General features: G+C 33.3%; 35 protein-coding genes and 1 tRNA gene (1 of these 36 running past the window's edge). 19 read left to right on the forward strand and 17 right to left on the reverse strand.

Annotated elements, in window-relative coordinates; translation table 11 throughout:
- The 5 genes from AC9UEH_RS02985 to AC9UEH_RS03005 all read left to right on the forward strand — a co-directional run.
- On the forward strand, positions 1-3086 hold the 3' portion of the coding sequence (locus tag AC9UEH_RS02985; RefSeq protein WP_509528229.1) for a SusC/RagA family TonB-linked outer membrane protein. 145 nt of this gene lie to the left of the window's left edge; 3086 of the gene's 3231 nt are visible here — the last part of the coding sequence; its start codon lies off the left edge, out of view; the stop codon is at positions 3084-3086.
- 24 nt (positions 3087-3110) lie between these two features.
- Complete coding sequence (locus tag AC9UEH_RS02990) at positions 3111-4709, forward strand: RagB/SusD family nutrient uptake outer membrane protein (RefSeq protein WP_509528230.1); 1599 nt, start codon at positions 3111-3113, stop codon at positions 4707-4709.
- Positions 4710-4829: 120 nt separating this feature from the next.
- Complete coding sequence (gene kduI, locus AC9UEH_RS02995; protein ID WP_509528232.1) at positions 4830-5669, forward strand: 5-dehydro-4-deoxy-D-glucuronate isomerase; 840 nt, start codon at positions 4830-4832, stop codon at positions 5667-5669.
- 1 nt (position 5670) lies between these two features.
- Entirely contained in the window at positions 5671-6465 is a 795-nt protein-coding gene (locus AC9UEH_RS03000) for a gluconate 5-dehydrogenase (protein ID WP_509528234.1), read from the forward strand.
- A 1-nt stretch (position 6466) separates the two neighbouring features.
- Positions 6467-7642 carry a BT3233 family polysaccharide utilization protein gene (locus AC9UEH_RS03005; RefSeq protein ID WP_509528236.1) on the forward strand — a complete coding sequence of 392 codons (1176 nt, stop codon included), beginning with the start codon at positions 6467-6469 and terminating at the stop codon, positions 7640-7642.
- A gap of 81 nt (positions 7643-7723) precedes the next feature.
- On the opposite strand, the gene AC9UEH_RS03010 is transcribed toward AC9UEH_RS03005, so the two are convergent.
- The 6 genes from AC9UEH_RS03010 to bamM form a co-directional block, all read right to left on the reverse strand.
- The gene (locus AC9UEH_RS03010; RefSeq protein WP_509528238.1) at positions 7724-9139 is read right to left on the reverse strand and encodes a sialate O-acetylesterase; all 1416 of its coding nucleotides are present in this window, start codon (positions 9137-9139) and stop codon (positions 7724-7726) included.
- Between the two features lie 4 nt (positions 9140-9143).
- The gene (locus AC9UEH_RS03015) at positions 9144-10220 is read right to left on the reverse strand and encodes a T9SS type A sorting domain-containing protein (protein ID WP_509528239.1); all 1077 of its coding nucleotides are present in this window, start codon (positions 10218-10220) and stop codon (positions 9144-9146) included.
- Positions 10221-10242: 22 nt separating this feature from the next.
- Positions 10243-11031 carry a heparin lyase I family protein gene (locus tag AC9UEH_RS03020; protein ID WP_509528241.1) on the reverse strand — a complete coding sequence of 263 codons (789 nt, stop codon included), beginning with the start codon at positions 11029-11031 and terminating at the stop codon, positions 10243-10245.
- Between the two features lie 7 nt (positions 11032-11038).
- Positions 11039-11935: an alpha/beta hydrolase fold domain-containing protein gene (locus AC9UEH_RS03025; protein ID WP_509528243.1), complete on the reverse strand. Its 897-nt coding sequence runs from the start codon at positions 11933-11935 to the stop codon at positions 11039-11041.
- Positions 11936-12033: 98 nt separating this feature from the next.
- Entirely contained in the window at positions 12034-14163 is a 2130-nt protein-coding gene (locus tag AC9UEH_RS03030) for a T9SS type A sorting domain-containing protein (protein WP_509528245.1), read from the reverse strand.
- 331 nt (positions 14164-14494) lie between these two features.
- Positions 14495-15538, reverse strand: a complete 1044-nt coding sequence (gene bamM / locus AC9UEH_RS03035; protein WP_509528247.1) for a BamM family beta-barrel-assembly machinery protein — start codon at positions 15536-15538, stop codon at positions 14495-14497.
- A gap of 80 nt (positions 15539-15618) precedes the next feature.
- Here bamM and AC9UEH_RS03040 point away from each other — a divergent pair, with 80 nt between their 5' ends.
- Positions 15619-16005 (forward strand): RNA-binding S4 domain-containing protein, encoded by a 387-nt coding sequence (locus AC9UEH_RS03040; RefSeq protein ID WP_509528249.1) that lies wholly within the window; start codon positions 15619-15621, stop codon positions 16003-16005.
- Positions 15992-16573 (forward strand): methyltransferase domain-containing protein, encoded by a 582-nt coding sequence (locus AC9UEH_RS03045; RefSeq protein ID WP_509528250.1) that lies wholly within the window; start codon positions 15992-15994, stop codon positions 16571-16573. The genes AC9UEH_RS03040 and AC9UEH_RS03045 overlap by 14 nt, the downstream gene beginning before the upstream one ends.
- A 13-nt stretch (positions 16574-16586) precedes the next feature.
- On the opposite strand, the gene AC9UEH_RS03050 is transcribed toward AC9UEH_RS03045, so the two are convergent.
- Positions 16587-18140: a hypothetical protein gene (locus tag AC9UEH_RS03050; protein WP_509528251.1), complete on the reverse strand. Its 1554-nt coding sequence runs from the start codon at positions 18138-18140 to the stop codon at positions 16587-16589.
- Positions 18141-18318: 178 nt separating this feature from the next.
- Between AC9UEH_RS03050 and AC9UEH_RS03055 the strand changes: the two genes are divergently transcribed.
- The 8 genes from AC9UEH_RS03055 to AC9UEH_RS03090 all read left to right on the forward strand — a co-directional run bounded on the left by AC9UEH_RS03055 (position 18319) and on the right by AC9UEH_RS03090 (position 27128).
- A complete protein-coding gene (locus tag AC9UEH_RS03055) occupies positions 18319-18747 on the forward strand; it encodes a PaaI family thioesterase (RefSeq protein ID WP_509528252.1) in 429 nt (142 codons plus the stop codon).
- Positions 18748-18784: 37 nt separating this feature from the next.
- The gene (locus tag AC9UEH_RS03060) at positions 18785-19849 is read left to right on the forward strand and encodes an isochorismate synthase (RefSeq protein WP_509528253.1); all 1065 of its coding nucleotides are present in this window, start codon (positions 18785-18787) and stop codon (positions 19847-19849) included.
- Positions 19846-20562 (forward strand): bacillithiol biosynthesis deacetylase BshB1, encoded by a 717-nt coding sequence (bshB1, locus tag AC9UEH_RS03065; protein ID WP_509528255.1) that lies wholly within the window; start codon positions 19846-19848, stop codon positions 20560-20562. Before AC9UEH_RS03060 ends, bshB1 begins: the two co-directional genes overlap by 4 nt.
- 62 nt (positions 20563-20624) lie before the next feature.
- Positions 20625-20698, forward strand: a tRNA-His gene (locus AC9UEH_RS03070).
- A gap of 114 nt (positions 20699-20812) precedes the next feature.
- Positions 20813-22102, forward strand: coding sequence for an anthranilate synthase component I family protein (locus tag AC9UEH_RS03075; RefSeq protein WP_509528256.1), 1290 nt, complete (start codon positions 20813-20815; stop codon positions 22100-22102).
- Positions 22103-22148: 46 nt separating this feature from the next.
- Positions 22149-23459: a tRNA lysidine(34) synthetase TilS gene (gene tilS, locus AC9UEH_RS03080; protein ID WP_509528258.1), complete on the forward strand. Its 1311-nt coding sequence runs from the start codon at positions 22149-22151 to the stop codon at positions 23457-23459.
- Positions 23459-25468, forward strand: a complete 2010-nt coding sequence (locus AC9UEH_RS03085) for a protein-disulfide reductase DsbD family protein (protein ID WP_509528260.1) — start codon at positions 23459-23461, stop codon at positions 25466-25468. The genes tilS and AC9UEH_RS03085 overlap by 1 nt, the downstream gene beginning before the upstream one ends.
- A gap of 124 nt (positions 25469-25592) precedes the next feature.
- Entirely contained in the window at positions 25593-27128 is a 1536-nt protein-coding gene (locus AC9UEH_RS03090; protein WP_509528261.1) for a YifB family Mg chelatase-like AAA ATPase, read from the forward strand.
- 4 nt (positions 27129-27132) lie between these two features.
- On the opposite strand, the gene AC9UEH_RS03095 is transcribed toward AC9UEH_RS03090, so the two are convergent.
- From AC9UEH_RS03095 to AC9UEH_RS03120, 6 genes are all read right to left on the reverse strand, one after another.
- Entirely contained in the window at positions 27133-29538 is a 2406-nt protein-coding gene (locus AC9UEH_RS03095; RefSeq protein WP_509528263.1) for an alpha-ketoacid dehydrogenase subunit alpha/beta, read from the reverse strand.
- A gap of 187 nt (positions 29539-29725) precedes the next feature.
- Entirely contained in the window at positions 29726-32473 is a 2748-nt protein-coding gene (locus AC9UEH_RS03100; RefSeq protein WP_509528286.1) for a gluzincin family metallopeptidase, read from the reverse strand.
- Between the two features lie 178 nt (positions 32474-32651).
- Positions 32652-33380, reverse strand: coding sequence for an LOG family protein (locus AC9UEH_RS03105; protein WP_509528265.1), 729 nt, complete (start codon positions 33378-33380; stop codon positions 32652-32654).
- Between the two features lie 168 nt (positions 33381-33548).
- The gene (gene uvrA, locus AC9UEH_RS03110; RefSeq protein ID WP_509528267.1) at positions 33549-36380 is read right to left on the reverse strand and encodes an excinuclease ABC subunit UvrA; all 2832 of its coding nucleotides are present in this window, start codon (positions 36378-36380) and stop codon (positions 33549-33551) included.
- A gap of 107 nt (positions 36381-36487) precedes the next feature.
- Positions 36488-38272, reverse strand: a complete 1785-nt coding sequence (locus AC9UEH_RS03115; RefSeq protein ID WP_509528268.1) for a chloride channel protein — start codon at positions 38270-38272, stop codon at positions 36488-36490.
- A 135-nt stretch (positions 38273-38407) separates the two neighbouring features.
- Positions 38408-38992, reverse strand: a complete 585-nt coding sequence (locus AC9UEH_RS03120; RefSeq protein ID WP_509528270.1) for an acyl carrier protein phosphodiesterase — start codon at positions 38990-38992, stop codon at positions 38408-38410.
- Between the two features lie 83 nt (positions 38993-39075).
- Between AC9UEH_RS03120 and glmM the strand changes: the two genes are divergently transcribed.
- Complete coding sequence (glmM, locus tag AC9UEH_RS03125) at positions 39076-40464, forward strand: phosphoglucosamine mutase (protein ID WP_509528272.1); 1389 nt, start codon at positions 39076-39078, stop codon at positions 40462-40464.
- Positions 40465-40751: 287 nt separating this feature from the next.
- Here the strand turns inward: glmM and AC9UEH_RS03130 are convergent, their stop codons facing one another.
- Positions 40752-41366 carry a class I SAM-dependent methyltransferase gene (locus AC9UEH_RS03130; protein WP_509528273.1) on the reverse strand — a complete coding sequence of 205 codons (615 nt, stop codon included), beginning with the start codon at positions 41364-41366 and terminating at the stop codon, positions 40752-40754.
- Positions 41367-41688: 322 nt separating this feature from the next.
- On the reverse strand, positions 41689-42891 hold the full coding sequence (locus AC9UEH_RS03135; RefSeq protein ID WP_509528275.1) for an aminotransferase class I/II-fold pyridoxal phosphate-dependent enzyme: 1203 nt from the start codon (positions 42889-42891) through the stop codon (positions 41689-41691).
- A gap of 183 nt (positions 42892-43074) precedes the next feature.
- On the opposite strand from AC9UEH_RS03135, the gene AC9UEH_RS03140 reads away from it, so the two are divergent.
- Positions 43075-43527: an Lrp/AsnC family transcriptional regulator gene (locus AC9UEH_RS03140; RefSeq protein WP_509528277.1), complete on the forward strand. Its 453-nt coding sequence runs from the start codon at positions 43075-43077 to the stop codon at positions 43525-43527.
- A gap of 86 nt (positions 43528-43613) precedes the next feature.
- A complete protein-coding gene (lpdA, locus tag AC9UEH_RS03145) occupies positions 43614-45017 on the forward strand; it encodes a dihydrolipoyl dehydrogenase (RefSeq protein ID WP_509528278.1) in 1404 nt (467 codons plus the stop codon).
- 136 nt (positions 45018-45153) lie between these two features.
- Here the strand turns inward: lpdA and AC9UEH_RS03150 are convergent, their stop codons facing one another.
- Both AC9UEH_RS03150 and AC9UEH_RS03155 read right to left on the reverse strand, forming a co-directional pair.
- Positions 45154-45744: an RsmD family RNA methyltransferase gene (locus tag AC9UEH_RS03150; protein WP_509528280.1), complete on the reverse strand. Its 591-nt coding sequence runs from the start codon at positions 45742-45744 to the stop codon at positions 45154-45156.
- Entirely contained in the window at positions 45741-46559 is an 819-nt protein-coding gene (locus AC9UEH_RS03155) for a DUF3822 family protein (protein WP_509528281.1), read from the reverse strand. Before AC9UEH_RS03155 ends, AC9UEH_RS03150 begins: the two co-directional genes overlap by 4 nt.
- Before the next feature lie 180 nt (positions 46560-46739).
- On the opposite strand from AC9UEH_RS03155, the gene AC9UEH_RS03160 reads away from it, so the two are divergent.
- Positions 46740-48161: an ATP-dependent DNA helicase gene (locus AC9UEH_RS03160; protein ID WP_509528283.1), complete on the forward strand. Its 1422-nt coding sequence runs from the start codon at positions 46740-46742 to the stop codon at positions 48159-48161.
- The last annotated feature ends 239 nt before the right edge of the window (positions 48162-48400 follow it).

Genomic DNA, 48400 nt, shown 5'->3' on the forward strand with positions numbered 1-48400 from the left:
CCACCACAGATTTAGATGGAAAATACGCCATTGTAGTCAAAAATTCGAAATCTATTTTACGATTTTCATATTTAGGATATGCATCTCAAATTGTTATTGTAGGAAAAAACAAAGAAATCAACATCACATTAGTAGAATCTAAAAATGATTTAGATGAAGTGGTAGTAATTGGTTACGGAACTCAAAAAAGATCAAATGTTACGGGATCTATTTCCAAATATAAAAATGAGAAATTAGATGAAATTGCGGTTTCAAGACTAGATCAAGCTTTACAAGGAAAAATTGCAGGAGTACAAGTTCAAAATATTTCTTCTGAAGCTGGTGCAGACGCTAAAATTTCTGTTCGGGGAATTAGTTCTATTAATGCTGGTGCAAGTCCTTTAGTTGTTGTTGATGGCCAACCTATTCCTGACGGATTAGCAACTTTAAACATGGCTGACGTTGCCTCAGTTGAAGTTTTAAAAGATGCTGCTTCTTCTGCAATTTACGGTTCTAGAGGAGCAAGTGGGGTAATCTTAATTACTACAAAAAGTGGTAAAACTGATAAAGCCAAATATTCATTCAAATACAGTACTGGTTTTAAAAGTGCGTATGAAAAATATCCCATGTTAACTACTTCTCAATACACTGATTTATTGTTTCGAGAAAGAGCTTTGAGAATTACTGACCCTGCTATACAAGCAGAAGCAATTACTAATCCTAATGCGTTAAATTTAGTATATTTAGCAACTGCTACCAAAACAAATAATTTAATAGGTGCCTATATTGTTGAAAACACCATGTTAGGTGGTCACGGTTACGATTATCAAAATGAAGTTTTGAGACACGGAGAATTTAAAAACATTCAATTTGGTGCAACGGGTGGTACCAAAGCAATGAAATATTATATTTCAGCAGGATATCAAGGAGATCAAGGGATTATGCTAAAAAGTAATTTCCAAAAATTAAACTTTAGAACTAAATTTGATATTGAATTGAGTAAAAGAGTAAAGTTAAATGTTAATCTTAACCCATCTTACACCAGCAAAGAATCACCATCTGAAAACTTAACAAATTTTTGGCGTTATCCAACTTGGTTACCCTACCAACACAATGCTTTAACCGCAGCTTTTGTAAATCAAAATGCGCAATGGGCAAATATCAGACCGGGAGATTATGCACATCCTAGACATTTTATTGGTTTAACTTATAACCCAGTATATCCTGATGGATCTGTTTTATATATGCCTGACGGTTCAACTTTTATTCCTGCTGCGGGTAACCCGTCAAATTCAGCTCAAAATAATCCAATGGCTTCTTTGTTGAATCATGATATTAACGCAAAATCTTATGGATTTCAAGGGGGTTCTACTTTAAACATAAATATTGTGCCTGGTTTGGATTTCAAAACTATGAACACCTTGTATGTAAAATATGACACTAAACTCGATTGGAGTAATAGAAATGCTGATGGTGACGGTATAGTTAATAAAGGGGTGTATTTTGATAATTCGTATGTTGATTTATTGACTGAAAACACATTAAATTATAAAAAAGAAGTTGGTGATCACAATTTTGATGTTTTAGCGGGTTACACTGCTCAAAGCACTAAGAATACTTATACTCAAACTACTGGATTAGATTACGCAAATAACGAATTCAATACTTTAAACAATGCCTTATATATTGATAAATCGGGAACTTTTGGATCTAAAAGTCAAATAGGTTTAATTTCATATCTAGGAAGAGTAAATTATGCATTCAAAAGTAAATACCTGCTCTCTGTGAGTTATAGAACAGATGGTAGTTCTTATTTTGCATCTGGAAAAAAATGGGGTAATTTCCCAGCAGCATCTATCGGTTGGGCAGCTAACAAAGAGTCTTTCTTGAGTAATGTTGATTGGCTTAACAAATTGAACTTTAGAACTAGTTATGGTGTTTCTGGAAACAATAGAATCTTAAATTATGGTTTCCAAAACTTATTATCAGCATCTAACTATTCTTTTGGACCTGGAACTGGGACTCAAACAGGTGGTCAAGTAGGAAATCCTTCAATTAATGCCAATGAAAATATTACTTGGGAAAGTACTTTCCAAACGAATTACGGTATGGACTTATCTATGTTAAGTAACCGACTTAATTTTACCTTAGACGTTTATAATTCTATCACAGATAAATTACTTTTACAACAAGCAACTATGGCATTTTCAGGAGTTCCTTTATCTTGGAATAATATTGGAAGTCTAAGAAATAAAGGTTTTGAAGTGGAATTAAATACAACTAATTTAAAAGGTGATTTCAAATGGTCAACTTCTGCTAATATTGCTCATACTGAAAACAAAATTATCGAGTTAGGAAATGAAGCGTATTTACTTAATTATGGGGAAAGAAATGAAATTTACAAAAGTGTAGTAGGAGGCCCATTAGTTCAATTCTTCGGATACAAAACCGATGGGGTTTGGACTTCTCAAGCTCAAATAGATGCTTCGGGTTTAACTTCAAACTTACCATCTGCTTTAAAACAAGGCGGGCTTAAAATAGTTGATGTAAATGGTGACGGTGTTTTAGATACCAAAGACAGAACTATTATTGGAAACCCATATCCTGATTTCACATGGGGAATAACTAATAATTTTAGTTATAAGAATTTTGACTTAAGCTTTACTTGGCAAGGAGTTCAAGGTGGACAATTGATTAATGGTGATCCAAATTATGGTGAAACAAAATCAGGAAATGTGAACTATAATTCAAATCGTTGGATTAGCCCACAGAATCCGGGTGATGGAAGAACTCCATACGAAGACTTAGGTTTTAACTGGATGTTAACGGATTATGTTGTGGAAGACGCTTCTTATTTTGCTTTTAGAGAAATAAATTTGGGATACAATTTACCCGTTAATTTGGCTAAAAAAATAGGTTTAAGTTCTTTAAGATTATATACCTCTGGACAGAATTTATATTTCCACTCTGCTAATGGCTACAGAGGAATCAACCCTGAGGGAAGATCTACATCTGGACCATATTCGTCAGCATTAATTTCTGGATATCAAAGAGGGGCATTTCCAATACCAAAAACTATTGTTTTTGGTATCGATATTAATTTTTAATTTTTAATTTTAAAAGTAGTTACAATGAAAAATTCAATAAAATATTTAAGTGTATTATTTCTAGTGGTAGCATCTAGTTGTTCTGATATTATCGATTTGAACTCTGAATCTAATATTATAGCAACTAATTATTACAGCAATTATACCGAGTTACAATCTGGTTTAACAGCCTGTTACAAAGGAATGCAAAATCCTTTAACAGAAGAATGGTCGCTAACAGAGATGCGAAGTGATAATACCTGCGAAAGCGGTGCAACCAGTACTTCAACTCCAAAAATGGATTTGGCTTATATTGATCAATTTTATCCTTCAACAACTCAAACCGGGATTTATAATTATTGGTTAAAAAGCTACAATAACATTAAAAATTGCAACACAGTTTTAAATGCGTGTGGTGCCAATTTTAATGCTTCACCTGGTGTAATTGAATATGCACCTGTAACAATTGATGCAACTGCCTATCAATGTAAAAGTGTTGCCGCAGAAGCTTCTTTTATTCGTGCGTATCACTATTTTAATTTAGTTCGTTTGTATGGCGGTGTATTTTTAGTTGACGAACCGGTTACGGCTCAACAAGAAAAAACTATCAATCGATCCGCTGTTACAGATATTTATAAATTAATAGTTGCCGATTTAAATAATGCTATAGCAAATGGTAAAAATGCTGCTTACGCTGCAAGTTCACCAGATTTAGGACGTGCAAATGTATGGGCGGCAAAAGCATTATTGGCTAAAGTTTACTTAACTCTTGGTAGAAATCAAGAAGCATCAGCGTTGTTAGATAGTGTAATTGCAGCAGGAGGTTATAGTTTACAATCTACTTATGCAAGTGTGTTTTCTATTAACAATGAAATGAATTCAGAAATTTTATTTTCTGTACGATTTAAATCGGGTGGTTTAGGTATGGGTAATCCATTATCAAATATTTTTGCACCTACAAATAGTGGTAATGCAATAATTAATGGTGATGGAAGTTCGTCCAACAACCCTACTTTGGAATTAACCAAAACCTCTACATCTTATACAACTTATATCGATCCAGCGTCGAGTAGGAAAGATGTAAATATTGGGTTGTATGGAACAAGTACTTATTATGTGAAAAAATACATTTCACCTACTGCTCTAGCAAATGATGCTGAAAATGACTGGCCTGTAATTCGATATTCTGATGTTTTATTAATGAAAGCGGAAGCAGATGGAAACACAGCAGGAAGTTTGGATTTAATTAACTTGGTTCGCGCTAGAGTTGGATTAGCTGCCCTAACTACAACAACAATTACTTCAACTGCACTATATGAAAAAGCATTGGCTCAAGAAAGAAGATGGGAATTTGCTTTTGAAAACCAACGTTGGTTTGATATCCTTAGGTTTACAACTACTACAACGTCATTGTCAGCTTCAACGGATGCATTCCCTAATATGAAGGTTCAAGGAGTAGAATACGTGATGAAAAAACATTTTACCAATATGTACACAAAATTATATGGTACCTTTAGTGTATTAACTATTACTTTGCCCCAACTTCAATCAAATGCAAACCTAAATCGTTTTTTATTGCCAATTCCACAATACGAAATTGACACGAATTCATTTATAACCATACCTCAAAACCCTGGTTATTAAGATTTTTTTAAAAACAGTGATTATTAAAATAATAGTCACTGTTTTTTTTTTATTGCTAATGTATCTATTTGTCCTAAATTAGCATTTAAATTCCTTAACTAATAACATAACAAATACAAAATGTCCGCAACCTACGAAACAAGATACGCTTCAAGTCCCCAAGCTGTAAAAGAATATAATACAGCACAATTAAGAGCCGAATTTCTAATTGACAATTTAATGGAAGTGGGGAAAGTAAATCTTACTTATTCTCATTACGATCGATATATTGCGGGTTCAGCAGTGCCGTTAGAACCATTAACGCTAGAAACTATTGCCCCTTTAAAATCTAGTTATTTTCTAGAAAGAAGAGAATTAGGCATTATCAATGTTGGTGGAAGTGGTTCTGTTATTGCTGATGGAGTTGTTTATGATTTGGGTTTCAAAGATGCATTGTACATTGGAAGTGGTAACAAAGAAATTATCTTTAAAAGTGATGATATTTTAAATCCAGCTAAATTTTATTTAAATTCTGCTCCTGCACATACCAATTATCCAAATAAAAAAGTGGGACTTGCTGAAGCAAACAAACTACAATTGGGCGCAATGGAAACTGCAAATCACCGCACAGTTAATCAAATGATTATTGGTGGAATTGTAACTACCTGCCAATTGCAAATGGGAATGACGGAATTGAAAACAGGGAGTGTTTGGAACACAATGCCTGCGCACGTTCACGATAGAAGAATGGAAGTCTATTTCTATTTAGACATACCAGAAAACCAAGCAGTTTGTCATTTTATGGGGCAACCTCAAGAAATGCGACATATTTGGATGAACAATCACCAAGCGGTAATTTCACCACCTTGGTCAATTCATTCTGGCGCAGGAACTTCAAATTATACTTTTATTTGGGGAATGGCAGGAGAAAACTTGGATTACGGAGATATGGATGTTTGTAAAATAACTGATTTAAGATAATATGGGAAGTTCATTATTTGATATAAAAGGAAAAATTGCTCTTGTAACAGGAAGTACGCACGGACTTGGAATGGCAATGGCCAAAGGGTTAGGACATGCAGGTGCGACAATTATTATAAACGGAAATTCATCACAGCCTAAAATTGATGAAGCAGTTTCGGAGTTTAAAAAAGAAGGAATTGCAGCTTTTGGATATAAATTCAATGTTACCAATGAAAGCGAAGTCATTGAAGCGATTCGTAAAATTGAAAGCGAAGTAGGCCCAATCGATATTTTAATTAATAATGCGGGAATTATCAAACGCATCCCTTTAATTGAAATGGAAGTTTCCGATTTTAAAGAAGTGGTTGATATTGATTTAGTGAGTCCATTTATCGTTTCAAAACACGTTGCAAAAGGAATGATTGCAAGACAACAAGGAAAAATAATCAACATTTGTTCCATGATGAGTGAATTGGGTAGAAATGGAGTAGGAGCGTATGCTGCTGCAAAAGGAGGACTGAAAATGCTTACCAAAAACATGGCTACGGAATGGGCAAAACACAATGTTCAAGTCAACGGAATTGGTCCAGGCTATTTTGCAACAACACAAACGGAACCTATTCGAGTAGATGGACATCCGTTTAACGAATTTATTATCAACAGAACTCCTGCAGCAAAATGGGGAAATCCTGATGATTTATCTGGTGCAGCAATATTTCTTTCTTCTAAAGCAAGTGATTTCGTAAACGGTCACATTCTTTACGTTGATGGTGGAATATTAGCTACAATTGGAAAACCTTCAAATGAAATTTAACATGAAAATTACTAACGGAATACTAGTTTTATTGCTTTCAAGCAGCTTAGTATCGTATGCTCAAAAGTCGAAGAGCATCACCATTTCCAATCCATTGAAGATAAACAGAGAATTTGAAACTGTAGCATTATCTAAAAATGCTTTGGGTTTAAATTCTTCGGATGTATTAGAAAAGTTCGGTATTAGAGAGGTTGGAACTACTGCATTTTTTATTTCCCAATGTGTGGATGAAAATGGTGATGGAATTTCTGATGTTCTATTATTTCAACCTAAAATTAAAGCATCAACCTCTAAAAAATACGAACTTGTATTAAATAATGATTCTAAAACCAAAGAAACAATCTCATATTGTTATTCTAGATTTGTTCCTGAAAGAATAGATGATTACGCATGGGAAAATAACAAAGTTGCCTTCAGAACGTATGGTCCAGTAGCTCAAAAAATGACAGAAGATAACGTAAAAGGCGGCACATTAACAAGCGGAATTGATGCTTGGTTGAAAAGAGTGGAATATCCAATTTTGAACAAATGGTACGAAAAATATACTACAGGAACAGGAACCTATCACAAAGATACGGGAGAAGGTTTAGACAACTTTCATGTGGGTGATAGTAGAGGAATTGGCGGAGTTGCGGTTAAAATAGACACGACGTATTACTATTCTAAGAACTTTATTTCATGGAAAACTATTACCACTGGGCCTCTTAGAACTAGTTTTGTTTTAACCTATGCCGATTGGGATGCCGCGGGGAATAAAATCACAGAAGTAAAACACATCAGTTTGGATTATGGAAGTTTTCTATCTAAATTTGAAATTGAAGTTTCGGGAACCAATACCCTTTCAACTGGGATTACATTGCATAATAACGATGGAAAAACTGAAGGAAATCTTAAAGAAGGCTGGATTGATTATTGGCAACCAATTGACGATTCTGAATTGGGTACAGGAATTGTATTTTCAAAAAATACTGCAATCAGTTTTGAGAAATATGTAGTTTCAAAAAAGGATTTATGCAATTTATACGTAAACCTAAATGTAAAAGAGAAAAAAGTTGTTTATTATACTGGGTTCGGTTGGAAAAAGCAAGGAGAATTTACCACCAAAGAAGCTTGGGAAAAGTATTTAGGTCAATATGCTACCAAAATCAATAATCCACTTGTGGTTAAGATTAAATAACACCAATTTAAAGTAATTATTTCAAAACAAATTCCACAAATTTTCACTCTTAATAAAGTGAAAATTTGTGGAATTTTTGTTTTATTCCCAATCATCCGTTCTAAAAGAAGAAGCTGGAAGCATGCTATTATCGTATAATGTTCCTACAAACCAATTATTCCAACCGTATCGAACTGCAACTGGTTCAAGAACTTCTGAACAAAATACTTTTACTTGCTTTCGATTGATAATTACAGCTTTTGCAGGATGAAACACTTTATCAGCTCCGGCAATTTCAAAATTGCTAACTTCTAATTCAGGAGAATATATTCCTGTTTCTGCAAAATTAAAACTCAATAACAAAGCCCCTTCTTTTGCTTCCATTGACTTGTAAATTGGTCCGGAGTAATCTACTTCTTTAAACCCGTAAGATTTGTTTAATGCTATAAATAGCAATCGTTCAGCCACTTCTTTTTTGTGTTGAGGATGGATTGTTTGCTCCGAACCTATATCTGAAAGCACTGCCATTCCTGAATTTGGAATTTCATCTAATGCTTTCAATTGCGCTTCTCGAAGGTATTGGGAATTACTTTTATCGATGTATTTATTCGGTGCAATTTGAACATAATAAAAAGGGAAATCTCCAATATTCCATTGCTTACGCCAATCTTTTACCATTTCAGGAAGCAATTTTTGATATATTTTTGGTTCGTCACGATTTGTTTCCCCTTGATACCAAATTGCCCCTTTGATTATATAAGAAGTTATCGGATGTATCATTGCATTAAAAATCGCAGAAGGAATTCTTTTGTACTTTTCAGTAGTGTCTTTTTTAAATTTATTTACATCTAAAAATGGCGCAACAGCTTCTTTACTTATCCAAGGTTGGATGCGTGTTCCTCCCCAAGAAGTCATTACTAAACCAACAGGAACATCTAATGTTTCTTGTAATTGTTTGCCGTAAAAATAGGCAACGGCACTGAAATCTTTAACGGTTTCAGGCGATGCGATATCCCATTTTTTATAATTACTTACAGAATCTAATGGCGTTGGGGAACCATTTTCAGAAATGAAAAACAATCGTAAATTGGCGTTTCTTGAAGTTGCAATAGACAAATTTCCGTCAAATGTGGGTTGTCCAGTAAATCCTTTTAAAGACATTCTCATATTGGATTGTCCAGAACAAATCCAAACTTCTCCAAATAATATATTGTCTAAGTTGATATTCGACTCACTACTTTTCAGTTGAATAGTTTGTGGTTCTTTACTTAAAGTGGTTTTTATTGCAATTTCCCAACGACCATTTTCAGGAGTAGTTATTTTAAATGTTTCAGAAATCCAACTGGTTTTAATGGTAATTTTTTCGCTAGGATTAGCCCAACCCCAAATTTTCACAGAAGTATTTCGTTGTAAAACCATATTGGAAGCAATTATCCCAGGCAACTTAATTTTAGCAAATACAAGAGCGTTATTTGATAGAAAAATAATGGAAACGAAAACAATTACAAGTTTTTTCATAAAGCTATTTTTTTATTAATTTAATTAGTTTAGATTTGTTACCATCATAGTAAAATTGGATAATATACAGCCCAGATTTTAAATTTGAAACTTCAATCTTATTGTTTAAACTATTTAATTCTAGTAGTTTTTTACCAGAAAAATCAAATAATTTTAATTTATCGTACTTTTTTAAAATAGCATCTGATAATTCTATATTATCATTTATTGGATTCGGTATTGATATAGTATTTTCTTCTAAATTGTTTGAGTTTACATTTAAAACAGCAACTTCTTGAATACTAAATCCAGAAAACCGAACGGCTTCATCACGTAAATTACCAACATCTAATAAGCTTCGGTATATTCCCCATTTTGGTCGAATAAATGAATTATACGGACGAATTGTAGTAATGTTATTATTAGTGTATGACATTAAAATAGTCCCATCACTATGTTTTTTTATAATCATAGAATAAATTCCATTGCTTCCTACTTTAATTCGTTCTTCTGCATCAACCCAAATTCCCAAAAAGGGTAATAAATCAACGATACACACTTTATTTGTCCCAGAAGTTGCATTTGCAACATAAATTAATTCTAATTTGTTTGTTGTTCCAAGCCTTGGTGTTAGGGTAAAGATTGGGTTACTATCATCGCCATCGACTGCTTTTATTTGATGGATATGAGTAAAATTTGATGATGGTTGAAAACCAAGAGGTAATTTAAAACTCCATTTGTATATAATATTTTCTCCAATAGTTCCTTTTAAATTATCAGGTGAAGCCGCATAGGTTTTAATTTCAACTCGTTGCCGATCTATTAATGTAGGATCAACGGGTTCATTATCTAATAAGGCATGTGAATAAAATTCAAATACATACCTAAATAATTCAGCATCATAAACCTCAGCAATGTGTCTGTTACCTCCTGCTGCCCATGGATGATATAAATCAGGTGCTTCAACTGCACTCACGCCATTTCCGGGCGCAAAAACACTTGTTATTAATTCGTAGGTATTTCCAGGTCCGTCAGCATTTAGCGTTATTTGTGAATAGGAAATATTAAAAGTAATAAGAATTAAAATTGCTGATAATTTCACTTTTTTATTTATTTAATTTCAATTAATTTACACCTTCCTTGATTGAAAATTCATTAAACCGAACCGCTTCATCTCTTAAATCTTCCGCTTTTTTAAGGCTTCTATAAATCCCCCATTTTGGTCTAATAAATTCATTATTAGGTCTAATAGTCATTATGTTATCACTTTTGAAAGCAAGTAATTCCTCACCATTCTTTACTTTTTTGATTGAAATAGAGTAGGTTCCGTTGGCACTAATTTTGATTTTCTCTGTAATTTCAACCCAAACGCCTTCAAAATCAGAAAGATTAGCACTAGCGAGAGTTGTTTCATTATTATGAATTACAATAAGCTGATTTACTTTGCCTTTTCGAGCTGTTAACGTAAAAATTGGTAAATCTTGTGAACCACCAACCGCTTTTATTTGATGTAAATGAGTGAAACTGTTAGAAGGTTGAAATCCTTTTGGAAGTTTGAATTTCCAATTGTAAGTAACGGTTTCTCCCAAAGTTCCTTTCAGATTATCTGGTGATGGCTCATAAGTTTTAATTTCAACACGTTGCCGATCTAGCTTTTCACATCTGTCATTATCAGGCGTTACATGAGAATAAAATTCAAATACATTTTCTTTCAAATCATCATCCCAAACTTCGGCAATATGTCTCCCAAAAGCACCATGGATACATTCAGGATTTTCTACTGCTTCATTTCCTGGGGCTAAAACACTATTGATTAATTCGTATGTATTTCCAGGGCCATCAGATTTTAATACCACTTGTGAATTACAGATAATTGGAATAGATAGCGCTAAAAAGGCAAAATATAATTTCATGAATTTTTTACTTAAATGGTTCTAGATTAGCAATAAATTTAAAAATCGCCTCATTAATTTCTGTGTTTTTATCCTTGTCAAATTTTCCGTGATGCCCTCCAGGAACCGTAAATAAATCTGATTTAACTCCCAATTCTTGCAGTTTTTTATATAGTTCAACCGATTGTTTGTAAGGTACAGTAGGATCTGCATCACCGTGTACTATAAAAATTGGAGGGCTATTTTTGGCTACGTAAGTAATAGGAGAAACTGATTTGATAAAAGCCTCATTTTTTAAATTGTCACCCAGCCAAAAAGCTGGTGAAGAACTTTTATGTTCAGGGCCATATGTCCAATCCCAAACATCCATAATTCCATATTTATCAATTATTGCAGCTACTTTAATGTTCTCGGTACCCATACAATTTGTATCAAAACGATGGTCATTTGCTAGTAAACCACCCATTAGCGCTAAATGTCCTCCTGCACTTCCGCCCATGATGATAATTTTATTAGGGTCAATATTCAATTTTGTAGCATTTTGTATCAAATAAACTAGCAAGCATCTCGTATCCTCAATTGCAGCAGGCGCTTTTGCTTGTTCACTCATACGATATTCCATGTTAGCTACAGCAAAACCAGCTTTAAAATAGGGGCTAAATCCACCTTGAGTATCTTTAGATCCCGATTTCCAACCGCCACCATGAATATTTATGATAACTGGGGTAGGCTTGGATTCATTGAGAGCTAAATATAAATCGGTTTTACCTTCCCAATCTTTAACTTTTGTATAAACTACATCAAGTTGTGCCACATAATTTTTAGGAATAGTAACAGGTTTTTTTATAATTGTATCCTTAATCTGTGCAGTGGCAAACAAAGTGGAAGAAAATACTAAAATAGAAAGTAACAGTGATTTTTTCATTATGCGTTGGTATATATGATTTTTTGATTTTGATTTTTAAATAAAAATGCGATATTTTAATAAAAAATACCGCATTTTCATTTCAATACTGAAATTAACTATTGAATAATTAATTTTTTTGTTGCTGAAATTCCAGCTTCAGTAATTTTTACAAAATACGTTCCTTTGTTCAAATTAGAAACATTAATAGCCTCAGTAATTGTTTTAACCTTATGTACTTGTTGTCCTAAAGTATTAAAAATAGTTACTTCTTTCTCTAAATCAGATGTTGCTGAAATATTAAACTTTCCATTATAAACTGGATTTGGGTATATATTAATATTTAAAATCGAATTACTTACTAAACCTAAAGCAGCTCCACCTAAAGCTTGTCCCCAATTGTTTGCCACTCTAATTTCATCAACAATTATTGTAGGGGTTGTAGTTGAAGAAGCTTGTAGTATTTTTATTCTGTCTAAATGATCTCTTGTAATAGAAGTTGTTGGATTATTTTGAGACAATGTTACAGCAGGTTGAGTAGTTGATGCTTGATCAATCCATAATTTTGCCTCTTGTTGTAAAGCATCTGCATTTCCAATATTCTCATAACTAATTACAATAATGTGCTGTGTATTAAAATCAAATTCTGTTGGACTCCATACGCATTCGTCACCATTATTCGATTTAGATAAACCTAAATTATATTTTCCCGTAGTCATATTTTTTCTGAACATTACATCTGCTGCATAATTTGTAACTGTTAATGATGTTACGGGATCAATACTGTCAGAAGAAAAACTATAGAAACCCGTTGGGACAGAATAAGTTGTGTTTGTTGTTGTAGATGCTACTATTGCAACTGGAGCATCCACTACGTTAACTACAAATGAAGAAAATAAATTTCCACTTGTAGTATTTGTAAATTTTAATTCAGGATCTATACCAGAACCAACGAATGAAATCGCGTTTCCAGCAGCAGCAGGCAATACCGTATTTGTCCATGTTGGTGACGCTACGATTAAAACATCGTCAGTAATATTAGTACTTGGACTTATTGACCAAGAGCCTAAACCTGTACCTGGGTTTTCAAGAACAGCAGTTGAAGCTCCGTTATTCATTTGAATTAATTTATCGCCAACAGTATAACTTGCAAAACTTTCATATAATGGTAAAGTTTTTAAATTTGTATCTCCTACAAATGCCTGCGTTGCAATACGAGTACTTTCAACATTGTTAACTGTTTGAGAACCATAATAAGTAACATAAGTTAAAGGTGTACTTGCAGCAATTGCTGTTCCTCCAGTAACAGTAGAATACCATTTTATGTTAGTTCCTGTGGCAACCAAACTACCAACTGTTGGATTTGTTGTTGAATTAAATACTTGTCTGTTTGCAATTGTTGGAGGTAAGGTATAAGCTGGTGGTGTGCTCAAACTAATTTTAAAGTTATCAAATTGGTAGGAGTTTGCCGTACTAGTACTACTCATCAATCCAGCTACAAAACCGAAGCTAGTCATTGGGGTAGTAGTTGGGACATCCGCTACAGATCCCCCAAGTGTGAACGAACCTGTTGAAGGATCTACAAACGTTATTGGTGTTGGTAAAATCGGATCTTCTCTGTAAAATAATTCCCAGACATCTACTGTTGGGTTATAAGTTACCTTAATACTCAAATTATTTGAGGTTGTAATTGAGGTTGGAATCTGAGCTAGTTCAGGAGATTCAATTAATCTTGTAACAACAGAAGCTTCACTTATGACATCTCCAATTCCGTTAGAAAATTTTATCAAATAAATACTTACTTTTCCAGAAGTAGCATTGTTAGCACTTTTCTGTAGTGTAACAGCATATCCAGCACCAGCACCAGCACCATTAGACAGTGCAGTTCCAGTTGTAGAGCAAAGAACAACACCACTAAAATATTTATTAGCCGGATAACCTGTTGAAGATGAAAAAATATTAGTAGATGCTCTAGATGCTTTCATGTTAAAATTCCATGTAACCAGATTGGTATTAGAATGAAGCGCTCCGTTCAATCCTGATCCTGTAGGTAATGCTCCAATTACACTTACTCTATTTGCGCCAGTTGTTGCATTTGGCATAAAGTTTAGAAAAGCATCAGTACTATTGAGATCTACTGAAGCATAACCAGCAACATTAGTTACATAACTTACAGACGGAGTAGAAGTAGCACCGCTGTAATTATTTGCTATTGGAACTGCTGTTGTACCAAATGTTTCTAGAACCACTGTTTGACTCGATATTGAGTTAGCGCAAAGTAACATCAATATTAATACACATTTAATAGACTTGTGATTAAGTAATAATTTTTTCATAAATTTTTTATATTCATTAATTTTTATTTCACATAATTAAAATATCAAGAATTTAATAATTCCTAATTAATAATTTAGTATTTCAAAATTACACTACTAATTGAAAATAAAAATACGAATGTATGGGTAAAATTGTACAGAATTGTAATGAATAAAAATCTATTTAAAATAATTAATAAAGAAGCCCGGTAATTTAATTTACCGGGCTTCTTTATTAATTATTTATTGAGTTTTATGAAATTATTTATTGGTAAGGAGGAAAACTCGTAGGGTCTAAATGTCTTCTCAATCTTGTAGGATCTGTAAAGTCAGAGGGTAAAGGAGTAGGTAAATTAGTCAATGGGTTTATTGGGCCGGTAAATTTTCTAGGAATACCTTGTCTTTCGTCAATATTCGGAGTTGAAGGATCATCAACATCAGCACCGTTATAAGGGTAATAGCCATTACTTACTGAAACTCCGTTTACAATTATATTTGGTCTTTTAATTTCACTTTTAGTCATATAGTGATCACCGTCATCGTCAATATCATAAAAATTTGGCACTCCATCTCCATCGCTATCGTAATCTTTAGGTTTTTGACCAACTACAGTCAAACTAACTTCGTCTTTTGATAAAATTCCATCTCTATCATGGTCTCTCGTGCGTTGGCTTTTTAATTTGAAACTAAAAATAAGCGGGGAATAAGCAGGTAAATAAGCGGAAGGAATTTGGTTATAATACCCTAGACCTGAAGGAATAAACATCACCCCAGCACCAAAGTTGGCAAAAGTTGTTGGATTTGGACCTAAAGCAGTGTCGTATGTTCCAGTTTTAAATAAAGGAATAATTTCTCCCCAACCAGCAACAACCGATTCTAATTGAAACCAAATTGGAGTTTGAGAATAATCAAATTGTACATCTGATACTAAAGTTCCTCTGTAGGAAACATACACAGAATCTACAGCGGTAGTACTTTGATTAGTTCCTTGACGTAAATTTAAATAATAAACTTTATAATTGACCGCTTGAATATCATTTTGAACCATTTTGAATTGCAAAGGATAGGTTTGTTGCAAACGAATGGATTGTTGTGTTCCACCTACTGGAATTTTAGTCATAGTTACATTATAATCTGAATCAACTGTTAAATAATGTGTATCAATGTATTTATTTATAGAATCCATGTCAGATGTATTTTGAACACTAAAATCCCTCAAAGTAATTGTTGGAATAGGATCACTTTTTGAACAGGATACAATTGTTATTCCAACCACAAGAAATAAAACGATTTTGAAATATTTATTCATTATTTATTAAATTTTAAGGCTGCAAGATACAATATTGATTTATTTTTGTAACCAATTTAACTTTGATTTTAGAAAAAAATATGAGAGTAGATAAATTTTTGTGGTGCGTTCGCTATTATAAAACCCGAAATATGGTTACAGAAGCCTGTAAAAAAAATCATATTACTGTGAATGGATTGGTTGCAAAACCCTCAAAAGAAGTATTTCCAACAGATAGAATCACGTTTAGAAAAGATCAAATCACACAAATCATAGTAGTTTTAGATGTTCCTCCAAATAGAGTTGCTGCAAAATTGGTTGATATTTACAGAAAAAATGAAACTCCAATTGAAGCATTTCAACATTTGGAATTATTGAAATTATCAAAAGAGCATTATCGAAAAACAGGGGATGGACGTCCTACAAAAAAAGACCGTAGAGATTTAGAGGATTTTGGAAATGAAACAAATGAAGATGAAACTGACTAAAAATTACTGGGAAGAACGTTATAAAAATGGAGAAGTAGGTTGGAATGTGGGAAAAATTACTACACCAATTAAGGAATATATCGACCAATTGACTGATAAAAATATCAAAATTTTGATTCCAGGTGCCGGCAATGGTTACGAGTTTGAATATTTAATTGAAAAAGGATATAAAAACTCCTATGTGGTTGATTATGCATCAACTCCTGTTGAAAACATTAAAAAAAGAATTCTAGATTTAGATGAAAATCAAATCATTAACTCTGATTTTTTTGAGTTGGAAGGAAAATATGATTTAATAATTGAACAAACATTTTTTTGTGCTTTAAACCCTGAGTTACGGGAAAATTATATTCTGAAAATGAAGGACTTATTAAATCCTAATGGCAAAATAGTAGGGCTTTTATTTCAATTTCCTTTAACATCTGAAGGACCGCCTTTTGGAGGTTCAAAAGAAGAGTATATCACTTTATTCCAAGACAATTTTAACATAATTACCATAGAAACTGCACATAATTCAATTGCATCGAGAAGTAAAAAAGAACTATTTGTTATTTTTGAAATTAAATAAAAGAATATAATTACTATGGAACAACTGGAAACGGTGCATTCTTATAAGCGCCTAAATCTGGAGGTGAAGTCCTTATAATACCCAAAATGTCAGTCAAAATTAAATATGCTTGATTTCCCTTTGCAAACGCTGCGGAAGTACTGTTAATATTTAACTTATTTTGATTTGAATTCAAAAATTTAGGGTCTTGATTTCTAATTATATTGGAATAATGAGTAACATCAGTATCAAATAAATACAAAGGATTGTTAGTAAATTGATTTGCTGTGTTATTAAATTTGAGCAAACAATTATTAAATTGATAATTGAAATTGGCACCGTCTTTTTTATCCAAAAGCATTTCAACTTGATTTAAACCATAAATAATACAATTGTCAAATTCTGCTTGATTTAATCCTATTGTAGTTATTACTTCACCCACTTTTTTGTAATTATTAACTAATACAGCCACTTGTTTGGAACTTTGCCAGTTATTATTGAAAGTGCAATGTTTGAAAAGATAGGAACCGCCTTCGGTACAAGCGATACTGGCTTGACCTGCAGAATTGATGACTAAATTCGTCCCCTGTATTTTTGCAGTTCTTGCCAATATTCCAACATTTGAACAATTATAGATCTGAGAATTATCTATTTTTAAAGTCGTATTTGTAGCATTTTCAACATCTCCCACAAAAATCCCTACTGTTGCATTTTTTAAAGTTAGATGATTAATTTGGTTGTTTACACTTCCTTGGCTCATCCAAATCAAACCCCATTGTCCGGGAACATCAGAAAAACCAGGTTCTAATCGGTCGCCTTCAAAAACGACTTCTTTTTCTAAAGCGGTAGTTGTAGAAACTTGCCCGTTTACTTTTAATGAACCGCCATTTCCAACAATAATGCCTGAATTAGCATGAAAATGTATTCGAGCTCCTGGGTCAATATTTAACGTTTCACCACTCGGAATTCCCGCATAACCATAGATAACGTATGGCTTTGCATTTGTCCAATGGTATTCGTCATTGTGGTCAGTATGGTCTAGAATAAATCCATAAATTTGGTCTTGACCGAATGTTAAAGATTCATAACTCACCGCGCCAGTTGTGGCGTCAACATATTTTTGTGGGTATAAAAAAACCGCATCTTGAATCAAAGTTACTAATTCAACATTTTGTAATTTACTGCCAGAATCAAATTGAATTTGATCGGTATATAAAAAATCGGTCGGATTTGCATCGGCAATACCAGCTGTAGTTTCAATGAAAACATACATACTATCTTTCGCTAAAAGTTCTACATTATTAAATATTTTCCCGTTTTGACCTTGCCTACCATCAATAGTCATTCTGTATTTTGATGCCGCTCCTTTTCCTAATTGTATTCTAGGAATTAAGATGTCATTATTACTTTTATTATATACTTTTAAAGTGTAAGTACTTGATCCTATGTTGGTAAAAACGGTATCTAAGTAAACTGTGTCTTTTGAAAAACCTAAATTTCCAGCGCTTGGTTCAAAAACAAAATCTTTTCTACACGATGACATTGAAATTAAAATTCCGATAAAAAGTACATAAATTGTATTTCGCATTGCAACTGATTTTTTGTAAAAATAAGGTATTAATTTGATAATTATAAATACACTAACTTTTAAATTGTAAATATATAACGAAAAAGTATTGATTTTAGTTTGCCATTTTGCATTAGCGTACTAAAATGGTAATAAATTTTCAACTAATCATATAATATCTTATTTTTACATCAAAAAAATGGCTTTCGATAAAGAGAAAATCCTTTTAATGTGTAATGCTTTTTCAAAAAACACTTTGATGGAAACATTAGAAATTGAATTTATAGATGCAGGCGAAGATTTTTTAGTTGCCAAAATGCCTGTCAATCCAAGAATTCATCAACCAATGGGATTGTTGCACGGTGGCGCATCAGTAGCTTTAGCAGAAAGTGTGGGAAGTGCGGCTTCAATGTTGTTTGTAAATCCTGAAGAATATGAAATTCGAGGCATTGAAATTTCAGCCAATCATTTGAGAAGCAAAAAAGAAGGAATTGTTTTTGGAACTGCAAAAATCATTCACAAAGGTCGTAGTTTGCATTTATGGGAAATTAAAATCACTGATGAAGAAGGGAAATTAATTTCGCTTTGCAAACTCACAAATATGGTTTTACAAATAAAAAGCAAATAGTAATTTAAATTTGTTTTAAACTCATACAAATGAAATTATGATTGATTTTTTTATAAAAGTAAAACAACAATTTCAGCAAAATTTACCGTTTGTAATTTATAGCAAACCCAATATAAATCGTATTTCAGGATTTTTTCAAAAGAACAATCAGTTGTATTTTACAACCGATTTTGCCGAAAAGGGATTTGTTATAGCTCCATTTGATGGTAAGCAGGTATTGCTAATTCCTGAGCGGGAATCGGAATTGATTGAAATTGAATTCACTCCCAATCCCATAATTAACAGAGCCAAATTCGATACTTTTATAGATGAATTAGCTAAAAATAATTTTGAAAATTTAGTTCAAAAAGCAATTGACGCCATAGAAAATGGAAGTTTCAATAAAGTTGTTTTATCACGTGAGGAAGTAATTGATTTGCCAAATTTCGACTTAGTTTCATTATTTGAAAAATTAGTAAATTCCTATTCCACAGCCTTTACTTATTGCTGGTTTCATCCTGAAATTGGTTTGTGGATGGGCGCTACTCCGGAACGATTGCTCAAAGCAAATGGGAATGAATTTCATACTGTAGCTTTGGCAGGAACGCAGTTATATCGAAATAATGAGACCGTAATTTGGAGAAATAAAGAACAGGTTGAACAACAATTTGTCACGGATTATATATTGGAAACAATAAAAAATGTGACTTCTGAAGTCAAAATTTCATTGCCATATACTTTAAAAGCTGGAAGTTTACTGCATTTGAAAACAGATATTAAAGGAATAATAAATGAAAATGCGTCATTAACACAATTAGTTTTACTTTTGCATCCAACTCCAGCAGTTTGTGGTTTGCCAAAAAGCAGTGCTAAAGATTTTATTATTAAAAATGAAGGATACAAAAGAAGTTTTTATGCTGGTTTCTTGGGTGAAATAAACAAAAATAAAAATTCAGAAACGGATTTATTTGTGAATTTAAGATGTATGAAAATAACATCAAAATTGGATAAAATAAAAGCACATTTGTATATAGGTTGCGGAATCACAAAAGATAGCAATCCTCAAAAGGAATGGCAAGAAACAGCGAATAAAGCAATGACAATGAAAAATATAATAGTATGAAATTAGATATACTTGCCTTTGGCGCACATCCAGATGATGTAGAATTAGGATGTTCGGGAACTATTGCAAAAGAGATTTCCTTGGGGAAAAAAGTTGGAATTATCGATTTGACACGCGGCGAATTAGGAACTCGTGGTTCAGTTGAAATTAGGAATAATGAATCGGAAGCTGCGGCAAAAATTCTTGGGGTTTCCATTCGAGAAAATCTGGATATGCGAGATGGTTTTTTTCTAAATGATGAAAGTCACCAATTGAGAATCATTGAAATCATTAGAAAATACAAACCGGAAATAGTTTTGTGCAATGCAATTGACGACCGTCATATTGATCACGCAAAAGGAAGCAAATTAGTTTCTGACGCTTGTTTTTTATCAGGATTAGTAAAAATTGAAACTTCAATTAATGGTATTCATCAAACAGCTTGGCGACCAAAATTAGTGTTTCATTATATTCAATGGAAAAATATTGAACCTGATTTTGTTGTTGATATTACTGGATTTATCGATAAAAAGGAAGCTTCAATTTTGGCTTACAGCTCCCAGTTTTACAACCCTAATTCCGAAGAACCAGAAACTCCAATTGCAACAAAAAACTTCTTGGAAAGTATTCATAATCGTTCTAGAGAATTAGGACGATTAATAGGAACGGAATATGCAGAAGGATTTACCGTAGAAAGGTATTTAGCAGTCAATAGCTTAGGGGGTTTGATTTAATTATTTTATTTTTTCCTTTGCAAAATAAAACTTTTCACCTATATTTGCACTCGTTAAAAATGGTGGTTGTAGCTCAGCTGGTTAGAGTATTGGTTTGTGGTGCCGAGGGTCGCCGGTTCGAACCCGGTCAGCCACCCAAAAACGCAAAAGCTTCGAAGTAATTCGAAGCTTTTTTTGTATTCTTATTGCTACAATTATTCTAAATAAGAATCATATTATTTACGTAATTTTGTATTCCTAAATTAATAATTTGAGAACATCAATTTATAAAGATATTTCCGATGTAAAGTTGCTTAAACAACAGCTTTTGTCTTGGGCACAGCAATTTCGGGAAGTTGTTTTCTTGGATAGCAATGAATATCCACAAAAATATTCCAATTACGATTGCGTGTTGGCAGTTGATGCTTTTACATCAATTACAACCGATTATCACAATGCTTTTGAGGATTTAAAACAATACCAACAAACAACAAAAGACTGGCTTTTTGGTTATTTGACTTATGATTTAAAAAATGATACTGAAGCATTACAATCGCGTAATTTTGATGGTTTAGAATATCCCGATTTGTTCTTTTTTCAACCAAAAAAACTTTTTTTATTGAAAGGAAATCAACTTGAAATTCAATATCTCAATATGTGTGATGATGGAGTTGAAGATGATTTTCAAGCGGTATTAAAATATTCAGAAACTACTATTGAAACCAATGAACCACTTCTAATCCACCAACGTATTTCTAAAGAATTTTATTTGGAAAAAGTTTCAAAAATGCTTGATTACATTAACAATGGCGATATTTATGAGGCTAATTTTTGTATGGAATTTTATGCTGAAGGAGCTATAAATCCAATAACGAAATTCCAACGGTTGAATGAAATTTCAAAACCACCATTTGCAGTTTATTTGAAAAATAACAAACAGTTTTTGCTTTCTGCATCACCAGAACGGTATTTGAAAAAGGAAGGCGAAAAGATTATTTCTCAACCTATAAAAGGAACTTCCGAAAGATTTTCGGATGTTAATGAGGACGAAATTGCTAAGCAAAATTTAGCATTAGATCCAAAAGAACGTTCTGAAAATATTATGATAACTGATTTGGTCCGGAATGATTTGTCACGAACGGCACAAAAAGGTTCGGTGCAAGTGGAAGAATTATGTGGCATTTATTCCTTTTTGCAAGTGCATCAAATGATTTCTACGATAACTTCAATTATTGACAATCAAAATGCTGTTATTGAAGTTCTTAAAACAACTTATCCGATGGGAAGTATGACGGGCGCACCTAAAATTTCCGCAATGAAAATCATTGAAGAATTGGAAGAGACAAAACGAGGTTTGTATAGTGGTGCAGTAGGATATTTTACTCCTAACGGCGATTTCGATTTTAATGTGGTTATTCGCAGTATTCTTTACAACCAAGAAAATCAATACGTTTCCTTTTCTGTAGGAAGTGCAATCACCTCACTTTCAGTCCCTGAAAAGGAATATGAAGAATGTCTTTTGAAAGCCAATGCGATGTTTAATGTATTGAATTGCAATTAGTTTTAAGTTTGCTTTAATCCTCTGTTTAAAATAACTATTTTTGACTATGATTGAAAAATTCAAATCTCATCTTTCCAATAATTTTCCTTTTCTGAAAGGTAAAAAATTGCTTTTGGCAACAAGTGGCGGTTTGGATAGTATGGTAATGGCGCATTTATTTCAGGCTTTGGATAATGAATTTGCAATTGCACATTGCAATTTTCAACTTCGTGGAATGGAAAGTTTTGGCGATCAAAAATTCGTACAAGACTTTGCAGACACTAATAAAATTCCAATTTTCATCACTCAATTTGACACGCAAGCATTTGCAAATGATTATAAATTATCCACTCAAGTTGCTGCCCGAGAATTGCGTTACAATTGGTTTTATGAATTATTAGAAACCGAAAACTACGATTATATTTTGACCGCGCATCATTCCGATGACAACATTGAAACCTTTCTAATTCATCTTGTTCGAGGTTCTGGATTGGACGGTTTTACTGGAATTCCAACTCAAAATAACTCTGTAATTCGTCCTTTATTGGCTTTTAGCCGTGATGAAATTTCAAATTATGCTTCCGCAAATGCCCTTCTGTGGCGTGAAGACAGCAGTAATGCTTCGGATAAATATTTACGAAACAAAATACGCCACGATTTGGTTCCGATACTAAAAGAATTGAATCCGAATTTTTTAACTTCATTTCAAAACACTCAAAAATATTTGAAAGAAGCACAAGCAATGGTTGAAGACGCTACGATTATGATTTACCAGCAAGTAGCAACAGAAATTGAAGATAAGATTCATTTTGACATTCAAAAACTTACAAAATTGCCCAATTATAAATCCTATTTGTACCAATGGTTGAAAGAATTTGGTTTTTCTGCTTGGGATGATATTTATGATTTGGTAACTTCACAATCAGGAAAACAGGTTTTTTCTGGTGAATTTAGACTTTTAAAAGACCGCCATTTTTTGATTTTAAGTCCAATGAATGAAACCGATGCAACAAAAGTATATTGCATTGATGAAAATCAAAAAGAAGTTAATTTTCCTATAAAACTTTCGTTTTGTAACAAAGATTACAACCCAAATACTGATAATTCCATTATATTTGTGGACGGTGATAAATTGAAATATCCTTTGGTTTTGAAAAGATTTGAAAAAGGTGCCGTTTTTCAGCCTTTTGGAATGAATGGAAAATCGAAAAAAGTAAGCAAACTTTTTAAAGATGAGAAATTATCACTTTTGCAAAAGGAAAACACTTGGATTTTATATTCAGATAATGAAATTGTTTGGGTTGTTGGAATCCGACAAGACGAGCGATTTAAAATTGAAAATACAACAATAAATAGTTTACAAATAGCCCTATTATAATGAAAAAATTACTTTTTTTACTTTTTACTTTTTTGGTTTACACCAATGGAATTGCACAAATTTTAGATCCTGTAAAATGGAAATCTAAAATCGAAAAAATTTCTGAAACCGAATTTAATTTAGTTCTTGAAGGTACTATTGACAAAGGTTGGCATTTATATTCCCAATTTACACCAGACGGAGGACCAATTTCATTAGAATTAAAATTTGCGGAAAGCGCAGGAAATTATGAATTGGTTGGAAAAACGAAAGAAAGCAAAACCAGAAAAGAATACAATTCCATTTTTGAAGTAGATGAAATTTTCTTTGAAAAGAAAGTGGTTCTTACTCAAAAAGTAAAAATTGTAAATTCTAAAACAAGAAGTATTAAACTAAAAATTGATTATCAGGCTTGTAAAGAAGTTTGTATAAATTTAAACAAAGACTTTCAATTTGAAATTCCTGTTATAGCTTCAAATGCGATACTTCCTGTAAAAAAAGACATGGTTTTAGTTGATTCTACATCCAATAAAGTGACATCCGAAACCATTAAAACAGAAGTTGAAACACAAGAATCTGTTCCTCAAAAACCAATTGAAGAACCTAAAAAAGGTTTGTTTACTATTTTTATAATTGCTTTTTTCTCAGGTTTTGCAGCACTTTTAACGCCTTGTGTTTTTCCGATGATTCCGATGACGGTGAGTTTTTTTACAAAACAAAGCAAAACCAAAGCACAAGGAATTAGAAACGCAATTTTATATGGTATTTCAATAATCCTAATTTATGTCGTTTTAGGATTTTTAGTCACTTGGATTTTTGGTGCCGATGCGTTGAATGCGTTGTCCACAAATGTCTGGTTTAATATTATTTTCTTCGGATTATTGGTGTTTTTTGCAGCATCCTTTTTGGGAGCTTTTGAAATAATGTTGCCTAATTCTTGGGCAAATAAAGTCGATCAACAAGCGGATAGAGGAGGAGTTGTAGGGATTTTATTTATGGCATTGGCATTAGCTATTGTTTCTTTTTCTTGCACAGGACCAATTGTTGGAACCTTATTAGTTGATGCAGCGTCTAAAGGCGGTATTGCCCCAATTATTGGAATGTTCGCCTTTTCATTGGCTTTGGCTTTACCATTTATGTTGTTTGCAATGTTTCCTGGTTGGTTAAATTCCTTACCAAAATCAGGCGGCTGGTTGAATACTGTTAAAGTAGTTTTGGGCTTTTTAGAATTGGCTTTAGCCTTTAAATTTTTATCAAATGCCGATTTAGTTTTGCAATTGCATTTATTGGAACGCGAAGTTTTCCTTGCCATTTGGATAGCCATTTTCGGAACTTTGGCACTTTATTTATTTGGAAAAATCACCTTGCCACACGATAGCCCGTTGACGCACATTTCTGTGGGTAGATTATCATTGGGATTATTGGTTTTGACATTTACAATGTATTTAATTCCGGGACTTTGGGGCGCACCATTAAAATTAACTAGCGGTTATCTTCCTCCAATAGAGTACAGTGAAAGTCCGTTTGGAATAGGTCAAAATTCAGCTTCCGTATCTAAAGAAGCTTTGCCAGGAGGGGCAAAATTTGGACCTCACGGAATTGTTGTTTTTGAAGATTACGAAAAGGGATTAGCGTATGCGAAATCGGTAAATAAACCTATTATGCTTGATTTTACGGGTCGTGCGTGTGTGAATTGTAGGAAAATGGAAAACAATATTTGGGGAGATAATGCAATTTTACCAATTTTAAAAAATGAAGTTGTACTTATTTCTTTATATGTAGACGAAGATATAGATTTACCAAAAAAAAACCAATTTATTTCTAAAAATGGTTCTGAGATTATTACTGTTGGCGATAAATGGACTGATTTAATGATTTCTAAATATAAAACAAACACACAACCATTGTATGTAATTACCGATTTGGAAGGGAATAATTTGAATGCAACAACCCCAACAATTAGTTATACGCCCGATGTAAAAGTCTATAAAGACTGGTTGAAATCAGGAGTTTCAAATTTTAAAAAATAATAGTAATTTCATCTTTATAGGTTAGGATTTTTATTTTAAAAACATCATGTTTTTATTAATTATCACTAAAAATTAATATTCTAATTAAAATAGTAGTACTTTAGACAAATATAAAGTATTCGCCATGTTAGTAAAAGTATTTGGAAGTGCCGTTTTTGGAGTTGAAGCCACAACTATAACTGTAGAAGTCAACATTGACAAAGGAATAGGTTACCACCTTGTTGGGTTGCCCGATAATGCCATCAAAGAAAGCAGTTACCGAATTGCCGCTGCTTTGAAAAATAATGGTTATGCCATGCCTGGCAAAAAAATTACAATAAATATGGCTCCTGCCGATTTGCGAAAAGAAGGTTCTGCCTATGATTTGACTTTGGCAATTGGAATACTAGTTGCTTCGTCACAAATTCAAACTACCGAATCCGATAAATATATTATTATGGGCGAATTGTCACTTGATGGCGGTTTGCAACCCATTCGAGGCGCTTTACCCATTGCCATAAAAGCAAAAGAAGAAGGATTTAAAGGTTTTTTTCTTCCAATTCAAAACGTAAAAGAAGCTGCAATTGTTAGCGGTTTAGATGTTTATGGTGTCGAAAACCTGCAAGAAGTTATAGATTTCTTGGAAGGAAAAGGAACATTGCAACCTACAATTATAGATACACGAGCCGAATTCAATAAAACATTAGATTTTCCAGAATTCGATTTTAGCGATGTTCGCGGTCAAGAAAGTATCAAAAGATGCATGGAAATTGCGGCTGCTGGTGGACATAATATAATTTTAATTGGACCTCCAGGAGCAGGAAAAACAATGCTTGCCAAGCGATTACCAAGTATTTTACCTCCAATGACTTTACGAGAAGCACTTGAAACCACAAAAATTCATAGTGTAGCAGGCAAATTGAAAGAAGTAGGTTTGATGAACCAACGCCCTTTTAGAAGTCCGCATCACACGATCTCAAACGTGGCACTAGTCGGTGGCGGAAGTTATCCTCAACCCGGTGAAATTTCTATGGCACACAATGGGGTTTTATTTTTAGATGAATTACCAGAATTCAAACGTGATGTTTTGGAAGTAATGCGTCAACCCTTGGAAGATAGAGAAGTTACTATTTCCAGAGCGAAATTCACTGTGACCTATCCGTCTTCATTTATGTTGGTTGCAAGTATGAATCCAAGTCCGAGTGGTTTTTTCAATGATCCAGATTCACCGCAAACTTCTTCGCCTCACGAAATGCAAAGGTATTTGAGTAAGATTTCAGGACCATTATTAGATAGAATTGACATTCATATTGAAGTTACACCCGTGCCTTTTGAAAAATTATCGGACGATAGAAAATCAGAATGTAGCGTTGATATTCGAAAAAGAGTTACTGCTGCACGTGAAATTCAAACCGCAAGATTTGAATTAATGGAAAAAGTACATTACAATGCTCAAATGAGTTCCAAGCAAATTAGAGAATTTTGTGCGCTTGATGAGGTTTCAAAACAATTATTAAAAACAGCTATGGAAAGGTTGAATCTTTCGGCACGAGCCTATGACAGAATCCTTAAGGTGGCGCGAACCATTGCCGATTTAGAAGCCGCAGAAACTGTTGTTTCTTCGCATATTGCCGAAGCCATTCAATACAGAAGTTTGGATCGAGACGGTTGGTTGGGGTAGAATTTTAGTAATACAAACTTGGATATTTCAAAGAGTTATCTTCACTCATCATTTCATATATTTTTTCATAAATATCTTCAGCAGATGGTTTTGAAAAATAATCACCATCCGTTCCATAAGCAGGACGGTGTTCTTGAGAAGTTAGCGTTTTTGGTTGGCTATCCAATTGAAAATATCCTTTTTGAACTTCTAAAATTTGTTGTAAAATATAAGCCGAACCACCACCAGGAACATCTTCATCAACCACCAATAATCGATTTGTTTTAGAGATACTTTTCAGAATATCATGATTGATATCAAATGGTAAAAGAGACTGAACATCAATGATTTCAACATCAATTCCAATTTCCATCAATTCTTTTGCAGCTTGTTCCACTAATCGTAATGTGGAACCATAAGAAACTACTGTGATGTCTTTCCCATATTTAATAGTTTCCACAACCCCAATTGGAGTTTTAAATTCACCTAAATTTAAAGGCATTTTTTCTTTTAAACGGTATCCATTTAAACATTCTATTACCAATGCAGGTTCGTCTGTTGACAGTAAAGTATTATAAAAACCAGCTGCTTTTGTCATGTTTCGGGGTACTAAAACATGAATCCCACGAAGTGCATTTATTATCATTCCCATTGGGGAACCAGCGTGCCAAATTCCTTCTAAACGGTGACCACGTGTTCTGATTATTAACGGCGCTTTCTGACGTCCCGCAGTTCTGTATTGCAGCGTAGCCAAGTCGTCACTCATAATTTGAATACCATATAACAGGTAATCTAAATATTGAATTTCTGCAATCGGACGCAATCCACGCATCGCCATTCCAATTCCTTGCCCAATAATTGAAGCTTCTCTAATGCCAACATCTGCAACTCGAAGTGCTCCGTATTTCTCTTGCATTCCTTCCAAACCTTGGTTTACATCTCCAATATTACCTGCATCCTCACCAAAAACCAAAAGTTCAGGAAATTTTGTAAAAAGAGTATCAAAATTATCTCTTAATATCATTCTTGCGTCAACTTCAATTGAATTTTCATCAAATTCAGGAAGTACTTCTTTTACCGAAAATACATTTTCTTTCGATTCAGAATATAAATGAGAACTAAATTTAGGTTGAACTTTTGAAGTGACATCTGTAATCCATTTTGCCAATTTACTTTTATCGTTTTCAGCAACTATTTTCCTTAAAATTTTTCTTGCTGTCGATAAAATATCTTTTCGAAGTGGCTCTTTTATTGCTGCTAAATCACTTGCAAATTGCTCTATAAAAGCACTATTTTTTGAAGATTTGCATATTTCCTTTAACAAGGTTACTAATTCTAATTGTTCTGCTTTTATGGGCGATACAAATGCATTCCAAGCGGCTTTTTTTCCTTCTAAAACGTCTTTTTTGGCTTGATTTGCTATTGAATCAAGATTTTCTTCTGTGGAAAATCCATTTTCAATCAACCATTTTTTCATTTGTTTCAAACAATCAAATTCACTTTCCCATGCTAATCTTTCGGCATTTTTATAACGTTCATGAGAACCCGAAGTGGAATGTCCTTGTGGCTGCGTCAATTCTTTAACATGAATTAAAACTGGAACGTGTTCTTCTCTTGCAATTTTGGCAGCTTTCTGGTAAACGTCTGTTAAACTTGGGTAATCCCAACCTTTTACAGTCAAAATTTCATAGCCTTCATTATTAGTGTCTCTTTGAAAACCTTTCAATATTTCTGATATATTCTCTTTTGTAGTTTGGTGTTTTGCGTGAACCGAAATTCCGTATTCATCATCCCAAACACTCATAACTACAGGAACTTGTAGCACCCCAGCTGCATTTATAGTTTCAAAAAACAATCCTTCCGAAGTTGAAGCATTTCCAATTGTTCCCCAAGCAACTTCATTTCCATTGATAGAAAATTTAGTTTTATCTTCTAATCCCTTAACGTTTCTATATATTTTTGAGGCTTGCGCCAATCCAAGTAATCTCGGCATTTGACCAGCAGTAGGTGAAATATCGGCACTTGAATTTTTTATTTGCGTTAAATCATTCCAATTTCCATTTTCATCAAGTGAATGTGTAGCAAAGTGCCCGCCCATTTGACGTCCTGCACTCATCGGATCGTGTTCAATGTCAGTATGACCATACAAACCTGCAAAAAATTGCTGAATTGTCAAATGTCCAATTGCCATCATAAAAGTTTGATCTCGATAATATCCAGATCTGAAATCTCCTTTTTTAAATGCCTTTGCCATCGCCAATTGTGGTACTTCTTTTCCGTCACCAAAAATACCAAACTTGGCCTTTCCAGTTAGCACTTCACGTCTTCCTAACAAACTGCATTCCCGACTAATACATGCAATCTTATAATCGTTTAACACCTCGATTTTAAAATCTTCAAAAGTCAACGCTACAGTTTCTGTATGTTTCATAATTTTTTCTTTGCTGTAAATTTTAACAAAAATATATAAAATCTATGTATTTACATAATAGTTTGAATAAAATATAATTAAATTATCAATAATAATAGTTCTGATATAGGAGTATATTTTATTTTATTGTTATTAAAAACACATTTTTATTAAATATTTAATAATGAATTTAAGACATTAGCATTGGTTAGAACCATTTTCTTGTGAAAAGATTAATCAATAATTTTGGGTCAAATGTAATAACAAATCTAATTTTTTCATTGTATTTGTATTGTGAAACTTCCCAACCATTATTTGAATACACAGGAAAATAAAATTCAAAATAATTGGTAACCAAATTTAAACGAAGACCACCATCATACATGAATTGAGGATTTTGAAATTTATTTTTTAACAATCCAAAATCGCTGTATATTTCAACCCAATTCCAAATAGTATAACCTGCATTTATGGTCGTCATCCATTGATTTGCAAATGGTGTATCCAATTTTGATTTGAATCCACCGTCTGCTAGTATGAATTGTTGACTAAAAAAACCAGTGCTTTCAGACCTTCCATAATAATTATAATCAAATAAATAGTCTGTTGGTCTATCCAAAGCAAAACTAAAGAAATTGGAATTTGTAGTATTGTATAAAAAACTTCCTGCAAACAAACGCAAACTGAATTCTCGATTGTCATCAAATAACTTTCTATACTGAAGTTGCCCTGCTAATTTTCCAAATTTTGAAGCTATCTGAAAATCGGTAACTAGATTAAAATGATTGACTACTTCTGTTTTAGTATTACTATATTTGACATTAAAAACAGAATAGTTTTCTGTAGTATTATCAATAATAAAACCACTTTTTTCTCTATTTACTGATACTTGACGAATTAAAATCAATTGTTTTCTATTGTCTCTAAAATCACTTTCTCTAAATCTAAATTGAACCGATTGGTTTAATTTTTGATAGGTTGCATCTGGCGCATAATGAAAATAATCCCCTGACATTGAATATCTAACATTGTATAAATTACCATCTCTATAATTTTTATTTATATCAAAAGAAGCAGCGCCAGACAAAGATTTTGAAGTGGTTGAATAGGCTGGATTTAAATCGAATGTAAAGGGTTTGTCTAATATTGTCTTATTATGAAGCCTTAATCCAGGTGATAATCCGTCATATAAATTGTATGTCAAGGTTGGAACATATAAAATTTGATTATAATAAGAATCTTCTAAATCTTTCATAAAAGTAAATTTTAGCGGTTTATTGTTTGGATAAAACCCTTTCAACGATTTCCAATTATTTCTCAAATTATATTCAGGAACTTCATTTTTATAATTCAAAATAATCTTATCTGCATTTTTTCGGTCAATCGTAAAAATGCTATCTTTATTTTTATAATCAATCCATTTCTTAAATACAATTTCGTCACTTTTTATCCCATAAACAGGGATTGGCACCATAACTCCTGTTCTGTTATTTATGGAAAAAGTAATGCTGTCTTTTGTTTTTGACACCCTGGAAAACTTATAATCTATAATGTCCCTAGAGTCGATAATTGTTTTGAAAAACCAATCAATTTCTTTCTTTGAATTCGCTTTTATAATAGTTTCAAAATCCAATCTTTGAACTTGTTTGCTTTTGTAAGCGTCATAAAATTGATGAATACTTGCAGGAATTGTTTCGTCTCCTAAATAATCGTCCAAGTAGCGAAAACTCAATCCAGCTCTGTATTTACTTGCTATTTGTTCGTTAAATTTAATCAAAGTATTTTTAGGATTACCAAGCGGTTGATCTAAATTCTTTCGAGCCATTAGCATATAAAAATAGCTGTATTGCTCATTAAAATTGACATTTGTCAAATTGAAACCTTTTAACAATTTATAGGTTGACAAAGTTCCTAACATTTTCATATCTGGATGATTTTCATCAATATATTTCATCATTGCGTACACCTGAATTCCATCATAAATCCAATTGTCTTTTCTCGGATTAAAATGCAAACTATTTTTTAAATAGTTATTCAAATAGGTCTTTAAAAACTTAATTTCAAATATAAATTCATCAGGAAATGGACTCAAAAACGAAGGCAATTGATTGAGCCCGTAAAACGGATTTCGTTCATAATCAGCTTGCGAAACAGTGATTTTTTCAAATGGATAATGACCAATTAATTCATCAACAAATGTCATCACTTTATCAACAACCACAGCTTCTTGAATGGTATTAATCTTTGTTTCTTTTAAATTAATAGCGACGTTTACAATGCTATTTTTATAGTTATAAAAACTAATTTTTGGTTCTATGTAAAGACTGAAATCGGTTCTGTTTTTCCCATCTAATATATAATTTGTAAAAAGCATATTACCATCAACTTTTCTGCTATTCAAATCTGTTGTTGCAAATACATTTTTCGAAATTTTTAAATCAATATCAAAATCTGAAACAGCATTCGCAATATCATCTAAATTATTATTGTCATATTGAACAAAACCGTGATTTTCAAATCTGGCAGGAGTTAAAAACCAGTTTTTCAAGTTCATTCCGCCATCTTCAGAATAACCATATTTCGTGAATTTATCACTCGGAATTTTTACCGAATACGTAAGATGCAAAACGATTTTTTCATTCGGTCCCAATTTAGTCCTCAATTCTACAGCTATAAAATCGGAATTAGCTTCAGGTCTTTTCCACGATAAAAATAAATTTGAATTATCAATAATCGTTAAATTGTTGGTGCTTCCATGTTCTTTTTCATTTGCCAAATGAAAGTCTCTATAAAATTCGTCGGAAAATCGTTCAGCCAATGCCGTATTTCTTGAAGAATAGGCGTGAATCCAATCGTTCAAAACAATCGCTTTTAGCGTGTCTTCAGATTGATTTAAAAAAGTGAGTTCTTGTTGAATATTTAGCGTTTTCGTCGCCATATTCACTTCCATATTAATTTGAGAATGGTGTTGCGCAAAGCTTTTTGCCGAAACAAATAACACCAAAAGGGAAGTAAATATTTTAAAATAGGATTTCAAATTCAATTTTTTTATAAAAAAACAATTTACAAATTTTGACACATTAATTTACCAATTATCCCCAAAAAATAAAGCTGTTTTTGAGACAGCTTTACATTTAAAAATTAGGTGATAAATTGTATTTTTTGTAGAAGGTATCCAACACCTCAATGACTTCATCTTCAGTATCTACGATTTTAATTAACTTCAAATCCTCGGCACTCACATTTTTATATTGTTCAATCAAAACCGTTTTTATCCACTCCATCAAGCCCGACCAAAAAGTTCTACCGACCAATATTATTGGGAATTTCCCTATTTTTTTTGTCTGAATTAAAGTTATCGCCTCAAACATTTCGTCTAAAGTTCCAAATCCACCTGGCATAATTACAAATCCTTGAGAATATTTCACAAACATCACTTTTCTAACAAAGAAATAATCGAAATTCAAGTTTTTATCTCGGTCGATATATGGATTGTAATGTTGCTCAAATGGCAAATCGATATTCAATCCCACAGATGCTCCACCGCCTAAACTCGCGCCTTTATTGCCCGCTTCCATAATTCCAGGACCGCCACCAGTGATAACTCCATAACCCGCTTTTCCAATTTTATAGGCTATTTTCTCTGCCAATAAATAAAATGGATCGTCAGTTTTCGTTCTCGCCGAACCAAAAATAGTCACGCATGGACCAATCCGACTCATACTTTCATAACCGTTCACAAACTCCGCCATAATCTTGAAAATGGCCCAAGAATCGTTCGCTCGCACCTCATTCCAAGTCTTTTGTTTCAACTTATCCTGAATCACTTTGTCCTCATCATTGTCAAAATCTTCTAATTTCATAAGTATTTTTTTTATTTTTTTTGGAGGTTTATCCCGCTGTTCGTTTCAATCCTCGTGATTGCTACGTACCTAGCAATACAAGGGATTTTCACTTCCATCGGGGCTAAGCCTCTCGACTAAATTACTTTTTTAATTTAAAATTAAGTAAATAAATAAATTTTCATCCTACTAAAGTAACTCTTTTTTTAAAAATTGTGCCGTATAGCTTTTTTTATTTTTTACAATTTCTTCGGGTTTTCCTTTCGCAACAACTTCTCCGCCGCCTTTTCCGCCTTCAGGACCAATATCAATTATATAATCCGCCAATTTAATTACGTCCATATTATGTTCAATAATCAATATCGTATTGCCTTTATCAACCAATTTATTTATCACATCCATCAAAACCCGAATATCCTCAAAATGCAATCCTGTGGTAGGTTCATCAAGAATATAAAACGTATTTCCTGTATCTTTTTTAGACAATTCGCCAGCCAATTTAATACGTTGGGCTTCGCCACCAGAAAGCGTTGTACTTTGTTGACCAAGAGTTATATAGCCCAAACCAACATCCTGAATCGTTTTTACTTTTCTATAAATCTTTGGAATCATTTCAAAAAACGGAACCGCTTCATCAACAGTCATATTCAAAACATCTGAAATCGATTTTCCTTTGAACCGAATTTCTAAAGTTTCCCTATTAAATCGCTTCCCTTGGCACGTTTCACATTCAACATAAACATCGGGTAAAAAATTCATTTCTATCGTCCGAACTCCCGAACCTTCACAGGTTTCACATCTTCCGCCTTTCACATTAAAACTAAATCTCCCTGCTTTATAACCCCGAATCATACTCTCAGAAGTCATCGTAAACAGGTTTCTAATTTCCGTAAAAACTTCGGTATAAGTCGCAGGATTTGAACGTGGCGTTCTCCCAATCGGACTTTGGTCAATATCAATAACTTTATCTATATGCTCCAAACCTTCAATTTTCTTGTACGGTTTTGGTTTCTTAACACCATTAAAATAAAAAGCGTTCAAAATAGGATAAAGCGTTTCATTTATCAATGTCGATTTTCCACTTCCAGAAACGCCTGTCACACATATTAGTTGCCCTAACGGCATTTCAATGGTAACATTTTTTAAGTTATTTCCCGTTGCTCCAGTCAATTTCAAGAACTTTCCGTTGCCTTCACGTCTCTTTTTTGGAATCTCGATTTTCATTTCTCCATTAAGATACATTGCAGTGATAGTATGGTCTTTCAAGATTTCAGCCGGTGTTCCTTTGCTAATTATTTCACCACCAAATTTTCCCGCTTTAGGACCAATATCAATCACATAATCGGCACGTTCAATCATATCTTTGTCGTGTTCAACCACAATCACAGAATTTCCTAAATCTCGCAATTGCTCCAAAGAATGAATTAATTTATCGTTGTCTCTTTGGTGCAAACCTATACTCGGTTCGTCCAAAATATATAAAACCCCAACCAATTGCGAACCAATTTGCGTTGCCAATCGAATCCGTTGTGCTTCGCCACCAGAAAGTGATTTTGAACTTCGGCTTAAAGCCAAATAATCCAAACCAACATTCATCAAAAAGTTTAATCTGTCCTTAATCTCTTTAATCACTTCAGTTGCTATAAGCGTTTGTTTGTCAGATAAATGATTGTGTAAATCGTGAAACCATTTTGTTAAATCTGAAATATCTAAATCGCATAATTCAGCAATATTTTTTTCATTGATTTTAAAAAACAACGCTTCTTTTTTTAATCTCGTTCCTTCGCAAACAGGACATTTCATTTCGTCCATAAATCCAGAAGCCCAACGTTTTATTGTTGCTGAACCACTTTCGTCGTGTTGGTTTTTTATAAAATGTGAAATTCCTTCAAATTCAATTTTGTATTCCTTCGTAATCCCCAATGTTTTAGATGCAACAGAAAATTTCTCTTTTCCACCGTTCAAAATCATATCCATCGCTTCCTCAGAAATACGTTCTATGGAATCAGATAATTTGAAATCAAATTTTTCTCCAATAATTTCTAATTGCTTGAAAATCCAAGTTGATTTATATTCACCTAAAGGCGCAAAACCACCACTTTTAATTGATATTTTAGGATTTGGAATTATCTTTTTAATATTAATTTCATTAACCGTTCCTAATCCATTGCAATGTTCACAAGCACCTTTTGGCGAATTAAATGAAAATATATTTGGTTCTGGATTTTGATAGGAAATTCCTGTAGTTGGACACATCAAATTCCGACTAAAAAAGCGAACTTGGTTGGTGTCTTGATCTAAAATCATCAGTACATTTTCACCATGATACATTGCAGTTTTAATGCTGTCAGTCAATCTTTTTTCATTTTCAACTGAAGAATCAACAGCAATTCTGTCGATTACAATTTCAATATCGTGGGTTTTATAACGGTCTAATTTCATTCCAGCCGTTATGTCTTTTATTTCGCCGTTAACACGAACTTTTAGAAATCCTTGCTTCGCAATTTGCTGGAATAATTCACCATAATGTCCTTTTCGCGCTCTAATTACAGGGGCAAGAATATTGATTCGCTTGCCAATAAAATCTTTCGTAATCAATTCTTTGATTTGGTCGTCATTATAGGAAACCATTTTTTCGCCCGTATTATAACTGTAAGCATCACCACCACGTGCATAAAGAAGCCGTAAAAAATCGTAAATTTCTGTAATAGTTCCCACAGTAGAGCGAGGACTTTTACTGGTTGTTTTTTGTTCAATGGCAATAACAGGTGAAAGTCCGTCTATTTTGTCAACATCGGGACGTTCTAAGCCACCAAGAAACTGTCGGGCATACGCAGAAAAAGTCTCGACATAGCGGCGTTGTCCTTCGGCATAAATAGTATCAAACGCCAAAGACGATTTTCCAGAACCTGAAAGTCCAGTAATCACAACCAATTTTTCTCGGGGAATGGTAACGTCTATATTTTTAAGATTATGAACTCGCGCCCCTAATACTTCAATATTATTATCAGTTTCTAACATAATTTGCATCAAAACGCAAAGTTACCATTTTGATTTAAATTTTTGATACAACGCTTATGAAGATTTTGTTAATACAAATAATAATCACGGGAATTATTTAGCATTAATTATTCTATCGTCATCGATTTTAATTTGCTTCTATAGGCTTCAAGCGCAATAGATTTGGATATAAAACCAAAATATTTTCCATTTTTAATTACCGGAAGAAAGGCAACTTTTGAGTTTTCAAATTTATTCATTACCGTTTCCATACTATCGGTTGGATAAATAATTTCTTTTGGTGTCTGCATAACTTCTTTTGTCGGTGTATATTTTACTTTGAATGCACTGAAAATTATTTCCCGAATATCATTAAAATAAATCACACCCAACAATTCAAGGTTTTCATCGACAACCGCAAATACAACTTGGTTTGAATGTGAAATCAATTCTACTAATTTTTCTAAATTACCTTCGGAACTTACTGTTAAATAATCAGTTTGTATGATTTTATTAATATCCAAAGTAGATAAAATATTCGTGTCTTTATTACTTGTAAAGGCATTTCCTTTTCTCGCTAAATTTTTCACATCTAAAGAATGTTTTTCAAAACGCTTGGAAATTGCAAAACTAATGGAGGAAACAATCATCAATGGAATCATCAAATCATAACCACCAGTAATTTCTGCAATTAGGAAAATTGCGGTTAATGGTGCGTGAAATAAACCACTTAGAATTCCTGCCATTCCAACCATAGTAAAGTTGCTGATTGGTAATTTTGTAAACCCTGATAGATTAATCAATTTTGAAAAGAAAAATCCAGCATAAGAACCCAAAAATAGGGAAGGGGCAAAATTTCCTCCATTTCCACCACTTCCGAGCGTAATTCCTGTTGCAAAAACTTTCAATAACATGGTTGCACCTACAAAAAGTAAAAGCACCCAACTGTTATTTCGGAAATCGCTAAATAAGGTGTTTTCTAATAATTGTCCAGGATCATTTTCTGATAATGTTTTGATGCTTTCATAACCTTCACCAAATAATGTTGGAAATACAAAAATAATTATCGCTAAAATAGAAGCACCAAAAAATCCTTTTTTATAAGGACTTAATTTAACTTTACTAAAAAAATGTTCTATTTTTTGAAAGTTTCGAGAATAATAAACGGCTATAAAACCAGCAAAAATGCCAAGTAAAATATAATACGGAATATTATGATAATCGAAGGTTTGTTGTTGCTTAAAATTCAATAAAATGCTTTCATCTAAAACAATCACAGAAACTAAAGCACCTGATGCTGCAGCAATCATTATAGGTGTAAAAGCAGAAATACTAACATCAACCAACAGAACTTCAATAGCGAATAAAACGCCTGCAATTGGTGCGTTAAAAGCGGCTGCAATTCCCGCAGCAACCCCACAACCTATTAATAAAGTTCGGTCTTTGTAACTCAATTTATACCGTTGCGCATAATTTGAACCAAAAGCAGCACCCGTAATTACAATTGGACTTTCTAAACCTGCAGAACCACCCAAACCAACGGTTAGCGAGCTTGTTACTATTTGAGCATACATTTGTTTTCTAGGAATTACACTCGATTTTTTCGCAACGGCATACAAAATTTGTGATGTTCCTTTTTCAATTGTGCCGCCCAAAACTCGTTTTACAACAAATAGGGTAAGTAAAATCCCAACAATTGGTAAAACACTATTAATGAAACTTAATTTTAATATTCCATTGATGTAGGTTGCAAATGAAAAAACAGAGTGTGCAAAACTCTTTAACACAATCACAGCAAAGGCTGCCGAAATTCCAACCAAAACACTCGACAGAAAAATAAACTGTTTTTCTGTTAGTTTTGATTGCGACCAACCAATTAAGTTTTCAATTTTATAAATATATCTTTTGAACATTGTTTTTTTGTAAAGTGCTAATTTACTATTATTTTGTATTTATATACTCTAGTTATTTCAAATTTAGTTCAATTAAAATTGGACTTTATGAAATGTATTACTGCATTACAAATGAACGTTTGTACTAATCAATACTCATAACTGCAGTAATTTTTCAGAAGAATGAACCTGTAAATCATTGAAAAAAATCGTAAATTCAACCTCAAATTCTTTGTAAAACAACCTCAATTCCTGAATCGAAAACCGCAGATTTGATTCTCTTTTTATTCGGTTGTCCATTTGAGTTAAAATTTTCTCAATTCCGTCGATAGTTTGATAATTCAAAAGCCAATTTTGTTGAATCATATACGGCTTCATCATTTGTGCTTTTTCTGTCAATAAATCGTGATTCGTGTTCAATGAATTATAGAAATTGTCAACATAATTTTCTAATTTTTCATCTGAATATAAACTCCAATTCTTAGCTAAAAAATGGTCATAAAAAACATCCACAATTACTCCCGAAAAATGATGGTAATTGGCGTGCAATCGTTTGGTACTTTGTCTAAAAATTGGATGCGCATCGGTGAAAGTATCAATGGTGCGATGCAAAATAATGCCTTTCTGAATTTCAGAATGCAATTCCAAGTGCTTATTTCCGCGAACTCCATCTGCCATAAAATTACCGATTTTAATCAAATCAGAATCGCCGGAAAGGTAAATATGTGCTAAAAAATTCATTCTCCGAATTTAGGAATTTTATTTCAAATTCGACTTTAAAAACATCTCAAATTATTATATTTGCTAAAATTAAATCCATAAAAATGACATTAATAAAATCTATATCAGGAATTCGAGGAACTATTGGCGGAGTTGTTGGCGATAATCTAACACCCGTTGACGCAGTTAAATTTGCGTCAGCTTATGGAACTTTCCTTAAAAACAACAGTAAAAAAGACAAATTAACCGTGGTAGTAGGTCGTGACGCAAGGATTTCTGGACCAATGATTCATAATTTAATTACACACACCTTAATAGGTTTGGGAATTGATATCATCGATTTGGGTTTGTCAACCACGCCAACAGTTGAAATTGCGGTGCCGTTAGAAAATGCCGACGGTGGAATTATCTTAACCGCTTCTCACAATCCAAAACAATGGAACGCCTTGAAATTACTTAACGAAAAAGGAGAATTTCTAAGCGCTAAAGAAGGTGAATTGATTTTGCAAATTGCCGAAGACGAAGCGTTTACATTTTCAGAAGTCGATGATTTAGGAACTATTACCGAAAACGATGCCTACATGGACATTCACATCGACGAAGTTTTAAACCTACCTTTAGTAGATGCTGAAGCCGTTGCAAAACGGAAATATAAAGTGGTAGTGGACGCTGTAAATTCATCGGGAGGAATTATTATTCCTAAATTGTTGGAACTTATGGGCGTTGAAGTTGTCAAATTATATTGCGAACCAAACGGACATTTTCCTCACAATCCAGAGCCTTTAAAGGAGCATTTGGGCGATATCTGTAAATTGGTTTTGGAAGAAAAAGCCGATTTCGGAATTGTTGTCGATCCCGATGTCGATCGTTTGGCATTCATTTCCAATGATGGCGAAATGTTTGGCGAAGAATATACACTTGTGGCTTGTGCCGATTATGTTTTGAGCAAAACCCCAGGAAATACGGTTTCGAATATGTCGTCATCCCGTGCGTTGCGTGACATCACCAACAATCACAACGGAAACTATCAGGCAAGTGCCGTTGGCGAAGTCAATGTGGTTGAATTAATGAAGGCTACAAACGCAATTATTGGTGGCGAAGGCAACGGTGGAATCATCTATCCTGAGTTGCATTATGGACGTGACAGCTTGGTTGGCGTGGCGTTATTCCTAACGTATTTGGCAAATCAAGAGAAAACCGTAGCCGAATTACGAGCGAGTTACCCACAATATTACATGAGCAAAAACAAAATTGAACTCACACCACAAATTGATGTCGATGCCATTTTGATAGCCATGACCGAGAAATACAAATCCGAAGACATCACCACAATTGACGGCGTAAAAATAGATTTCGCCGAAAATTGGGTACATCTTCGCAAGTCCAATACCGAACCAATAATCCGTATTTACACCGAGGCACAAACACAAGATTTAGCCGATGCGTTAGCACAACGAATCATTGCCGAAATCAAAGCAATAGCAGGTATTTAGACCGATTTCCCAATACTAAAAAACCTCAAAGTAGCGTTTACTTTGAGGTTTTTCTTTTTTATTTGGGCATGCCCTTCCTTAAAAACTTCAGGTCAGGCTCTTCGCTGCAATCTCTGTTGCACTTCGTTCCACAGAGGATTTCGGCTGCCATCCTTCATGCAAATCCCGATTTTAGATTTATGATTTTCCGAATAACCAAATCAACGAATTACCGAATCAACACTTTGACAATTTGAATTTATTTCAGATGCTATTTACATTTTTATTCTTTGAAATATATAGCTGTTTCAAATCCCTCTTTTAAAACTACAATAAATAAAATTTTGTTTTGTATCGAAAGGGGTTGTGTGGTCTTCAGTGAAACATTTTGTTACTTGGAAATCATTTTGAAATAATTTTCCCAGCATTTCTTGGGAATAGGGTCTAATTTCCAAACCGCTGCATTTTTGAGGACCATTTTCAGAAAAAGTTCCAATAACAATATATTTTGAAACAGAATTTTTCACAATTTCTATATATTTATCAATATCAACTTTAGAAGTTAAGAAATGAAAGGTTGCTCTGTCGTGCCAGATATCATAAGATATAGTTGGTTTAAATTGGGTTATATCAGAAACAATCCAATTTACTTTATTGGCTTTGGAGCCCAATCGGAGTTGTGCTTTTTCAATTGCTTTTTCAGAAATATCCAAAACAGTTATGTTTTCAAATCCTTCCGCAAGAAGAAAATCTACCAATTTACTATCGCCACCGCCAATGTCAATAATTTTTGCCTTTTTGTCTAATCCAAAGGAATAAATGAAATTTAGCGAAGTTTTTGGGATTTCTTGTGTCCAACTAACTTGGTCTGGACATTTAGTTTCATAAACAGTTTCCCAATGTTTTTTCATTGAATTTTCCATTTTTTTAATTTTTGCAAATTGTATTTTGCTTAGAAAGTAATTGCTATTATTTATTCTCTATAAATATACGAAATATAATTTATTTTAGATAGTTTTTAGTAATCTATGAAGTTTTAAAAACTAAATTGACTTATGATTTGGATTGCGCGAAGGATGGAAGTGGAAATCCCACGCTTTTGGGCGTGGATTGCAAAGCACTGCCTGACATCGTTTAACGAAAAATAATGTAGTTTCTGGTAATGTTATAAACGGTGGCGCGCCCCAAAAAAAAATCCGCTGAAGCACACACAACAGCAAATTTTCTCAACAATTAATAAACAAACTAAAGGATAGAAAGTGCTACCATACACGATTTCATGCTTTGGTAGGTTCTTTCGATGTCATTGTCGAGTCCAATTGAAAACCGAATTAAGCCGTCGGTTAAGCCCATTTCTTTTTGTTCGTCCAAAGGAATCTCACTGGATGTTGATGTTCCGGGTGCGCTGAACAAGGTTTTATAGAATCCTAAACTCACGGCTAAATAGCCTAAATTCTTGCTTTGCATCAATTCCATTAAGGCGTTGGCTTGGTCTAAAGTGCCTACGTCCAGAGTCATCATTCCTCCAAAACCGTATTCTGGATTGATCATATTCTTATATATTTCGTGACTCGGGTGGCTTTTTAAACCTGGGTAAACGGTTTTAATTCCGTCTTTCTCAAATCGCTCCGCCAAATAAAGTGCATTATAGCTGTGTTGTTTCATACGAATGTGCAGCGTGCGTAGGTTTTTCATGACACTTGCCGAGCGCAAACTGTCCATTGTAGGTCCTAAAAGCATGCTCGCTCCGTTGTTCACATTTTTCAAACTATCGATAAATTCTTGCGAGGCACAAGTTACTCCGCCCACAGTATCACTGCTTCCGTTGATGTATTTCGTTAAACTGTGAATCACAATATCGGCACCCAAAAGCGCTGGTGAAACGGATAATGGCGAAAATGTATTGTCAACCACCAATTTCAAATTATATTTTTTGGCAAGTTTTGATAAACTGGCAATATCGGCAACTTCAAGCAACGGATTGCTAACAGTTTCACAATATAAAACTTTGGTTTCTGGTGTAATTTCGGCTTCAACGATTTCTAATTTTGTAATGTCAACAAACGTGGTTTTGATGCCAAATTTAGGCGTGAAATTCTTCAAAAAAGCATACGTTCCGCCGTAGATTGTGCGGCTCGAAACAATGTGGTCACCCTGTCCGCACAACTGCAAAAGGGTAGGAGTGATGGCGCCCATTCCCGATGCCGAAACATTGGCAGATTCTGTTCCTTCCATTGCTGCCATTGCCTTGTCGAGGTATAAGTTGCTTGGCGATGAGTGTCGGGAATACAAATAACAGCCTTCAGCATTGCCTTCAAATGTATCGAACATGGTTTTTGCCGACAGAAAAGTATAGGTCGAACTATCTGAAATGGATGGATTTACACCTCCAAATTCTCCAAAATATTGCAAGTCCTGAATGTTGTCTGCGGGATTAAAATTTTCCATAGAATTAATTATTTAATTTATGTCAAATAAATAAAATATCAGTTATTAATACAATACCATAGTAAATATTTAGATTATATAATTATAATTTAGTACATTTATAGTTTAAATGTCTAAATTAGTATTTAAATATTTATTTTTTTAGATAATTTTCAACTTTATAAATAATACTTCAATTTACTTATGGATTCAATAGATAAAAAGTTACTGTTCCTGCTACAAACAGACAGCAAAAAAACCACAAAGGAACTTTCTTTGAAACTCAATTTGTCAGTAACTGCAGTATATGAGCGCATAAAAAAACTAGAACGTGAAGGAATTATTGATAAATATGTGGTATTGGTAAACCGCTCCAAAGTCGATAAAGGATTTGTCGTATTTTGTCATCTTAAACTCATTCAGCACACCAGAGAATTCTTGACCAAGTTCGAAAGTGAAGTGGTAAAACTTAGCGAAATTTTAGAATGCCATCATGTGAGTGGTGATTATGACTACATTTTGAAAATTGCAGTCAAAAATATGGAAGCATATCGAGAATTTCTTGTAACTAAATTGACTACGTTAGAACATATTGGGAGTACGCATAGTACATTCATGATTAGCGAGGTTAAAAACACCACTTTAATTGTAGTTTGAATTTAGAAATAAAAAAGTGTATGAATAGGTTTTTAATTTCTTAAATTTGTACCAATTTTATTTATACACAAAAATAATAATAAATTATGAGTTCATTTGACGTAGTCATCATCGGTTCAGGACCAGGAGGATATGTAGCTGCAATTCGTTGCGCACAATTGGGAATGAAAACTGCCATTATCGAAAAATATTCTACACTTGGTGGAACGTGCCTGAATGTAGGTTGCATTCCATCAAAAGCATTGCTTGCATCGTCTCATCATTACAGTGAAATTGCCCATTTTGCAGAACACGGAATTGAAGTTTCGGGAGAAGTAAAAGTGAATTTGGAGAAAATGATTGCCCGTAAACAAGCAGTTGTTGACCAAACTTCTGGCGGTGTGAAATTTTTGATGGATAAAAATAAAATCACAGTATTTGAAGGATTAGGTTCTTTTGTTGACGCCACACATGTTGCTGTTGCAAAAGCAGATGGAACTTCAGAAACTTTAGAAGCTAAAAACATCATTATTGCAACTGGTTCTAAACCGTCTTCGTTGCCTTTTATAAAAATTGATAAAGAAAGAATTATAACTTCTACGGAAGCTTTGAAATTGAAAGAAGTGCCCAAACACCTTGTGATTATTGGTGGTGGAGTAATTGGAATTGAATTAGGACAAGTCTATTTACGATTAGGAGCGCAAGTTTCGGTTGTAGAATTTATGGATAGAATTATTCCAGGAATGGACGGTTCGTTGTCTAAAGAATTGATGAAAGTTTTGAAGAAACAAGGAATGAAATTCTATGTTTCACACAAAGTGAAATCGGTAGAACGTTCAGGAGATGTGGTTACGGTTCAAGCTGAAAATGCGAAAGGAGAAACCATCACATTAGAAGGAGATTATTCTTTAGTTTCTGTGGGGCGTCGTCCTTTTACAACAGGATTAAATGCCGATAAAGCAGGCGTTAAAATTTCGGATAGAGGACAAGTGGAAGTGAACGACCATTTGCAAACTTCAATTCCAACTATTTATGCGATTGGTGATGTTGTTCGTGGAGCAATGTTGGCACACAAAGCCGAAGAAGAAGGAACTATGGTTGCAGAAATCTTGGCGGGACAAAAACCACATATCGATTATAATTTGATTCCAGGAGTTGTTTATACTTGGCCAGAAGTGGCTGCAGTAGGGCAAACAGAGGAACAATTGAAAGCTTCGGGAGTTGATTTTAAATCGGGAAGTTTTCCATTCAAAGCATTAGGAAGAGCAAGAGCTGGTGGCGATTTAGACGGATTTGTGAAAATTCTTGCTGACGCTAAAACCGACGAAGTATTGGGTGTTCACATGATTGGTGCTCGTTGTGCGGATTTAATTGCAGAAGCCGTTGTAGCGATGGAGTTTAAGGCTTCGGCAGAAGATATTTCAAGAATGAGTCACGCTCACCCAACATTTGCGGAAGCAATTAAAGAAGCGGCATTGGCAGCAACTGATAACAGAGCTTTGCACGTTTAACATTCAATATATTTTAATGGCGAAATCCGTTCCATCGAGCGGGTTTTCCTTTTTTAGGTGAGTTAATATGAATTTTAAGTAATGAATTTGCTGAATTTTCGGTTTTTCATTCGACTTTAATACTTTCGACACATTTCTAATCTTCCTCAGTTGCTTCCAAATCAACTTTTACTTCTTCATCGGCATTTCCAATAATTTCAAAGAAACTAAAAATAGAACCGCCATAACTTTTCTTGAAGGAAAAATGAATCATGTGATCGAGCTTGGTATATTTTGAATGTTCAATAACCATCATCCCATCTTCCCGAAGTAATTCTTGTTGGAATACTAAAGTCACAATATTTTCAAATGTTTTTTGGTCTAAAGCATACGGTGGGTCTGCAAAAATAATATCGTAGGAATTGGTATTTTTTTCTAAGAATTTAAGGACATCGCTACGCATAGCTGCTATATTGAAATCGTATTCTTCGGCAACTTGTTTTATGAATTTTACACAGCCAAAATCGGCATCAACAGCGGTGATATTATCACTTCCACGAGAAGCAAATTCAAAACTGATGTTGCCCGTTCCTGAAAATAAATCTAATATTTTTAAGCCTTCAAAGCTAAAATGATTGTTCAAAACATTGAATAATGCTTCTTTACTCATGTCGGTTGTTGGGCGTACGGGAAGGTTTTTTGGCGGAAAAATGCGTCTTCCTTTGAATTTGCCTGAAATTATTCTCACGATTGGAAAAGTATAAAATGCTTTAGATTCTGAGCAGTTGAAAAATCATTGTGTTTTTGTAAATCAGAAACATCCAACAATGCAATGTTTCTGACATATTTGTATGCGATTTGGTATAAATCAGATTTTTCAGTAATAGCACCTAAAAGGGAAACTTTAAAATGCTCTGGATTTAGATTTAATTGTTCGGTTGTGAACAAAAGATAGTATATAAAGTCTTTTTTTGTAACAAAATCAAAAGAATTGAACAGTAATAATTTTTGGTTTTGAACAATTACAATTTCAAATTTATTAGTTGAAAAATGTACAAAAACCTGTTTTTCATCAACATTTTTAGAAAAATCTAATAATTTTGAAACCAATATGGTATTCGTATGTTTATAATTGAAAGTAGTAAACTGGTCAAGCAAATAATTGTTGATATTTACAAATGGTATATAAACATGGTTCATTTCATAACTTGAAAGTGCATCAAAAGCAAAGAAATCGGTTTCAAAAACCTTTGTATTGTATTGCAAATAACTTCCTAAAAAATCTTCGTCAAATAATGCCGTTGGAACAAACGTGTCTAAATTGCTATCATGTAAAACAAGAATTTCATCGTAAGAATCTTTTAATTCTGGGTTATCCGTAAACGCTTTCCAAAAATAATCTTCTACGTTTGTAGCTTTTGGAAAGTCTGCAAAATCAATCTCTTTTACCAATAAAACAACTTGGTTTAAAGTATCAAAAATACAAAAGGATAACCCATTCAAAGTTACTTGAAGTGTTAGTTTTTTATATTTTTTATCCGTTATGTTTGCGTTTACCGACATAAATAGTTGATGATAATCGCAAACTTACAATTTTTTTAAATGACAATAATTTTTGGAGGTAATAAAATTATGTTTACGGCTTAAAAAGTAAGGAAGTAAACAAATATATTTATTGAATTTGATTCAAAATAAAGCCATCTCCAAAAAAACTTTGCGTACTTTGCGATGAAATATCCATTTATGAATTCTAGTCATTTTTATTCTCTTTTGCGAAGACAATTTCCGTTTACTCCGACGAATAAACAGGATATTTTCTTTCAGCAAATAGCAGAATTTATTACAAATGACGATAATAATGAGATATTTGTCTTGAAAGGATATGCAGGAACTGGAAAAACTACTGTGATTTCTACGATTGTAAATAACTTAGTTGAAATCAATAAAAAATATGTTTTGCTAGCGCCAACAGGTCGTGCGGCAAAAGTTATTGCAAATTATTCTCAGAAACCTGCGTTTACGATTCACAAGAAAATATATTTTCCAAAGAAAGGCGCTGGTGGTGGCGTGAGTTTTACGTTGCAACAAAACAAACACAAAAATACTTTCTTTATTGTTGATGAAGCCTCTATGATTTCGGACACGAATTCCGAAAGTAAAATGTATGAAAACGGGTCTTTATTAGACGATTTGATTTCGTATATTTATTCAGGAACCAATTGCAAAATGATTTTATTGGGAGATACAGCGCAGTTACCACCTGTAAATTTAGACATTTCGCCCGCTTTAAATATTGATACTTTGGGAATGCATTACAACAAAGAAATTAAGCATATTGAGTTGGACGAAGTGATGCGACAAGAAGAAAATTCGGGTATTTTATTCAATGCTACCGAACTTCGAGAAGTGCTGAAAGATACTTTTTTTGACAGTTTCAAATTCCAATTACGCGGGTTTAAAGATATTGTTCGCCTCACCGATGGCTACGATATTCAAGACGCAATTAATTCGGCATATAGCAATTATAGTATTGAAGATACTGCTTTTATTGTACGTTCTAATAAACGTGCCAATCAATATAATGAGCAAATTCGCACCAAAATATTAGATAAGGAAAGTGAATTGTCCACAGGCGATTTTTTGATGGTCGTGAAAAACAATTACTTCTGGCTTAAAGATTCTGATGAAGCTGTTTTTATTGCTAATGGCGACATTATTGAAGTCTTAGAAATTTTTAATATTCAAGAGTTATATGGTTTTAAATTTGCGAAAGTAAAAATCAGAATGGTCGATTATCCCAATCAAATTCCATTGGAAACTGTTTTATTGATGGACACAATTACCAGTGAATCGCCATCGTTAACCTACGAAGAATCCAACAGATTGTATCAAGAAGTGATGAAAGATTATGAAGGAGAAACCAAGTATAAAATGTTTCAAAAAGTAAAAGAAAACGAATATTTCAATGCGTTGCAAGTCAAGTTTTCGTATGCAATTACGTGTCATAAATCGCAAGGAGGACAATGGAATACAGTGTTTATAGAGCAACCGTATTTGCCAAACGGCATCGATAGAGATTATATCAGATGGTTGTATACAGCAATCACAAGAGCAAAAGACAAGTTGTATTTGATAGGTTTCAAAGACGAAAATTTTGAAGAATAGTTTTATTTGAGTTATTGTCAGATAAAAAAATGTATAGTCCCTACGGGACAAAAAATCAACTTCATAACTATCAATTTACCAACATATAATCTCTACGAGGTATACTCCGTTAGGAGTTAAATGTTGGTAGAAAATAAGAATTGTTACCGGTGAAAATGTCCCGTAGGGATTATACTATTTGATGTTATGACTAGTCCTAAATAATCGATACAGATTATTAGACAAAAATAGATAAATTA

Origin of the sequence: Flavobacterium sp. (assembly GCF_040402835.1) — a bacterium.
In the GTDB taxonomy this organism is placed as follows: domain Bacteria; phylum Bacteroidota; class Bacteroidia; order Flavobacteriales; family Flavobacteriaceae; genus Flavobacterium.

Bases quoted from the DNA above. Each gene is read 5' to 3' on its own strand.
- AC9UEH_RS02990 (WP_509528230.1), top strand. From the start codon at position 3,111: ATGAAAAATTCAATAAAATATTTAAGTGTATTATTTCTAGTGGTAGCA.
- kduI (WP_509528232.1), top strand. From the start codon at position 4,830: ATGTCCGCAACCTACGAAACAAGATACGCTTCAAGTCCCCAAGCTGTA.
- AC9UEH_RS03000 (WP_509528234.1), top strand. From the start codon at position 5,671: ATGGGAAGTTCATTATTTGATATAAAAGGAAAAATTGCTCTTGTAACA.
- AC9UEH_RS03005 (WP_509528236.1), top strand. From the start codon at position 6,467: ATGAAAATTACTAACGGAATACTAGTTTTATTGCTTTCAAGCAGCTTA.
- AC9UEH_RS03010 (WP_509528238.1), bottom strand. From the start codon at position 9,139: ATGAAAAAACTTGTAATTGTTTTCGTTTCCATTATTTTTCTATCAAAT.
- AC9UEH_RS03020 (WP_509528241.1), bottom strand. From the start codon at position 11,031: ATGAAATTATATTTTGCCTTTTTAGCGCTATCTATTCCAATTATCTGT.
- AC9UEH_RS03025 (WP_509528243.1), bottom strand. From the start codon at position 11,935: ATGAAAAAATCACTGTTACTTTCTATTTTAGTATTTTCTTCCACTTTG.
- bamM (WP_509528247.1), bottom strand. From the start codon at position 15,538: ATGAATAAATATTTCAAAATCGTTTTATTTCTTGTGGTTGGAATAACA.
- AC9UEH_RS03040 (WP_509528249.1), top strand. From the start codon at position 15,619: ATGAGAGTAGATAAATTTTTGTGGTGCGTTCGCTATTATAAAACCCGA.
- AC9UEH_RS03045 (WP_509528250.1), top strand. From the start codon at position 15,992: ATGAAACTGACTAAAAATTACTGGGAAGAACGTTATAAAAATGGAGAA.
- AC9UEH_RS03050 (WP_509528251.1), bottom strand. From the start codon at position 18,140: ATGCGAAATACAATTTATGTACTTTTTATCGGAATTTTAATTTCAATG.
- AC9UEH_RS03055 (WP_509528252.1), top strand. From the start codon at position 18,319: ATGGCTTTCGATAAAGAGAAAATCCTTTTAATGTGTAATGCTTTTTCA.
- AC9UEH_RS03060 (WP_509528253.1), top strand. From the start codon at position 18,785: ATGATTGATTTTTTTATAAAAGTAAAACAACAATTTCAGCAAAATTTA.
- bshB1 (WP_509528255.1), top strand. From the start codon at position 19,846: ATGAAATTAGATATACTTGCCTTTGGCGCACATCCAGATGATGTAGAA.
- tilS (WP_509528258.1), top strand. From the start codon at position 22,149: ATGATTGAAAAATTCAAATCTCATCTTTCCAATAATTTTCCTTTTCTG.
- AC9UEH_RS03085 (WP_509528260.1), top strand. From the start codon at position 23,459: ATGAAAAAATTACTTTTTTTACTTTTTACTTTTTTGGTTTACACCAAT.
- AC9UEH_RS03090 (WP_509528261.1), top strand. From the start codon at position 25,593: ATGTTAGTAAAAGTATTTGGAAGTGCCGTTTTTGGAGTTGAAGCCACA.
- AC9UEH_RS03095 (WP_509528263.1), bottom strand. From the start codon at position 29,538: ATGAAACATACAGAAACTGTAGCGTTGACTTTTGAAGATTTTAAAATC.
- AC9UEH_RS03105 (WP_509528265.1), bottom strand. From the start codon at position 33,380: ATGAAATTAGAAGATTTTGACAATGATGAGGACAAAGTGATTCAGGAT.
- uvrA (WP_509528267.1), bottom strand. From the start codon at position 36,380: ATGTTAGAAACTGATAATAATATTGAAGTATTAGGGGCGCGAGTTCAT.
- AC9UEH_RS03115 (WP_509528268.1), bottom strand. From the start codon at position 38,272: ATGTTCAAAAGATATATTTATAAAATTGAAAACTTAATTGGTTGGTCG.
- AC9UEH_RS03120 (WP_509528270.1), bottom strand. From the start codon at position 38,992: ATGAATTTTTTAGCACATATTTACCTTTCCGGCGATTCTGATTTGATT.
- glmM (WP_509528272.1), top strand. From the start codon at position 39,076: ATGACATTAATAAAATCTATATCAGGAATTCGAGGAACTATTGGCGGA.
- AC9UEH_RS03130 (WP_509528273.1), bottom strand. From the start codon at position 41,366: ATGGAAAATTCAATGAAAAAACATTGGGAAACTGTTTATGAAACTAAA.
- AC9UEH_RS03135 (WP_509528275.1), bottom strand. From the start codon at position 42,891: ATGGAAAATTTTAATCCCGCAGACAACATTCAGGACTTGCAATATTTT.
- AC9UEH_RS03140 (WP_509528277.1), top strand. From the start codon at position 43,075: ATGGATTCAATAGATAAAAAGTTACTGTTCCTGCTACAAACAGACAGC.
- lpdA (WP_509528278.1), top strand. From the start codon at position 43,614: ATGAGTTCATTTGACGTAGTCATCATCGGTTCAGGACCAGGAGGATAT.
- AC9UEH_RS03155 (WP_509528281.1), bottom strand. From the start codon at position 46,559: ATGTCGGTAAACGCAAACATAACGGATAAAAAATATAAAAAACTAACA.
- AC9UEH_RS03160 (WP_509528283.1), top strand. From the start codon at position 46,740: ATGAATTCTAGTCATTTTTATTCTCTTTTGCGAAGACAATTTCCGTTT.